We start from the raw sequence: 57,157 nt of genomic DNA on the forward strand, positions 1-57,157 counted from the left end.
ACGTACTCTCTTTTTTGTAGCCCCACCGGGACTCGAACCCGGAACACAAAGATTTTAAGTCTTCTGCCTCTGCCAATTGGGCTATAGGGCCTAGAGCGGGCGCCCGCCGGGCAAACCGGCGAGCGCAATCGCTTATACATTTATACCAGAAAAGTGCTTACAGCTTTGCCTTAGCCTTCTCAGGAGCAGTACCGGTAGCCTGCTGGAAAGCACGGCGGGGTGAACGCTGATGACGGATCGAAGAAGTATCACGACCGAAAATCTGGTTCAGAGCCCAAGTAGCCATCACACGAGCAGTACGCTCAGTGGTAGGAATAGCGGTACCGTGGTAGCCACGGTGCATCAGCCAAGCCAGAGGGCCACCAATGGTCTTACCCTTGAAGTTAGCAACACCCTTCCACAGACCCAGACCGGCAACAACACCGATAGTCTCGTGGTAGTAGTCAGTCAGGGCCTCGCCGCGACGCTTAGCCAGCAGGTTCTCAGCCAGCTTCAGAGCCTGGCGGGAAGCGTGCTGGGCGTTAGGAACGCAGAAGCCACCGACGCCGCCACCGGAGAGGTCGGGTACAGCAGCGTTGTCGCCTGCTGCCCAAGCGTCCTCAATAACACCCTCATCGCCAGCAACACGCAGGTCAGCCTGGACGCGCACACGGCCGCGCTCATCAATGGGGAAGTCAGTGTCCTTCAGCATGGGGGACGCTGCAACACCGGCGGTCCAAATCAGGGTGTCAGTCTCAAGCTCACCAGCAGGTGACTTATCACCCATGTTAATCAGCTTCAGGTGGCCGTCAGTTGCATCTGACAAAGAAGTGTTCAGCAGAACCTCAATGCCACGGGCCCGCAGCTCAGCAACAACCTTCTCAGCGCGGTCAGCAGGAACCTCAGGCATAATGCGGGGGGCTGCTTCAACCATGACAAAACGCAGGTCAGAAACACGCAGACGGTCATTGCGGTTAACAGCCTCACGAGCCATGTCTTCAAGTTCAGAGATGGTTTCAACACCAGCGAAACCGCCACCGACAATCACGAAGGTCAGGGCCCGACGGCGAGCGTCCTCATCGGTCTCGATGGAGGCAACTTCCAGGCGCTCCAGAACCCAGTTACGAACAGAAACAGCCTCTTCAACGGTCTTCATACCGATAGCAACCTCGGCCAGGCCGGGGATCGGGAAGGCACGGGTGACAGCACCGGCGCCGAGAACAATTTCGTCGTAAGTCAGCTCGAAAGTCTCGCCAGCGTTGATGGGCTCAATGGTGGCAGTCTTGTTCGCGTGGTTAACAGCAACTACGCGACCACCGATGATCTCAGAATCACGCAGGTGCTGGCGCAGGGGAACGGTTGCGTTACGACCCTCCATAGAACCAGCGGCAACCTCAGGCAGGAAGGGCTGGTAGGTCATGTAGGGGTTGGGGTCAACGACGGTAACAACGCCACCTGACTCCTTGATGACCTTCTGGATTTTCTTAGCAACGGTGAAGCCAACGTAGCCGCCACCGACGATGAGGACGCGAGGGCGGTCCTGTGCAATCTTATTGAATGCCATTCGTGTTTGTTCTTCCTATCAATAGGGATAGCCGGTCTCCCGGCAAAAAGTCTCCATGCTTATCTTGCCACTTTTAAAGGGCTTAAGTATAGTTTTGAGCATTTTTTGCTCTCAGCTGTTGCGCGGTGTTATACCCCAGTCTTCCAGGCCCCTATGACGACCGAATGAAAGGCAGATGAAGACGGTCTTCATCTGCCCCACCGCGCCAAACCAGCCGGACGGGATCCACCTCGCCACGGCCGTCCTCCCCCACCGGCAAAGGGCCCCTAGCGGCGGGAACGTCGGACCAGCCGGTTCAGCTGCCGGATCGTGCCCAGGCTGATAATCCCCAGCCAGAGGGCCAAAGCGGCAAGAATAATGAAGGGCAAAATCCCAGAATCCTCAACGGGCCTCACCGGCTGAGGGGCCGCTACCTCCTCGATAGTTTCACCGGCTTCATGCACGGGGGCCTGGCTCGGGCTCTCGGTAGCTTCAGCAGAATGCTTCCGGTGGACCTTTTCCCATTCGATCATTGATCCCAGCGGGTTAGAGTCGGTATCGTCAGGCATGTTCTGGGCAAGGGCCTTGGCCGGGTTGAGGATTCCATACCCGTAGAGGGCATCCCGCCCCGGGTCCCCGGCGTCGTCGGCTGACTCAATAATTCGCTGGATTACCTGTTCCCCGGTCAAATCCGGGTATTTTTCCATGATCAGGGCAGCGACTCCGGCAACGATCGGGGCGGCCGCGCTGGTTCCAGACCAGGTGGCGTAGCGGTCATCGGGGATAGCCCCAATCATTGACTCAGCAGGGGCAGACACGGCGATGGAAATGCCTTGGGAGGAAGACTCTTGAGAGTCCTTGCGGTTGCGGTCTACACCGCCGACGGTCAGAACCCCAGGCATGGTGGCTGGGGCTCCGACCTGGGTGAGGCCAGCCCCCCGGTTGCCTGCTGAGGCAATGATAACGACGCCTTTTTCTTCGGCGTAGGTGAAGGCATCGTCCCAGGACTGGGGCCAGGTGGTCTTATCTGAGCCCACAGAAAGGTTGATAATATCTGCCCCCTGATCAACAGCCCAGCGGACGGCGTCCGGAATCTGCTGATCAATGGAACGGGCACCAGCCTCAGCGGTACCCATCTCCAGGGAAATCGGCAAAATGGTGGCTTCGGGGGCGACCCCTATCATGCCTGCCGATTCACCGGGTTCTCCGGGGTTTGCCGGGGTGGTTCCGTCATCATGGCCGTGCCCTGCAATCACGGAGGCTACCAGGGTCCCGTGTTCTGGCTCCAGGCCCAGGCCCTTCCAGCCCTTAGTTTTGGTCGTGCCGGTTGAGGCATCGTAGCCGGATGAGACATTATTTTTGAGGTCCTGGTGGGTGCCATCTACGCCGGTATCAATGACGGCAACCGTCACCCCCTTGCCGGTGGCCTGGTCCCACAGGTCGCTAATGCCGTACTCGGTAAGCCAGTATTGGCGGGCCCGGATCGAGTCACCCTTGGGGGTGGTCACGGTGGCAACAGACGGAACGGCCGTAGCCCGGGCGCTAGCTGAGGGGCTAGCCGATGCTGAAGGCCGGGTACTGGTGCTAGGTGCCGTAGTGGCATGGGCGGACGCAAGAACCCCACCTGCCAGGGCCAGGCAGGTGGCGGTCAGGGCGGCACAGGTTCGCAGTCTGGGCATCAACCTGGTGTTTCTAGTGGTCAGCGCGGGCTGCTACCGAGAGGGCCAGGCCGTCGAGAATATCCTTTTCTGAGGCAACAGCCGTAGTAATGGCACCGCCGGTGATAGCACTGATACGTTCGCAGATACGGGCCCAGACCACAGACCCGGCAGGAATAACATCGACCCGCCCCTCATGCATGTAGGGCAGCTCAGCCCGCTGGGCGCTGGTCATGGCCACCATATCGGCGGCGGTCTTCGAGATAGCCTTGATAGGGATTTCTGCGCGGTCAATCCGGGCCGGGTCGTAGGAGTCAAGGCCCAGGGTGTGGGCGACGACGGTGGTGACGGTTCCAGCAACCCCGACAATCCGTTCGGCCTTGGACAGGTCAACGGTTGACAGGGCTGTCGCAATAGCCTTGTCGGTATCTGCAATGACGCGGGAAATCTGGGTGACGTTGGCCGGGTCGGAGCTGATGTGGCGTTCGGTCATGCGGACGCAGCCAATGTCCACAGATTTAGCTGCCACAACGCCGTCCTTGTTGCCCAGAACGAACTCGGTAGAGCCGCCGCCCAGGTCAACGACCAGGGTCAGAGCTTCGGTGTTCCCTACTGAAGATACAGCCCCGGCAAAAGACAGCTCGGCTTCTTCGCGGCCGGTAATCACCTCGGGCTCTACCCCCAGGATCTCGCGGATGCCGTCCATGAAAATTTTTCGGTTGCCGGCGTCGCGGGTGGCGCTGGTGGCGGCAAAGCGGACGTCGGTCACCCCGTAGGCCTGCAAGAGGTTGGCGTATTCGGAGGTGGCGGCAAAGGTGCGGTCCAGGGATTCCTTAGCCAGCCAGCCGGTGGCGTCCACGCCCTTGCCCAGGCGCACAATCTTCATCCGGCGTTCTAGCTCGTGCAGCACGGGGCCGGTTTCGGTCATCTCAACATCGGCGATGAGCAGGCGGATGGAGTTGGTTCCACAGTCGATAGCTCCTACGCGCATGGGGTCTCCTGGGGGTTGTGGGGTCAGGACGGGAGGGGTTGGGCTTAGTCGCGCCAGGTGGGGTCGCAGTGGCAGGTGTCGGGGGTCCACCACTCGGTGATCAGGTCGAGGGTTGCGTCCCCGTAGGGGTTGATACCGCGGCCAACAGCTAGGGTGTGGCCGAGCACAGCGTGCAGGCACTTGACGCGGGTGGGCATACCTCCGGCTGAAACGCCCTCAATTTCGGGCACCTCTTCTAGGCCGGCCTTGACGCGGATGCGTTCGCGTTCTGCCAGGTAGTTCTCGTGGGCTCCCCGGTAGGCGGCCGCTTTTGCTTCGTCGTCGGCAACTTCGTCGGTCATCTCGTACATGGCGCCTTCTGCTTCAAGGCGGGAAGCTGCGGCGGTGATGACGGGGTGGGCCAGGTAGAAGGTGGTGGGGAAGGGGGACCCGTTGGCCAGGCGCGGGGCGGTGGCAGCGACCAGGGGGTTGCCGCAGACACAGCGGGCGGGGATTTCAACCACGTCGCGCACGGTGCGGCCGAGCTGGGCTGAGAGCACCTTGAGGTCGAGCTCGGTGGGGGTGAGAGTTTCGGCGGTGACGCCAAAGCCGTGCGGCTGATGGGAGGTCATGGTGTCCTTCGGTTGGGGGCTGTCTAAGTTCTAGTCTACCTACCGGCCGGTAGGTTCTGCGGGGGTCGTGGGGGCAGGCTGGCTGCCGGAGCTGTCGGGGCTGGTTCCTGCGGACGGTGCTGCCTCGGGGGCAGTGCCTGGATCCGTGGGGGTTCCGGGGGCTTCGGCTGACTCGGTAGCAGCGGCACTTTCGCTGCCTTCTGTGGGTTCAGGGTTGCTCTGGCTGGGCGGGCTGACGGAAGTGTCTTCGGCAGCCAGTTGCACAGAACCCCAGAGCTTGGTGGTCCAAGAATCTTCGGGGGCGGTCAGGGCTGCTGCGCTGGTATCGTCTGCCAGCCCCTGGGTGGAATCAAGGCCGACCACCAGGTAGGGGGTCTCCCCCGGTTCAACGTAGAAGAGGCGGCTTTTAGCCTGTTGCTTGACGAAGTTGTCGTCCTGCCACCAGCTCACCTGGGCTTCAAGCGACTGCTTTTCAGCTTCGAGCGCGGCAATGTTCTCCTGGGCGCTCTTGATTTCGTTGCTCTGCTTAATGTAGCTGGTCAGCGGGTTGTAAATAGTGAGGGCAACAACCGCCAGCACAATGGCCAGGGTAATGAAGTGGCCGCTAAAGGCGTGGGCGGCTACGGGGGTTGTCAGGCCGCCTTCCTCAGCTTTGGGCTGGGCAGGGGGCCTACTGAGGTCGAAGGTTTTGGGGGCAGCAGGCGCCGACCGGGTAGGCTTCCTGCTAGCCGGCTTCTTAGTGGGGGCGGACGGCCGCGCCGGGGTGCCGAAGCCGAAGTAGGCTGCGATGGGGTTGGGTTTCTTACCCGGTGTGCGTGCCATATGTGCTGTTCCTGCCCTCTCGTCCGTGAGCTTCCTATTTTACCGCCTGAACTGAGCACCCGCTGTATAGTTCCTGCCTTCGTCCTTAAAGGGCAGTGCCCCGGCCAGGGGCAACCTGGCCGGGGCACGGGCGTCCTTACTCTCTTACCTTAGAGAGGGAGCAGACTACTTTGCGAAGCGGGGGAAAGCACCCTTGCCTGCGTAAACAGCCTGATCGCCGAGCTCTTCCTCGATGCGCAGCAGCTGGTTGTACTTAGCAACGCGCTCGGAGCGGGCGGGAGCACCGGTCTTGATCTGGCCGGCGTTGGTAGCAACAGCCAGGTCAGCGATGGTGACGTCCTCAGTCTCACCGGAACGGTGGGAAACCATGCAACGGTACTCATTGCGCTGAGCCATGCTCATAGCGTCGAAAGTCTCGGTCAGTGAACCAATCTGGTTTACCTTCACGAGCAGGGCGTTAGCAGCGCCACCCTCGATGCCCTGAGCCAGACGCTCGGGGTTGGTTACGAAGAGGTCGTCGCCAACAATCTGAACCTTGTCGCCGATTTCGGCGGTGAGGGTCTTGTAGCCGTCCCAGTCATTCTCGTCCAGGGGGTCCTCGATGGAAACGAGGGGGTACTTAGCAACCAGGGAAGCGTAGTAGGCAGACATTTCAGCTGCAGACTTCTTCTGGCCTTCGAACTCGTAAGCGCCGTCGTTGTAGAACTCGGAAGAAGCAACGTCCAGAGCCAGGGCAATCTCTTCACCGGGCTTGTAGCCGGCCTTCTCGATGGCCTCGATGATCAGGTCAAGAGCTGCAGCGTTGGAGTCGAGGTTGGGGGCGAAGCCACCCTCATCGCCCAGGCCGGTGGACAGGCCACGGTCGTGCAGAACGCTCTTGAGGGCGTGGTAGACCTCAACGCCAGCCTGCAGGGCAGCGGAGAAGGTGTCGAAGCCGATGGGGGCGATCATGAATTCCTGGATATCAACGTTGGAGTCAGCGTGGGAGCCACCGTTGAGGATGTTCATCATGGGAACGGGCAGAACGTGAGCGTTGGGGCCGCCCAGGTACTTGTAGAGGGGCAGGTCTGAAGACTCAGCTGCGGCCTTAGCTACGGCCATGGAAACGCCGAGGATAGCGTTTGCGCCGAGCTTGCCCTTGTTGTTGGTGCCGTCCAGGGCGATCATGGCAGCGTCAACTGCGCGCTGGTCGGTTGCGTCGATGCCGATCACTTCTTCAGCGATTTCGTCGATGACTGCTGAGACAGCGCCGAGAACGCCCTTGCCCAGGTAAACAGCCTTGTCGCCGTCGCGGCGCTCTACTGCTTCCCATTCACCGGTGGAAGCGCCGGAGGGAACTGCTGCGCGGCCGAAAGCGCCGTCTTCGAGCAGGACCTCTACCTCAACGGTGGGGTTGCCGCGTGAGTCAAGAATCTGACGAGCGTGAACTGCGGTAATCAAAGCCATGAATATGCTCCTTGGAGGATAAGAAAATGGTGATGGCTGTATAGCGCTGAGCGGGCTGCTCTGGGGACTGGCTCTTGCCGAAGCCCCCGGCGCGTTTATAGCTCTCAGTCTACCAAAAAACCCACATAAGCACACAGGAATTCAACAATTCCCACGCTAATTTTGCCCTAGGTGAGGTTTTGTTGGTTAATGACCAACCGGTCACAACATCAAACTCCTTCTATTCTCCCACCCAGCAATTTCTATGAACAGGTATTACACCCAGCGTCAGCTGTAACCTCAGCTACCCTGAGCGTCCGTCACAGCCCGGTTATAGGCCCGAAGAGCCCTTTCAGCATCTAACCCGGCAGCCCGGGCGGAGGCAACCACCTGGTAAAGGTAGGCACCTAGTTCCTCTTCGGAGGTGAAGGGGGGAACCGGGCCGGGAGCGTCCTGCCCCTCGCCCCTGGACCCACCCCCCACTTTGGCCAGCTTGCCCTGGAGGGCAGCGGCAGCCGCGAGCGCAGGCAGGCCAGGGGGTATACCGTCCAGGACGCCGGTGCGTTCTGGCTTTTCGGCCTGCTTGATGGCATCCCAGGTGTCGTAGATATCCTGGGCGCTCAACTGCCCTGCTGCTCCCCCGGCCCCGAAGACGTGGGGATTGCGGCGGATGAGCTTCTTCGCCAGCCCCTCCATTACGTCGGCCAGGTCAAAGCCGCCCTGCTCAGCAGGCACCTCAGAAGCTAGATGGGCATGGAAGATAACATTCAGCAGCACATCACCCAGCTCTTCTTTTAAGAGCGGTAAATCCACTCCCCCAGCCGCTTCAACAGCCTCGATGACCTCATAGGTCTCTTCCACCAGGTAGTGCATGATGGAGGCGTGACTCTGGGCTGCTGTCCAGGCACAACCTCCCGGGTTTCGTAGGGTCGCAAAGAGCTCTAAGAGGTATTCCAGCCCCTGCCCTGCAGGGAGCTTGTCCTGGCCTAGATTTTCCTGATGCATTAGAAGCTAGCCTGCCCGGGATCTACTGAACCTGCCCCGGATGCTGCCCCAGCCCCGTCCTGACCCTGCTGTTCTTGGAGGGCAAGCTGGGCGTAGACCGTCTGGACACTCTGGATCAGGGCCTGCTTTTCATCGTGGGAGCAAAAAGCCCCGTTGATGGCGTTGTAGGTAACCTCAAAGAAGTCGGGCAGGCCAAAGCCGTGGTGGTGTGCCAGCTCAGCGAATTCCCTGCTCATGCTGGTGGCACTCATCAGGCGGTTATCGGGGTTGATCGTCACCGCAAAGCCGGCTTGAAGGAGTAAGGCAGCAGGGTGGTCGGCATGCTCGCGGGCAGGCTCAAAGGGACGGTGGTGGCCGACGTTACCGGCCTTCTCGGCAGCGTCGGTCTGCAGGTTGGAGCAGGGGCAGGTTTCCAGGACGATCCGGCGGTTCTTCACCCACTCAGCGGTTGCCCCTAGTTGCAGGACGGTCTGGTTGGGGTCAGCCCCGGGCATGAGCTCGCCCTGGGGGTCAAGTTCAGCAAGGGTACGGACGGTGATGTCTTCGGTGATTCGGACGCCGTGGCCCAGTCGCAGGGCCCGGCCCGTGACCAGGGCCTCCTGGATAGACTCCAGGCCGTATGCTTCACCGGCGTGCAGGGTCACCGGCAGGAAGTTCGCAGCAGCAAGATTCAGGGCCTCGGCGTGCTGGCTGGCAGGGAAGCCCTCCTCGGGGCCTGCCAAATCGAAGCCAACGACCCCCAGGTTGCGGTAATTCAAGGCGGTTTTGACGACCTCCACCGAGTTCTGGTTCTGCCGCATGGCGCAGAGGATTTGGTTGACCAGGATCCGACCCCCGGCCCGGCCCACCTCCTCCATGCCGTCCATGAAACCATCGGCTACGGCCTCAACGGCTTGGCCGTAGGTAAGACCTTCGCGGGTATGGAGCTCAGGGGCCCAGCGCACCTCCCCGTAGATGATGCCGTCAGCGGCCAGGGTCAGCACATGGTCGCGGGCTACCCGGCGTAGGTTCTCTGCGGTCTGCAGGACGGCCACCGTGTGCTCAAAGGTTTCAAGGTAGCGTTCCAGGGAACGGGAATCAGCAGCTTCCTTAAACCAGGCGGCCAACTCCTGTGGGTCGGTGCTGGGCAGGGTGTGCCCCACCTGGGCTGCCAGTTCAATGAGGGTTTCTGGCATGAGGCCGCCGTCGAGGTGGTCGTGGAGGCAAACCTTGGGTAGCTGCTGGATCCAGGTGAGGTTGGGCTGGTTCTCGGTCATGGTACTCCTTGTGGGGGTGGGGCCGGGTAGGCCACCGCCCCGGCTGTGCCTGGTCGGGAGGCTGGGGCCGGGGCGGATGTCCTGTGGGTGAAGAATCTGGAACTAGAAGGTCCAGGAAGCCAGGGCTTCGTTGAGGTGGGCCGGGATCTTGTCGCCGGTGCGCGGGAACATGCGGAGTTCTTCGACGTACTGCTGGGCGGGCAGGCGCTCAGGGTAGCGCACGAAAGCCTCTTCATCGGTGTAGTCGAAGGCGGTTTCGACGGGAGTTCCGGGGGTGAAGCGGATGGTCATGGCCAGCGGGGAGCCGTGGCCCTCCTTGTAGGAGTCTGCCTTGAGCTGCAGGATGGCCAGGGTTTCTTCGGGGATCAGGTCAAAGGTGCGAACCTGCTCCCAGAAACCGTTGCGGCGCACATGGGTAAGGGCGTCGTAGTAGGAGCCCAGGGCTCGCACCCGGATGAGGACGGTCGAGACGTCGCGGGCGGTTCCTTCGGGGCCGAACAGGGCCTCATAGACGGGGGCGAAGCGGGCGACGACCTCTGCTTCGGTGAGCACCAGGTTACCGGCGGCCTTCTGGGTGGCGGAGGGCTTAGCCGGGGCGGTGGAGGCGAAGGAGGGGGCCACGTCGTAGGTCAGGCCGGTGGTGGGGGCATCCAGGTTGGCCTGGGTTGCGCTGTGGGCCGGTACATAGTTTTCGGACGCGGTGTCGGCGGGGCTGTCTGCTGCATGAGCCGGGACGTGGGTTGAGGCTACCGGCTGGGTGCTAACAGCAGTGTCAGGAGCTTCTGCTTCTTCTGCGATGAAGGTGGAGTCATCGACGTGGGTGGGCAGGTCGTCCTCGCCCCGCTGGGGGGCGGGGGTTGCGGTGGCAGGGTGCTGGGCAGCGGCTGAAGCGACGACGGCCCCTTCGGGGGTAGCCTCTGAGGCCTCGGCCCCAGCAGGGCTCGCCGGGGTGCCGGTGCTGGGTGCAGCAGATTCGGCCGATTCAAACGGTTCGGCCGGTTCGGCCGGTTCGGCCGGTGCAGAAGAAGCAGGTGCGGTAGCTGATTCATTTGCAGGGCTCTGCTGGTTCTCTGGTGTTTCGGCTGAGCCAGAAATTTCGTGTGAGGCTAGGGCCTGCGCTGAGCCGGTGGAATCGTGGGATTCGAAAGTTTCAGCTCCCCCTGCCCCCTGGGCTGGATCGAGGGCCTCAGATGAACCGGGAGTCTCAGGTGCTTCGGCAACCGCACCTGATTCAAGAGTCTCAGAATCGGCAGCCTCACCTGCTTCAGAAGTCTCAGTTTCAGGGGCGCTCTCTGCCTTGCCCTCCCCTGCCAGGTCATCAGATCCGGCAGGTGAGCTTGCTGAGGAGACCGGGGCAGTTGCTGCCGATGCCTGGGCAGTTTCTTCCGATACCCGGGTAGTTTCTTCCGATGACGGAAGGGAGCTGGTCTGCTCCTGGGCAGAATCCCGAACGCCAGTGGTTCCGGTTCCGGTTCCGGTTCCGGTTCCGGTTCCGGTGGCCAGGCTGTAGCTAGTGTTGCTGGTCTTGCCAGTGTCAGTGTTCAAGAAGGAGGCGGTCACCGACGAATTACCGCTGACATCGGGGCTCACGACGATCAGGGCCCGGGTGAAGGCCCCTCGGGGGCTTTCCTTTTCTTCGACGTATAGGTCAGCAACAGCCTCGAACCACTCGCCACCGGGGGTAATACGGCCTGTTTCAATCTGCTGGCCGCGCAGCTGCAGGGTGTAGTCCATATCGTTGCCCTCTTGGACCAGGTTGAGGGTGACCTGCCCTTCTCCCTTAGAGCGCATGAGGGCAACGACGGAGCGCAACCCCGCACCGAGTTCGGGGGCTGTTTCACCAGCCCCAGCGCCGGCAGCGGTTTCAGCAGCCAGGGCGGGGGCCAAAACGTCTCGGTCGTTGGGGGCCGCAGGGATCCCAGCCTCAGCTGTTGCAGGGACCTGGTCGGCAGGGACGGCGGGGGAAGGTTCGGTAGTTTCGGTTCCCAGAATCGGCTGGGGAGCTACCTCGGTGGTTTTGGGGGTAGCGGCAGCTGCCTGGGTGGCGGGTTCTGCTTGCTTTTTCTTGCGGCTGAAGATTCCCATGGTGTTCTCTTTCTGGAGGTGCGAAGGTTAGGCGTTGATTCGGTCGATGATGGTGTCGACGGGGGTGTAGGTACCACCGATACTCCAGGAGCCGTCCAGGGATTCGAGGGCACGGTCGAAGCGTTCGGGGGTATCAGTCATGAGGGTCATCAGGGGCTGGCCAGCGGTCACATGGTCACCGGGCTTAGCGTGCAGGTTGATACCGGCAGCCAGCTGCACGGCATCTTCCTTACGGGCCCGGCCCGCTCCCAGGCGCCAGGAGGCAACGCCGACGGCCAGGGCGTCCAGGCGGGTGAGGGTACCGGTAGCCTCAGCGTAAATGGTGTGGGTTTCCTTGGGCTGGGGCAGGGGGGCATCGGGGTTGCCGCCCTGGGCTGAAATCATCTGCCGCCATTTATCCATAGCACGGCCGTCCGCTAGGGCCTCGGCAGGGTCAGCATCCACACCGGAGTTCCGGAGCATGACGCGGGCTAGTTCAATGGTTAGTTCAACAATGTCGGCGGGGCCGCCACCGGCCAGAACCTCAACAGATTCAGCCACCTCATTGGCGTTGCCAACAGCCAGCCCCAGTGGGGTATCCATGTTGGTGAGCAGGGCGCTGGTCTTAACGCCTGCTCCTTCACCCAGTTCCACCATGACCTCAGCCAGCTCGCGGGCGCGGGCTGCGTCCTTCATAAAGGCACCGGAGCCAACCTTAACGTCCAGCACCAGAGAATCGGTGCCCTCGGCAATTTTCTTACTCATGATGGAGGAGGCAATGAGCGGAATCGCTTCGACGGTGGAGGTGGTGTCGCGCAGGGCGTAGAGCTTCTTATCGGCAGGAGCCAAGCCGGAGCCTGCCGCTGAGATTACGGCCCCCACAGAGCCGAGAATGTCGAGGGTCTTTTCGTTGGAGATATTGGCCTGCCAGCCGGGGATCGCCTCGAGCTTATCCAGGGTGCCGCCGGTATGGCCCAGACCCCGGCCGGAGAGCTGGGGGACGGCGACGTTGTAGACGGCAACCAGCGGGGCTAAAGGCAGGGTAATTTTGTCGCCGACACCGCCGGTGGAGTGCTTATCTGCGGTAGCAAGTTTTTTGCCGGGGCCGATGATGGAGGAAAAGTCCATGCGTTCACCGGAGCGAATCATGGCGTCGGTCCAGCGGGCGATTTCATCGCGGTTCATACCGTTGAGGAAGATAGCCATGGCCAGGGCGCTCATTTGTTCGTCAGCGACAACCCCGCGGGTGTAAGCGTCAATCACCCAGTCGATCTGGTCGTTGGTGAGGGTTCCGTGGTCGCGTTTGGTGCGGATAATGTCTACTGCGTCGAAAGCTTCGGTGCTCACGGTGGGACCTTTCCAGGGCGGGGACCTTCGGCCGCCCGCCTCCTTGTATCTTCTCGTCTGGTGAAAAGTGTTCTAGTTCCAGTATGACAGGTTGGGCTTGGTTAGCTGAGCCTGTCGGGGCCAAAGGCGTCGGGGAGCATCTGCTCAATGGTCAGCACCCCGCTGGTAGACCGCAGGAGCATTCCGGGGGCGCTGTGCTCGTAGAGGAGCTGGCGGCAGCGGCCACAGGGCATCAGGGCATTGCCGTCCTTATCGACGCAGGCAAAGGCAGCCAGTTTTCCGCCACCGGTGCGGAAAAGCTCAGAGATGAGGGAGCACTCGGCGCAGAGGGTCAGCCCGTAGGAGGCGTTTTCGATATTGGCGCCGGTAATCAGACGCCCGTCGGTGGTTAGGGCCGCCACGCCCACCGCGAAGTTGGAGTAGGGCGAGTAGGAGTTGGCTAGGGCTGCAGTGGCGGCATCGGTGAGCTGGTCCCAGTCAATATCTTGTTTAGTCATGGGTATCTTTCCTGTTGAATATTAAGACGGCAGTGGCCGCCCCTTGCTGTGCAAGCGGGGCGGCCACACGTCCGTCCGGACCTATTCCTTGACGTAGGGGGTGCCGACGGCAGCCGGGCCGCGGGAGCGTCCGACCAGGCCAGCTACCGCGAAGATGGTGACCAGGTAGGGCAGCATGGCCAGCAGTTCTGTCGGTACGGAGGTGCCGAGGATCGACAGGACGTACTGCAGGTTGAGGGAGAAGCCGAAGAGCAGGGCTGCGGAGAGGGCTCCGATGGGGGTCCAGCGGCCGAAGATGAGGGCGGCGAGGGCGATGTAGCCCTGGCCGGCGGTCATATCGGAGTTGAAGGAGGAGACGGAGACCAAGGTGAAGAAGGCACCGCCCATACCGGCTACGGCACCGGCCAGCAGGACGTTGGTGGCACGCAGGCGGTTAACGTTAACGCCCAGGGTGTCAGCGGCCTTGGGGTGTTCACCGACGGCTCGGGTGCGCAGGCCCCAGCGGGTCTTGTTCAGGGCGAACCAGATAGCTGCTACCACAAGGTACATGAGGTAGACCAAAACGTTCTGGTTGAAGAGGACGGGGCCCAGAATAGGGATTTCAGAGAGGCCGGGAATGGCAAAGGCCGGGAGGCGCGGGGCCGAGTTGAGCGTGGTGGCGTTAGGCTCAAGCACACGGGAGAAGAGGAAGCCGGTAAGACCTGAAACGAGGACGTTGACCACGACACCGACAATAACCTGGTCAACCAGGTACTTGATGGCAAAGGAGGCCAGAATCGCTGAGACCAGCATGCCACCGATGATTGCTGCGATGAGGCCAATCCAGGCGTTCTTGGTGATGGAGCCTACCAGGACGGCGGAGAAGGCGCCCAGCAGGAGCTGGCCTTCGATGGCGATGTTGACGATACCGGAGCGTTCACAGAGCAGGCCACCCATGGAGCCGAAGATCATGGGGATGGAGAGCAGCAGGGCACCGTTGAGCAGGGAGACCAGGGAGAGTTCTGGTTTGGTGGTGGAGGCGATTGCCCAGACGAGGAGTCCGGTGGCGAAGGCAAACCAGTAGAGGGGGGCTATCCAGCGGGGCAGGAGCTTGCCAGCGTTGGTGGTGACCAGGGCGTAGCCTGCAAGGCCGAGCATGATGATAGCGGCAACCCAGCCGTAGATCACGGGGTTGATGTTGAGGGGGGCGGCTTGGAACCAGCTGACCCCATCAGCGTATTTGAGGGTGATGGTGGCTTTGGGGGCCTTGAGGACAATGAGGAGGGAGGCCAGAATACCGAGGACGCTGTAGATGACTGGGTTTTTCCAGTTCTTGACGGCGAGGGTTTCGGTGCTGGTTGCGGTGGCAGGTGCCGGGGTTGACTCTACGCTCATGGTTATGCCTCCACGGCCTTCTTCTGGGTGGACTTTTTCTTGGGTTTGCCGCTGGGGTCAGGTAGGCGGAAGAGTGCGCGGACGAGCGGGGGTGCGGCGATAAAGAGGACGATCAGGGCCTGGAGGACCAGGACGATGTCAATTGCGGTACCGGTATTGACCTGCATAGACACGCCACCTGCACGAAAGGCGCCGAAGAGGAGAGCAGCGAAGAAGGTGCCAAGCGGGGTGGAGCGGCCCAGGAGGGCTACGGTGATGGCGTCGAAGCCGAGGGAGGCTGCGATACCGGGGGTGAGGACCTTTTCGGTGCCGGAAACCTGGGTTGCACCGGCTAGACCGGCCAGGGCGCCGGAGATGGCCATGACGATGATGTAGCCGGAGGCAACTGAGATACCGGCGGTGCGGGCGGCGTTGGGGTTGGCGCCCACTGCGCGGAGGCGGAAGCCGATGGTGGAGCGGTTGAGCAACCAGGAGACGAAGGCTACGGCTGCAAGGGCTACCAGGAAGCCGATGTGGAGGCGGAAGGGCTGGCCGAGCAGGAGGGGGAAGATTGCGTTCTTCTCCAGGGATTCTGAGATGGGGTTGGAGCTGCCCTCAGCCTGCAGGACGGGGGTCTTCAGGAGGTAGACCAGCAGGTTGGCTGCGATGTAGTTCATCATGATGGACAGGATGACTTCGTGGGCTCCGGTCTTTGCCTTGAGGACGCCGATAATGCCACCCCAGATGGCGCCGCCGAGGATACCGCTGATGAGGATCAGGGGGATCATGGCGATGAGGGGCAGGCCTGCGTTGATTGCTACCCAGGCTGAGACGATGGCACCGAGAATCACCTGGCCCTGGGCACCAATGTTGAAGAGGCCGGCGCGGAAGGAGAGGGCGACGGCTAGACCCGCGAAGATGAGGGGGGTCGCGACGGTGAGGGTCTCAGTGATGGGACGGATTTGCTGGGCGAAGTTTCGGCCGTTGGGGTTGTAGACGGAGCCTTGCAGCAGGGCCAGGTAGGCGTCAAAGGCTGCTGACCAGGCTGCGCTGATGGTGTCCAGGGGCCGGGCAAAGAAGTACTTGGAGGCGGCCTGGGTTGCCGGGTCGGTGAAGGCAATCAGGATGCCGCCGACAATAAAGGCTGCAAGGGCTGCCCCGATGGAGAGGCCAATACCGCCGCCTGCAATGCGGGCGAAGGTTGAGGGCTTCTCGGTGGGGACGGTCTGCTGGGCGGCGGTTGCCGGGGCTTGGGGGGTTTCTGCGGCCTGGGCAGGTGTCTTCTGCTGGGCGGCGGGCTTCTGGTCGCTCACGGCTTATTTTCCTTCTGCCTGGGTAGTGGGTTCGGTGGCCAGGTGCTTGGCGTGGGAGGCGCTGGGAATCTCGTCCTGGGCGGCTGCGGCGAGGGCTTCGTCGTAGGTTGCACCTGCCATCATTTGGCCAAGGACGGAGCGGGGGGTATCGGGTGGGACGATTCCCATGAGTTCTCCGTGGAAGAAGACGGCGATGCGGTCTGCCAGGCCGTAGACTTCGTCCAGTTCGGTGGAGACGATGATAACGGGCACGCCCTTGTCTCGCTCAGCGACGATGCGCTTGTGGATGAATTCAATGGAGCCAACGTCCACGCCGCGAGTGGGCTGGGAGGCGACGAAGAGCTCAAGGGGGCGGGAGAGTTCGCGGGCTACGACGATCTTCTGCTGGTTACCGCCAGAAAGGGTGGAGGCGGTGTGCTCCTTGGATCCCATACGGATGTCGAATTCGCTACCTGCCCGGTCTGCGTTGGCTGAGATGGCACTGCGCTTGAGGGTACCGGCTGAGGAGAATTCAGGAGTGTCAAAGAGGTCGAGAATCAGGTTCTCTGAGATAGAGAAGGAGCCGATGAGGCCGTCCTTGCTGCGGTCTTCGGGTACGAAGCCGACGCCAGCACGCAGCACCTGCTTGGTGGTCATGCCCAGCAGTTCCTTGCCGTTGAGGTTGAGGGAGCCGGTGGACTTGGGGTGCAGGCCGATGATGGACTCTGCCAGTTCGGTCTGGCCGTTGCCCTGCACACCGGCAACAGCGAGGATTTCGCCACCGCGGACGGTGAAGGTCACGTCCTTGAGCAGGGGCACGCCGTTGCTAGCCACCAGGGTGAGGTCCTTGACCTCAAAGGTCTTGTCGTTGGTTGTGGCTTCGTCCTTATCGACGGTCAGCTGGACGGCCTTGCCGACCATGAGGGAGGCCAGCTCGGTGGTGGACATGGAGGGGTCAGCGTGGCCTACTACCTTACCGCGGCGGATGACGGTGATGTCATCTGAGATCTCACGGACTTCACGGAGCTTGTGGGAGATGAAGAGCAGGGACTTTCCGTCCTTGCGGAGCTGGTCCATGATACCGAGTAGCTGGTCGGTTTCAGCCGGGGTCAGGACGGCGGTGGGCTCGTCAAGAATCAGGATTTCAGCATCGCGCACCAGGGCCTTGATAATTTCGACGCGCTGCTGCACACCAACGGGCAGGTCTTCGACGATGGCGTCGGGGTCAACGGCAAAGCCGTAGCGGTCTGAGATCTCACGGATCTTCTGGCGGGTGGTTTCAAGGTCCAGGGTGCCGCCCTTGATGGATTCAGATCCCAGGGCAACGTTTTCAGCGACGGTGAAGACGGGCACGAGCATGAAGTGCTGGTGGACCATGCCGATTCCGGCGGCCATGGCGTCTGAGGGGCCGTTAAAGTTGACGGGCTTGTCATCAATGTAGAGCTGGCCTTCTGTGGGCTGGTAGAGGCCGAAGATGACGTTCATGAGAGTGGATTTACCCGCGCCGTTTTCGCCCAGGAGGCAGTGGACTGTTCCGGGGTTGACCGTCAGGTCGATACTGTCGTTAGCTGTGAAGTCACCAAAGCGTTTGGTGACCTGACGCAGTTCGAGTTTCATGGGGTGGCTTTCTCGTGAGAACCGGACGGCACGCCGCGGCCTTGCGCGCGATGTGCGAGTTGGGTTGTGCCTACCTAGTTTAGCGGGTTCTGCCCTTTAACGGTTAGGCCGGGTAAGGGTTTCCTGTGCTGCGGGGGTGGGCCGCTGGGGTGGGGCTGCTTGACCAGACAAACGGCTCACACCCCTTATCTGCTGACAGGGAGTGTGAGCCGTTCGGTGTGTTAGCTGACGCTAACGGTACCTTTACTTGGTGGGTGAACCTGCGGTTTCAACCTTGATGGTACCGGCGATGATGTCTTCCTTGATCTTGTCGAGTTCAGCCTTGGTTTCTGCTGATACAGCTGAGTCGAAGTTGTGGAAGGGGGCCAGGCCAACGCCGTCGTTCTCCAGGGTGCCGATGTAGGGCTCGGAGGTGAAGGCGCCGTCAATGTCAGCCTTGATGGTTTCGGTGATGGCTGCGTCCATCTTCTTCATGACGGAGGTCAGGATGATGTCCTGGAATTCGGGGTTGGTTTCAAAACCGTCAGCGTCAACCCAGACGACGGAGGCGGGGTTCTCGGGGCTGGTGGCGTTGTATTCCTTGACTGCTTCGAGGGTACCTACACCAACGGGGCCTGCGACGGGCAGGATGATGTCAGCGCCCTGGTCCAGGAAGTTCTGGGTGTTGGTCTTGCCCTTGGAGGCGTCTTCGAAGTCACCGGTGAAGGTGCCTGACTGAGCTTCGGTGTTCCAGCCGAGGACCTCGACGTTAGCGCCCTTCTGCTCGTTGTAGTAGGCAACACCCTGGGCGAAGCCGTCCATGAAGATGGTGACGGTGGGGAATTCCATGCCGCCGTAGGTTGCAACCTTACCGGTCTTGGTCTGGGCGGCAGCTACATAGCCAGCCTGGAAGGCAGCCTGGGCGGTGTCGAAGACGATGGGGCGGACGTTGTCGAGTTCGATGGAGCTGTCGTCAACGATGGTGAAGTGCAGGTCGGGGTTGGCTTCTGCAACTTCTGCGGTTGCCTTAGCCAGGCCGAAGCCGACGGTCACGGTGATGTTGCAGCCATTCTGGACCATGGCATCGAGGTTAGGAACGTAGTCGGGCTCAGCCTTGGATTCTGCTTCCTTGTACTCGATGCCGTATTCTGCAACAGCATCCTTCAGGCCCTTGTAGGAGTTCTGGTTGAAGGACTTGTCCTGGAAACCGCCGAAGTCGGAAACGATGCAACCCAGGTAGTCGGCTGCGTCGCCGGAGGCTGAGGTGGAGGCTTCGGGGGCTGCGCCACAGCCGGCCAGCAGCAGGGCGGAAACGCCGAGGATTGAACCGGTGGAAGCAATGTGCTTACGGGAGAGAGCCATGGAGGTCCTTTTCATGCGGCCCGGGTTGCCGGTTGTGCATAGCACCTGTGTGTGAGTGTGGCGCGCCGGGGTTAATTTTGCGTAACACAACACATCTTAGTGTGATTCACGTTCCCTTTCACCCCGCTCTTGCCCGATTTTCCGTGACGGCTAATACACCTTCTTGCTAATTAATCACAGCTCTTGGTTATTTTCCCACAGATATGCCCCTGGCCGGTCTGGCGGGCAGACAGGGCAGGGGTTACTGGAGGAACCGAGATCTGGCCCGGCTTAGGCGCGGGAAGCCAGTTCGGTGCGGATGGCCCGCAGGGCGGTAGCTGCCATGACCTGCACCCCGTACTCGATGCAGCGTTCATCCGGGGCATAATCGCCCTGGTGCAGATCGAAGGTGGTCCCGCCGGGGGTGCGGGTTCCTAGCCGGATCAGGGCGCCAGGAACTTCCTGCAGCATCCAGGCGAAGTCTTCCCCGCCCATGGACTGCTCCACCAGCACCACCGAGTCCTCCCCCAGCTCAGCCCGGGAGGCGGCTTCAATCATGGCCACTTCATCTTCCGTATTAACGGACGGCGGAACCCCCCGGTAGTGCTCCAGTTCCACGTCTACCCCGTAGGGGGCCGCGATCTGTTCAACGATGTCATCTAGCATGGTCCCGGCCTGCTTCCAGACGTCCGCATCCAGGCAGCGCATGGTTCCGGCCAGAAAGGCGGTGGAGGGGATGGCGTTGGGGGCAACCCCGGCCTCTATCTGTCCCCAGGCTACCAGCACGCCCGAGCGGACGTCCGTCATGCGGGAGAGCACAGCCGGGACGTTGATAGCGATCTGGGAGAGGGCGTAGATGACGTCTTCGGTCAGGTGGGGGCGGGAGGTGTGGCCGCCACGGCCCTTGAGGGTGATTTTGATGGTGTCAGAAGCACTGGTGATAGCCCCGATGCGGGTGCCAATTTTGCCGACGTCCACCTTGGGTTCGCAGTGGAGGGCAAAGGCCCGGGGCACGCCCTCAAGGATTCCCTGGGCGATGACGTCCACGGCCCCGCCGGGCAGCTGCTCTTCGGCTGGCTGGAAGATGACGCGGACGGTACCGCCCAAGGGAATCTCCTGGTGCAGGCGGTGCAGGGCAATGGCAACCCCCAGCATGACGGTCTGGTGGATGTCGTGCCCGCAGGCGTGCATGACCCCATCAACGCAGGAGGCGTAGGGTAGGTCGGTGACTTCCTGGATGGGCAGGGCATCAATATCAGCGCGGAGGGCAACAGCCATGGGCCCCTCCCCTACATCGACGTAGCAGCCTGTGCCCTTCAGATGCTTGGGGGCAAGCCCGGCCTCGGTGAGGGTACGGAAAATCCGCTCTGTCGTCTTGTTCTCCAGGTAGGAGAGTTCGGGGTTCTGGTGGACGTTACGCCGGAACTTGACGAGGTCAGGCAGCAGGGAACGGAGGCGCGGGGCGAAAATGGGGGACCCCAGGTTGAGGGTCTGCGCGGCGTAGGGTGTGGACGTCATGTATATAGAGTAGCCCCTCATGCAAAAAAGTCGCGTTCCCCGGTGGAGGGGGAACGCGACTTTTCACAGATGCTTAGAGGGAGCGGGCCAGGATTGCCTGCTTGACCTCAGCGATTGCCTTGGTGATTTCAATACCGCGGGGGCAAGCCTCGGTGCAGTTGAAGGTGGTGCGGCAGCGCCAGACACCTTCCTTGTCGTTGAGGATCTCCAGGCGCATGTCACCTGCATCGTCTCGGGAGTCGAAGATGAAGCGGTGGGCGTTCACAATCGCTGCCGGGCCGAAGTACTGGCCGTCGGTCCAGAAGACGGGGCAGGATGAGGTACAGGCGGCGCAGAGGATGCACTTGGTGGTGTCATCGAAACGGGCGCGGTCTTCCTGGGACTGGAGGCGTTCACGCTCGGGTTCGTTGGTGTCGTTGACCAAGAAGGGCATGATTTCGCGGTAGGCCTGGAAGAAGGGCTCCATATCAACGATGAGGTCCTTTTCGCAGGGCAGACCCTTGATGGGCTCAACGGTGATGGGCTTGGACAGGTCCAGGTCCTTGAGCAGGGTCTTGCAGGCCAGGCGGTTGCGGCCGTTGATGCGCATCGCGTCGGAGCCACAAATACCGTGGGCACAGGAGCGGCGGAAGGATAGGGAGCCGTCGATTTCCCACTTGATCTTGTGCAGGGCGTCGAGCACACGGTCGGTGCCGTACATGGTCAGCTTAAATTCATCCCAGTGGGCCTCGGATGAAATTTCAGGGTTGTAGCGGCGGACCTGGACAGTCACGTCGAAGGTGGGGATAGCGCCCGCTTCGCCTGACTCAGACTTCAGCTCAACCTTGGATTCGGGTTCACGTGCTTCAAAATCAGCCATTTTAGTACTTACGCTCCATCGGTTCGTAGCGGGTGAAGGTGACGGGCTTGGTGTCGAAGCGCAGGCCCTTAATGCCTTCCATCTCAGCGTTCTCGTCTAGGTAGACCATTGAGTGCTTCATGAAGTTAGCGTCGTCGCGGTCGGGGTAGTCCTCACGGAAGTGGCCACCGCGGGATTCCTTGCGGTGCAGGGCCGCAACGGACATGACCTTGGCCAGTTCTAGCAGGAAGCCCAGCTCAACGGCTTCAAGTAGGTCCAGGTTGAAGCGCTTGCCCTTGTCCTGGATCTGGATGTTCTTGTAGCGCTCTTCGAGTTCAACGATCTTGTTGACGGCGTTGTGGATGGTCGCTTCGGTGCGGAATACCTGCATGTCGGCGTCCATGACATCCTGCAGTTCCTTGCGGAGCTGGCCGACCTTTTCGGTGCCTTCACCGGTCAGAATCTGGTTGAGCAGGTTCAGGGTGGAGTCGGCTGCGTCGTCGGGGATAGGCAGGAAGTCAGCTGAGGCTGCGTATTCTGCTGCGTAGATACCGGCCCGCTTGCCGAAGACGTTAATGTCGAGCAGGGAGTTGGTGCCCAGACGGTTGGAGCCATGGACGGACACGCAGGCAACCTCACCAGCGGCGTAGAGGCCGGGGATGATGTCCTCTGAATTGGCGTGGACTTCAGCCTTGATGTTGGTGGGGATACCACCCATGGCGTAGTGGGCGGTGGGGAAAACCGGGACAGGCTCGGTGTAGGGCTCAACACCCAGGTAGGTGCGGGCGAACTCGGTGATGTCCGGGAGCTTCTCGTCGATGTGGGCCGGTTCCAGGTGGGTGAGGTCCAGCAGGACGTAGTCCTTGTTGGGGCCACAGCCGCGGCCTTCGCGGACTTCGTTGGCCATAGAGCGGGCGACGATATCGCGGGGGGCCAGGTCCTTAATGGTGGGGGCGTAACGCTCCATGAAGCGTTCACCGTCGGAGTTACGCAGAATACCGCCTTCACCGCGGGCTGCCTCAGAGACCAGGATGCCCAGGCCGGCAAGGCCGGTGGGGTGGAACTGGACGAACTCCATGTCCTCTAGCGGAATTCCGTTGCGCAGGGCAATGGCCATACCGTCACCGGTGAGGGTGTGGGCGTTAGAGGTGGTCTTGAAGATCTTGCCACAGCCGCCGGAGGCGAAGATGACGCTCTTAGCCTGGAAGACGTGGACTTCACCGGTGGCCAGGTCGTAGGAGACGACACCTGCAGGGCGGCGAACACCGTTTTCGTCCTCAACCATAACCAGGTCAAGGACATAGTATTCGTTGAAGAACTCAACGTTGTGCTTGACGCAGTTCTGGTAGAGGGTCTGCAGAATCATGTGGCCGGTGCGGTCTGCTGCGTAGCAGGCGCGGCGCACAGGGGCCTTACCGTGGTCGCGGGTGTGGCCGCCGAAGCGACGCTGGTCGATGCGGCCCTCGGGGGTGCGGTTGAAGGGCAGACCCATCTTTTCAAGATCAAGGACCGCGTCAATAGCTTCCTTAGCCATGACCTCAGCGGAGTCCTGGTCTACCAGGTAGTCGCCACCCTTGATGGTGTCAAAGGTATGCCACTCCCAGTTGTCCTCTTCAACGTTGGCCAGGGCTGCACACATACCGCCCTGGGCTGCACCGGTGTGGGACCGGGTGGGGTAGAGCTTGGTGAGCACTGCGGTGCGTACACGCTGGCCAGCTTCGATAGCGGCTCGCATACCTGCGCCGCCTGCGCCGATAATGACGACGTCGTACTTATGTACCTGCATGAGTCGATTGCTTCTTTCTAAAACTGTGATGCGCTGTTAGGGAGCGGGGCAGAAGGAGGGCAGAAGATCTGCTGCTGCGCCGGCGGGGCAGGGATCAAAGGTAAAGATGACCAGGGTGCCCAGCAAGATAACGAAGGCGGTAGCCAGGAAGAGGGCTACCTTCAGGACGAAGCGGACGCCGTCCTTCTCAGCGTAATCGTCGATGATGACGCGGATACCGTTAGCGCCGTGGAGCATAGCCAGCCACAGCAAGAGCAAGTCCCAGACCTGCCAGAAGGGGTTGGCCAGCTTTCCGCCCACAAAGCCAAAGTCAATGCGGTGCACGCCTTCGCCCATCATGAGGTTGACAAAGAGGTGGCCGAAAATCAGGACGACCAGCAGAACACCGGAGATACGCATGTAGAGCCATGCGAACATCTCGAAGTTGTTGCGCTTGGTGGAGGCACGGTTGTACTTGATGCCAGAGACGGTGTTGTCTCGGCTGCGGGGAACAGAAATCTTGGTTTTCAGCGGAGTTGCCATGGTTTAGTGACCCCCAAAGACGAGCATGATGTGACGGATGAAGAAGGGAACAAAAACGACCGCCCAGAGGACGAGGACGCCCCAGAGCATGACCTTCTGGTTCTTGGCACCGTTCTTCCAGAAATCCACCAGAATAATGCGGATACCGTTGAAAGCGTGGTACACGATGGCCGCAACCAGGGCAGCTTCACCAAGTCCCATAATGGGGTTCTTGTAAAGCTCCATCACAGCGTTGTATGCCTCGGGGGAGATGCGCACAACGGCGGTATCAAGAACGTGGACCAGCAAGAAGAAGAAAATGGCGATACCGGTAATGCGGTGGGCAACCCATGACCACATACCTTCGCCGCCACGGTACGTTGTGCCCTTGGATGTATTCGGCACTGAATAACCTCCTGTTTGTTGCGGATATAACTACCTCGATATCAACCGAAGGCATAAGAGCCCGCACAAGACATAGTGTGTGTTCTACTCAACAGCAAGATTAGCAGGTTTTACAAGCGCTTATTGACACTCTGCCACCATCTTCACACCCCTGATTTTGCCGGAATAGAGCATACTTTAATGGCCTAAATCTATCCAGGCGCGTCATTGCACGGTTTAACCCCCAAAGCCCCGGTTCACCTTTTGAGATGGGGCCCAAAAATTAGCTTAAACATTTCATCTTTATGACTAGAAAACTTATGTACACTGTAGGGACGATGAGAACACCACTTGAACGGTTCTACCCCCTCATTCCCGCGGGCGGCGTTGGATCCCGGCTTTGGCCCCTCTCCCGCGCTGTTGAACCCAAATTCCTTCTTGACCTTACAGGCACCGGCAGCTCCCTCTTGCGCTCCACCTACGACCGGTTAGTCGACCTGGCCAGCTCCGGCGTCATGGTTGTGACCGGCCAGGCCCATGCCAATGCTGTCACCCAGCAGCTTTCCGAGCTGCGCGGTTCTGACCTGGTCCTTGAACCCTCCCCCCGCGACTCTGCAGCAGCTATCGGCCTTGCCTGCGCCATTTTGCACGAACGCGACCCCGAGGCGATCATCGGCTCCTTTGCCGCCGACCACATCATCGACCCCGTCGAGGATTTCCAGGCGGTCGTGCGCGAGGCCGTCCACGCCGCTGCCTCCGGCAAGATCGTCACCATCGGCATCGAACCCACCTCCCCCTCTACCGCCTTTGGCTACATCAAGGCAACCAGCAGTCTGGGCCTGGCAGAGGCCCCACGTGCCCTAGCCGTTGAGCAGTTCGTTGAAAAGCCCGATGAGGCCACAGCCACCGAATACGTCGCCAGCGGCGACTACACCTGGAACGCCGGCATGTTTGTTGCCCCAGCCTCCCTCATGCTCAAACACCTTGAAGCCAAGGAGCCTGAACTCTACCTGGGCATTATGGAAATCGCCCGCGCTTGGGATACCCCGGCCCGGGAAATCGTCATGAACCGCCTCTGGGACACTCTGCCCAAAACAGCCATTGACTATGCGGTAGCTGAACCCGCCGCAGCGGCCGGCGATATCGCCATGGTGCCCGGCAGCTTCAGCTGGGATGACGTGGGAGACTTCGACGCCGTTGCCCGCCTCAATATCGAAAAGACCGGCGACCAGCTCTTCGTTTTGGGAGATAAGGCCAGCGTCATTAGTGAGGACTCCACCGGCATTGTCGTCAACAACACCGGCCGCAAAATCTCGGTAATCGGCATAGAGGACGTCGTCATTGTCGATACCGCTGATGCCCTCCTGGTGACGGTTCGCAACGATGCCCAGAGCGTCAAGAACACCGTCACCACCCTCAAGGAGCAGGGCATGGATAGCCTGCTCTAGCCCCTAAGTTACCAGCCGGCCCCCATCTGGGGGCCGGTTTTTCTTATATCCACTACCCGTATATGCAAATGATTCTCATTTAGTTTAGGATGGTGAGGCATGAACACAATCTCACCTTCCCTCAAGCTTTCCCTTGCCTCCCTGGCCGTCCTTGCCCTGGCCGGTTGTGGCGCCGCCTCTGACCCCACCTCATCAACTGCTGCCGCCAGCTCTTCCGCTACCACCGGCACAAGCACCTCAGCCCCGGCTACCGCCTCAGCTACCGCCGCAGGCCAGGCAGAAATCAAAGAAGCTTCCACCCCTTCTGCCCGCATCGCCCTGACCTACGATGGTGGCATCATGATCGTGGACGGCAAGACCTTTGAAATCATCGAAACGATTGAAAAAGAAGGCTTTTTGCGCCTACAGCCTGCTGGGGATAACCGCCACCTCGTCGTTGCGGACGGCTCTTCCTACACCATGCTGGATATGGGGGCTTGGACCCAGGAACACGGGGACCACGACCACTACTACACCACCTCCCCCACTCTTTCGTCCCTGACCTTTAAAGCCGACGGGACCGGCCACGTCATTGTCGACCACGACCGGGCAGCCATGTTTGCCGATAACACCGGCACCATTGAGATCTACTCCCCTGCCGACCTGACCGGCGCTGACCAGTACACCGCCACCAGCATCAGCACTGAAACCATTACCCTGCCCACCGCCCACCACGGCCTGGCTATCCCTCTAGAAAATAACCAGTACCTGGTATCGGTAGGCACCGAGGATGCTCGCACCGGCGCTGCCGTCATCAACGCCGACGGCTCTGTAGTCACCGAGAACTCTGACTGCCCCGGTATCCACGGTGAAGCCATCGCCGAGGACGACACCTTCACCCTGGGCTGCCAGGACGGCGTCCTGATTTACAAGGACGGTGCCTTCACCAAGATCACTAACCCTGAGGACCCCTACTCCCGTTCAGGCAACCATGCAGGTGATTCCGACTCCCACATGGTGCTGGTGGACTACAAGACCGATAAGGACGCTGAACTGGAACGCCCCGAACAGTTCGCCCTGGTCAATACCCTGACCCAGGAGCGCACCAAGGTAGCCCTGCCCGCCGGCGTCTCCTACACCTTCCGGTCCCTGGCCCGCGGCCCTGAGGGCTCCCACCTGCTGCTGACCACCGACGGAAAGCTCCGCTTCTGGGCTGAGGACGGCACCGAGCTGGGCTCCGTTGACATCATGGATTCCTGGACCGAGTCCGAGGTCTGGCAGGATCCCCGCCCCGCGATCTGGGTGGACGGTGAAACCGCCTACGTCACTGACCCGGCCACTAAGAAGCTGCACGTTGTCTCCCTGGCAAAGATTGCCGACGGCACAGCTGAAGTTTTTGCCAGCATTGACCTGCCCGAGGTACCCAATGAAATCAACGGTATCTCCCGCACCGCCGAGCTGGTGACCACCACCGAGGTCCACTCAGACCACTAAGGTCAACCCACTCAAAAGGCCCTGCTTCTTTACACACGGAAACTGCTCCCCCAGTTGGTGGTCTAAAAAACAAACACCAACACACGGGGAGCAGTTTTTATGCGAGCACAAAACTCACTTACCCGACATCAACGAGAACAACTCACCCAACTATACGAACAAGATACAGGAAGCATAGCAGCAGCCAAAGAACTCAAGATCTCCCACTCCACAGCACAAGCACTCGAACAACGCTACATATCAGATTAAGTCGATCGGTGGTGTTCAGTCCATGTCACGCAAGGGTAATTGCTATGACAATGCTGTGATGGAGAACTTTTTGGGCATTTGAAGGCTGAGATGTATTACGGGGGGCGTTTTGCGAGTGTTGAGGAGTTCTTCACGGCTGTTGATGAGTATGTTTTTTGGGTGTAACAATAATCGTTTTCAGGAGCGGCTGAAGGGCCTGGACTCCGGTGAGGTATCGGAGTAAGCCTTTGGGGTCCTGGTTGTCTAGAATTTAACTCAGCCCAATTTTCGGAGGCTAGTTCAGAAGACAAAATCTCTAGACCTTGAACTTAAGTACAACAATAGGTAATCCACTTCTGAACTTTTGTATATACCCTTACGTGAGCCTAATACTCCACAATAGATAGCAGAACAACAGTTTGACTCACACCACCAAGGACTCCGAACCATGAAGAATATCCGTAAGACACTGGCAGTTACCTCCATCGCCGTTGCTCTCACCCTCAGTTTTTCACCTGCGCGGGCTGCTTCTTTGCCGCAGGATATTGATGTTAAAGCTTCCCCCGCCTCAGCATCTAGCATGTCTCCTACTTTCTTTCGTTGGCTTTGCAAGTCAGGGATATGTGACTAACACTCATACGTTCCGAAGTAGCACTGCCCGAGGGGTGATAGCATAAACCCATGACGACAAGCCCCCATAGTGCTTCCAGCAAGAAGTGGTTTCCCCTTGGCCCCTACCTGAGGGGGCTGCTTATCTGCCTGGTATTTATTTTTATTGCGGCCGATTTATCTTCGGGGGTCTACGAAAATACACATACCCAGAATCGTGTATGGGCTGTTGCAATTGCCTATCTGCCCATTTTTATGATGGGATTCGGGCTCATGCTCGGAATTTATGGCTGGTATTTTTCTCTTGCCAACATCACGGTGCTTTATAACGATTCCAGTTTCGTCTGGGCTGGATTCTCATCGGCGTCAATTCTGGTGCCTGTGTATTGCGCTTACCTGGCTACAAAACGTCAGGTCGTGGCATTCGGTATTGTCCTGTGTGTTTTTGTTGTGTATCCGGGTTGGGGTTCAAATACATTGGGTCCTCAGTTCATAACAACGTCATTAGCAGTTTTTTCATACATCACAGGGCTAGTACTCAGAAGGTTCCGGCTTCAGCGGGAAAAAGACCAGCAAAAGATTATCTCTATTCAGGAAGCCCAGCTCCAGGCACGGAATGAGGAACGCACCCGCCTTGCCTACGAGTTACACGATATCGTTGCCCATGAAGTCACCATCATCGCTATGCAGGCTCGGCGTGCACAGTTTACAGAGGATCCAAAGAGCACAGCCGCTATTCTGACTGGGATTGGGGACTCTGCGAGCCAGGCGCTCGAGGATCTTCGCAAGCTGGTGACTGTCCTTAAAGCCGAGAAAAATGACTCACTGAACGGCCAGCTACCCAGCGCTCCCCAGTCGGAAGAGAATTTGCTGCTGGGCGACATCTCTCTTTCAGGGGAAACCACATCGTCTCTAGCCCTGACTCACGATTTACATAAAATATCTGATGCCCTAGAAAATGCAGGCTTTACGGTTACGCTGACCGTTGATGGGGATGTAAGCCTTATTCCTTTGGCATCTCGCCAGGCGCTAAGACGTACAGCTCGCGAGATAGGGACCAACATTCTCAAGCATGGCTCCCCTGAGGGACCTGTAAAAATAGACCTCACAGTGGATCAGCGTAACGTCACGCTATCCTCAGAGAACGTCATCTCTCATAACAAACCCGTTTCTTCATCTTTGACCGGGTTAGAATCAATGAAGGCTAGGTTTCATGATTTGGGTGGAACATCGTCTTATCAAAATGACCACGGTGGGAAGATTCAGGTGAGCCTTCCCCTGCCTAAAACAGTGACCAAAGCTTTTTAAGCTGCCGCTCTAGCTTGTACAGACAGTGAAGGAACCATTCATGGTTAAAGTCCTCCTCGTAGATGATGAATCCCTTATTCGTAATATTTTGAAGGATTATCTTTCCTCCGATGAAAGCCTGGAAGTGGTGGGGGAAGCTTCAAATGGCAAGCTGGCAATTTCACAGGCAAGGGCCCTACAGCCAGATGTAATTTTGATGGATATGCAGATGCCTCTGATGGACGGTGTCGAGGCAACCCAGTATATTCATCATTCTTTCCCCGACATAAGAATATTGGGGCTGAGCACCTTTGCGACTGATCGCTATGTTGTTGAACTCTTGCGGGCAGGTGCCTCGGGGTACTTGGTAAAGGACTCCCACCCCGAAGAGGTCACCAGCGCAATCCACACCGTCCATGACGGAGGATCAGTACTGTCCCCCGAGGTTACCCGCTATGTGGTGCAAGGGCTTAAGCAGTCAGTTCCTGCCGAAATTTCTCCCGACGAAGAACTCATGTCAGTTCTTACCGCGAAAGAAATAGAAGTCATTGAGCTTCTCGCGCGCGGTCTAAATAATAAAGAGATGGCCGCAGAACTTTTCGTTACTGAATCCACAATTAAAGCGCGTTTTGTGAAAATTATGGAAAAAATGCAGGTGCGCGATAGGGTTCAGATTCTAGTTAAAGCTATTGAATACAATCTAATCAACCTAAAAACCTGGTAAACCCCATAGCTTTGCTATTTTTAGCCGAGATCGATTCCTAGCACAGCCCCGATAGGGTAGACGAGCCCAGCAAAGGCTGGGGCAAGATCTTCCAAGCTAAGGCTGTCGATGCGGTGTATATCTAGCAAAGCGTCAACGCCCCAACCCATCACGCTGTACTGCGCTAAGAATCTCGCTAAATCATCGGGTGCCAGATGCGGTCGGCTGAGATTACTGAGAGCAAACTGTTTAACCTGCTCAACTTCGGTCCTACTATAAGTTTCAGGGATACTAATAACTGCCCTTGCTACGTTTTCTAGAACTTCTAATATCTCTCCGCTTTCGCTATTTTCTCCACTACAAGTAAAGTTCTATCGACTTAGAAAAAGAGGGTTACTACCGCATAGCCTACGCCGCCGCCAACCAAGGCCAGCGCCAGGCTACGAGTCCAACGGCCAACCGCTGAGGTACCCTTTGAGGTAGTGGGGTAGGTAGTCTCGTTCTTGTAAGCAGTCATGTTATTTTTCCTTTCAATGATGGTGGGCTAGTAGCCCTTGACGCTGAATCAGGCAGAAAGCCCGATGTTAAGCCCCATTGTCTGAGGCAAATGATTGTTGCAGCGAAACCTTAGAGCCGGTTCGTAAAGCGTTGTTGCTGTATACACGGGTTGCCACCCAGAACAGCAGCGGAATAGTTACCCCAGCGATACTGGCAGCGGTCACCATTTCCCAGGTCTGTACGCCGTCCAGACCAAAGCGAATAGGCATCAGGTAGGAAGAGAAAAGCGGGACGAAGGACAATCCCTTAAGCCAAGTCTCTTCAAGATAGTTGGGTGTAAGATACAGGGCGACGACCAGCAGAACCATCTGCAAAACCGACAGCGGCATCACTGCGGCACTCAGGTCCTCCTGCCGGGAGACCGTTGACGCCAGAATCGTGTTCATGGTTGCAAAAATCATGTAGCCCAGCAAGAACCATACAAGGAACCATAGAAGAACTGCACCTACTTCAAGCTCCAGCAGTGACCACCCGTCCACGAGGGTGAAACCCAGCAGGCCAGTGCCGCCGATGAGAAGTAGCTGGACCAGCGTTATCGCTCCGATACCGATCATCTTTCCGGCCAACAAAGGCACAACACCGATTTTGGTGAGGAGGATTTCGACGACCCTTGATGACTTCTCTTCAACAACACCAGAGGTCAGGCTCTGGGATGAGTACACAAGAGAGCTGAGCAAAGCACTCACCATCGCTGTAGCAAAGAGCAGGCGGGTATCCAGCTGGAAGCTAGCATCCCCCATTTTCTCCCGCAAGAACCAACCGCCAACACTTGCTCCAATACCCACAGTCAGGGCAAGCAGCCCAGTGGCTAGCAGGATGGTCTTATTCTTGGTGCGGGTAAGAACCTCACGTCGAATGACGATTAACATTTCACGGTAAGCAGTGCTCACTGATTTTTCACCTACTTCATGCTGGGTAGTCTGCTGGGTCATGCCTTTAGCTTTCATCGTGTCTGACCTGCCGATTCAAGCTCTGACTCACGGGCAGGGGTGATACCCCGCGGCCCGACGAAATATAATCCTGCGATAGGAGTGCGCCCAAGGACTGTTGCACAGGCTCAATACTGCGCAGCCCTCCAAATCGTGTGGCAGTTTCTAGTACGCCCTGGGGAACGGTTGCACCCCGTCCATCAACTGTGATGAAAACTGATGATTGGTTGCTCATCTTGAATTCGATATGGAAGGAAGCGACCAACGATAGTTCGGCAACGAATTCTCCGGCCGGGCGATCAAATTTTAGTTCCCACCGGGTCTGATCAGTATCTTGCAACTCAGAGACAGCACCATCTGCCATCACTCTGCCTCGATCAAGTACGCAAACACGGTCGCATAGACGCTCAACAAGCTCCAACTGATGCGATGAAAACAGGATGCCCACGCCCTGGGCTGCCTGTTGTTGGATAAGACCAGCCATTGTATCTACAGCTAGGGGGTCAAGCCCCGAGAAGGGTTCATCAAGTACCAGTAGTTCTGGGTTACCAACTAGGGAAACAGCTAGCTGAACTCGCTGCTGGTTACCTAGCGACAAATCTTGGACGAGGGTTTTCTCTCGACCCGATAGGCCCAGTGTAGCGATAAGTTCGTCAGCTTTTTCCTTCGCCTGTCCCAGGGTTTTCCCTTCAAGTAGAGCAAAGTGAACAATCTGATCTTTGACACTCATCTGGGGGTACAGGCCCCGCTCTTCCGGCATGTAACCGATTGACCTGCGGTTCTCGGTTGAGATGGGTTTCCCGTCCCAGGTGATATGCCCGCCGGTGGGGTTAAGCATTCCTAGAATGAGTCGCATGGTGGTGGTTTTACCTGCGCCGTTGCCGCCGATGAAACCAACAATTTCACCGCGACGGACGCCGAAATCTACATCCTGCAGCACCTTGTGGTCACCGAAGCTGCGGCTAATCCCGTGGAGTTTGAGACCGTTCATTGCGCACCTCGCTTTTCTTGCTCTTGCGTCTTCACTAAAAACTCTAGTGAAGCGTTAGAGCTTGCCACATATACTTTCGTACAGTTCTGGATTAGACGATAGTTCATGCATTTGTATGTTCGCTGCCATACCTGCAACAATTGTTGAACAATCTGAGGTGGTCTCGCCCGGGTTGGCATTCTTTTACAGTCGCTACCGTAAAGGAGGCGCATGCACTTGGTTTCCTGCCCCCCCCATGAACAAATGCTTCGACGCACTCGCAGTACTGGTCGATTGCACTAACCTTGAAGTTGCACTGCACGTGTGCGCCCACCTGGTTGAACACCCTGCCACCAGATAGGTAGAACTGGTACCCGATGCACGAACCGTCCTGGTCCACCGTGCCAGCATCAAACAGGCGCATGCCTTCATGTCCGCCCTCAGCCGGCCTCAGCGACGATGTGCGTACCCACAGGCAGACCGTCACAATCGATGCAATCTATGATGATCAAGATGTTATCGATATCGCATCTCTGCTAAGCATTAGCCAGGATGCTGTGGTCATACCCATACCACCGGGCATTGGTCAGCAACTGTTGTAGACTTCGCCCCGGGCTTCTTCTACTTGCACCGCCACGACAAAGCTCTGGAGACGCCCCGCTAGCACTGGGGTCGGAAGCTAGTTCAACGACACGAAAAAGCAGGGTCTTTCACTAGAGGTCCACTGTTCCCAGCAGCTGCCAACTGCCAGCGCTGAATCGGTAGACCGCCAGCCGGTCAATGGTAAAGGTTGCCAAATCCAGAGGCAGTGAAGCAAAGTCTTGCAAGGATTCAGCCAGGGTAGCTGCCGGGGCATGGTTAGCCAGGGTCAGGTGGGGTTCATAGGGGAAGGGTGAGACCGACTCCCCTACCGCTTTCTGGCAGGCTGAGTGAATCAGGGCCAGCTGCTCTCCCCCGGACACCACAGGCAGATAGGTCACCGGGGTCACCGGCTCAAAAGTTGCCGCTGCCCCCAGGCCCACCGGAACCGGCCCGACCCCAGCTAGGGCGTCCTCAAGCAAGGCCAAGGAGTCATCGCCGGCGTCCTCGCTGATGAGAACCGTAATATGGCAGCTTTCAGCCTCTGGCCCCAGCAGCCCGTGGGCTGCACGCCAGGCCACAAGGCAGTCAGCTAAAGCCGCAGGCACCGCAGCAACGATACTGAGGTACCTGCGGTCGGGGTCTATCGTGGGTGATGAAGCCACCGGGCCGGGTGTCTAACTCTTAGAGGGCAGGCAGGAAGCCGACCGCGTCGTAGACGTTCTTGACGGTCACGGAGGCAATCTCCCGGGCCTTGCCTGCGCCAATGGCCAGCAGGCGGTCGAGCTCAGCCGGGTCATCCATGAGTTCCAGGGCGCGTTCCCGAATCGGTGACAGCTCCTCAACCACAATCTCAGCTAGGTCTACCTTGAGGTGGCCGTACATCTTGCCCTCGTAGTCGGCGACGATATCGTCGATAGCCTTACCGGTCACCGCCGAGTAGATGGAGAGCAGGTTGGAGACACCGGGCTTGTTCTCGCGGTCGTAAGAGATCTCAGTGCCCGCGTCTGTCACCGCCGACTTAATCTTCTTGGCGGTCTTCTTGGGGTCATCCAGCAACCAGATAATGCCCTTATCGGTGGTGGCTGACTTGCTCATCTTAGAATCGGGAGTCTGCAGGTCGTAGATCTTGGCAGTCTCTTTGAGGATGACCGGCTCAGGCACCACGAAGGTATCTCCGAAACGGGAGTTGAAGCGCTGGGCCAGGTTGCGGGTCAGCTCCAGGTGCTGGCGCTGGTCTTCACCCACCGGCACCACATCGGCCTGGTAGAGCAGGATATCAGCGGCCATGAGGACGGGGTAGGTGAAGAGGCCTACCGAGGCGTTATCGGTGCCCTGCTTGGCGGCCTTGTCCTTGAACTGGGTCATGCGGGCAGCTTCACCGTAGCCGGTAATGCAGTTGAGCACCCAGGCCAGCTGGGCGTGCTCGGGCACATGGGACTGGACGAAGAGCGGGGTCTTCTCAGGGTCAATACCGGCGGCAATGTACTGGGCTGCAGTCTTGCGGGTGCGTTCCAGCAAAACCGCAGGATCCTGGGGCACGGTAATTGAGTGCATATCGGGAATGAAGTAGAGGCACTCGTGGTCTTTTTGCAGGTCAACCCAGTTATTGACCGCGCCAATGTAGTTGCCCAGGTGCATGGAGTCGGCGGACGGCTGGGCGCCGGAGAAGGCCCGCGGCGCACCGGTTGCCGCGTTGGGAATCTTAGCCTTGAGGTTTTCTTCGGGGGTGGTCTGCTGTGAGGTGCTCACGGGGCGTCCTTTGTTCTTTAGGCCCCTTCGCGGGCCAGTTCCATACCGTTTTTAGCGGTGAAGTTAATAGTGTCGATAGCGCGATCAATCATGTCGCGGGAGTTCTCATCGTTAATATCGAGCTGCTCGGCAATCACCTTGGACTGCACCAGGCAAATCTGGAAGGAGTGGGCCAGCTTCTCGGTGTGAACCTCAGATTCGTACTCGGCCCGGGCAACTGCGTGCCCCTCATAGGCCTTGCGCTGGGCAGCCAGGGTCCGGTTCACGCTAACCAGCAGATAAGCGGCAATACCCAACCAGGCTGCGATAATACCGGCCAGGATCCAGCCCAAGACCGACTCCTCATGGGCTGACTGGATCACTGCCCACACCAGCAGGGCAACCAGGATAGCCATGCCGATCCCGGCCCCGACAAAGACAGTGGTGACGTTTTGCTTCTGCGCTGCGTTTTCTGAACCCTTAGTTTGCATAGGTTCCATTATGTCAAAGATTTTCTAGCACCTCAGATACCTCCTGGCTTCCAGGGCGTAAAGTGGGTGACTATGAAGCTCTCATCGCGCGAAACCAAATACCAGCTGGTTGCAAGCCTCATCAACGAAAAGTACCTAGCCCGGGCTGAGGCAAACACCCTGCTGCCCACAGAACGGCAGCTCCAGGAGGAATTTGAGGTCTCTCGCGATACGGTACGCCGGGCCCTGCGCGAGCTGATTGATCGCAAACTGATTTATAACGTGCAAGGCTCAGGAACTTTTGTTGCCCCGCAACACCATTCGGTGAAGCTACCGTCCTTACGGTCCTTTACCGAAGACATGACGGTGCGCGGCCACCGTCCCCACACCCTGACCCTGGTCTGCCACCTGGTTGAGGCCCCCCTGCACGTCCAGCGGGTCCTGGCCCTAGAAGCCGGGGCTCAGGTCATTGAAATCCAGCGCTTGCGCCAGGCGGACGGCTCCCCCATCGCCCTCGAAACCGCCTATTTCCTCCCCGAGGCTTTCTCCCAGATGGAGCCGGAGCAGTCCCTTTCCCTGGACGCCCAAATGCGGGCCTCCGGCTACCAGGTAGAGTCCGCTACTGTCTCCGTCCTCGCAACTAACCTCACCCTGACAGAAGCGAGGCACCTGGAGGTGCCGCTGGGGGCAGCTGCCCTGCGCGTTGAGAAAATCGGGCGGACGGGCCGCGGCCTTCCCGTAGAAAACACGGTGACCCTCTACCGGGGCGACCGCTACGACTACGAACTCGAACTCACCAGATAGAACAAGCGCCGCACCCCATCACGGGTGCGGCGCTCTAGGTTCAGGGCTTAGGCAGCGGTACGTTCGGCTGTTTCAACCACGTTGACCAGCAGCATGGCGCGGGTCATGGGGCCAACGCCGCCAGGGTTGGGTGAATACCAGGACGACTTAGCGGCAGCTTCGGGCGAGATATCGCCGGTCAGCTTCTTCTTGCCGGTCTCGGCATCCTCAATGCGGGAGACGCCGACGTCCAGCAGGATAGCCCCGTCCTTAACCTGGTCTGCGGTGACGGCGTGGGCAACGCCCACGGCAGCGACGATAATGTCAGCTTCGCGCAGGGCGGCAGTGACGTCCTCGGTGCCGGTGTGCACTAAGGTAGCGGTGGAGTTGACGTCCTTGCGGGTCAGGAGCAGGCCCAGGGGGCGGCCCACGGTAATACCGCGGCCCAGCACAGCAACCTTCTTGCCCTTCCAGGAGATACCGTGACGCTCCACCAGCTCAATGACCCCGTTGGGGGTGCAGGGCAGGGGGGAGTTCAGGGGTTCGCCCACGTTGAGGACGAGGCGGCCCAGGTTCATGGGGTGCAGGCCATCGGCGTCCTTCTCGGGGGCAATCTTCTCAAGAACACGGTTGGTATCAATGTGCTTGGGCAGGGGCAGCTGCACAATGTAGCCGGTGCAGGCCGGGTCGTTGTTGAGCTTCTCCAGCTCAGCTTCGAGCTCCTCCTGGCTGATAGTCTCGGGCAGCTCCACCTTGATAGAGGCAATGCCAACCTCTTCACAGTCGCGGTGCTTGCCGCCCACATAAGAGCGGGAGGCCGGGTCATCGCCCACCAGGACGGTGGCCAGGCCGGGGGTTACCCCCTTCTCTTTGAGGGCAGCGACGCGCTCGGCGAGTTCTTTTTTGATTTGGGCGGCGGTTGCCACTCCGTCAAGAATCTGGGGCATGCTTACCACTCCTCGATACCGGAGTAGAGGGGGAACTTCTCGCACAGGGCGGTGACGCGTGCCCGCTGGGCGGCGACATCAACGCCGGGTTTGAGGGTTTCGGCAATGATGTCAGCGACCTCGGTGAAGGCCTCAGCGTCAAAGCCGCGGGTTGCCAGGGCGGGGGTACCGATGCGCAGACCGGAGGTGACCATGGGCGGACGGGGGTCGTTGGGCACTGCGTTACGGTTGACGGTGATACCGGCTTCGTGCAGCAGGTCTTCAGCCTCGCGGCCGTTGATCTCTGAGTCACGCAGGTCAACCAGGACCAGGTGAACATCGGTGCCACCGGAAATCACCTTGACGCCGGCTTCTGCCATATCAGCCTGGTTGAGGCGGTCAGCCAGAATCTGGGCACCTTCCAGGGTGCGCTTCTGGCGGTCCTTGAACAGGTCGGAGCCAGCGATCTTGAAGGCGGTAGCCTTACCTGCAATAGCGTGCATGAGGGGGCCGCCCTGCTGGCCGGGGAAGACAGCCGAGTCAATCTTCTTCTTCAGGTCTTCAACGCACATGATGAAGCCGGAGCGGGGCCCGGCCAGGGTCTTGTGGACGGTGGATGACACAACGTGGGCGTGGGGGACGGGGTTGGGGTGCAGACCGGCTGCTACCAGGCCAGCGAAGTGGGCCATATCAACCCAGAGGTAGGCCCCGATCTCGTCGGCAATCTCGCGGAAGGCAGCGAAATCTAGCTGGCGGGTGTAGGCAGACCAGCCGGCGATAATAACCTTGGGCTTCTCAGCCAGGGCCAGCTCACGGACCTCGTCCATGTTCACGCGGCCGGTTTCTTCGTCCACCCCGTAGGCGACGACTTCGTAGAGCTTACCGGAGACGTTGAGCTTCATGCCGTGGGTCAGGTGGCCGCCGTGGGCCAGGGACAGGCCCATGATTTTGTCGCCGGGGGTCAGCAGGGCGTGCATGACAGCGTTATTGGCCTGGGCACCGGAGTGGGGCTGGACGTTGGCGTGGTCGGCACCAAAAAGGGCCTTAGCGCGGTCGATTGCCAGCTGCTCCACCACGTCAACAAATTCGCAGCCGCCGTAGTAGCGGCGGCCGGGGTAGCCTTCGGCGTACTTGTTAGTCAGAACAGAACCCTGGGCCTCAAGGACTGCACGGGGGGCGAAGTTCTCGGATGCAATCATTTCGAGGGTGTTCTGCTGGCGATCCTGCTCCTGCTGGATGGCGGCGGCGATTTCGGGATCGACTTCGGCCAAGGGCAGGTTGGTGACGTTGGGTGAAAGGTTGGTCATGCCACTTCCTTGAGTTGGTAATCAGTTTCTTCTGGATTAGCTGTATGAGGGAATACAGAAGATGACGTGATGGGGTAAAGGGAGCCTAGCCTGCCCCCTCACTCTTACCAGTGTATGTGACCTGTGACGCCAGGTGTAGTTCCTGTTACCTATATGAGATGTTTTTCTTCCAGCCTCCCGGCAAAGACCCGCGGACGGAGGCCACCTAGCCGGTGCCCTCCGTCCGCCCCCTACTAGCGGTAGGGGCTGGGGGACGGTTCTTGCCCGGTGAGCAGGTAGGCTCCCAGCTCCGCTTTTTTATAGGCCACCGGATCGTGCAAGGTATGGGTTCTCACGTCCCGCCAGTGGCGGTCCAGCCCCACCGACCTCTTGGTGGCCCGGGCCCCGGTGACGTCAAAAACCCCCTGGGTCACGGCCAGGGCAGTGGTATGGGCCGTAATCTTTGCTGTCACAATCTGTTCAGCAATGTGAGCCCGTTCCGCAGCCGTCAGGGCCTGCCCCTGGGCAAGGCCCCAGTCCAGGGCATCGGTAGCCTGCTGAACCACCGCCGAGAGGGCCTGCACCTGTGCGGCAAACTCACCGTACTGGGCCAGGATGTAGGGATCGTCGGTAGCCTTCTCTACAGTGGCATGGAACCAGGGGCGGGAGGAGGAGCGGGTATAGCCCAGCGCCTCCTGGAGGGCCCCCTCCGCAGCGGCCAAATAAACCGTTGAAAAAAGAAGCTGGAAGGCTGGGGTGGAAAGATTTTTATGGGGCTCCCGGTCGGCATCAGTTGCCGGAAGAATAGCGATTACGTCTTCCTCCGGGACAAATACCTGCCTGTATTCCAGGCTGTTGGTTGCCGTCAGCCGCGAACCCACCACGTCCCAGTCGTCATGGCGCACAAACCCATCACTGCGGGTATCGACCAGGGCAACGACCCTGCGACCGTCCTCGGTGAAGGCCCGGGAGAAGATTTTATCGGCCACATAGCTACCGGTGGCAAAGGGCTTCACCCCGGTAAAGCTCCACCCGCCGTCCACGGCCTGGGCCTGAATTTGCTGCCCCTGGGGTGTTCCGGTCGAGGCAAAAAGCCAGTGGTTGGCCAGAGTATCCCGGGCCAGTTTTTCAGCCCTCTGCTCCTCAAGGTCAAGGTAGGGGAAGACCTGGAAAACATAGTGGTAGCCCAAGAGCTGACCAATTGAGTTATCTGCCCGAGCAATAATTTGCACCAGCTCAAAGCACTGGTTCCAGTTCAGTCCTTCCCCACCCCAGCGGGCCGGGATATTGAGGGGAAGCAGGCCGGACTTCTTCAAGAGGTCTTTTTCGGCCTCCGGCGGGCGGCCAGCCCGGTCTCGGGCAACGACGTCCTGGCGAAGCTGGTCAGCGACCTCCTCAGCGACCTTGATCCAGCGGTCGTGATGATTCGGACGGGCGGGGGCTCCCAGCGGGGTAATGAATGACAGGGTCATGAGTGTTTCTTCCTTCCTCTACTGGTTCTTCCAGCTGGCGATATCTGCCTCGATATCCCGGTCCCAGGGGGTATCTAGGACACCACCGATATAGGAGGCAAACCATTCCCGAACCCGGTCAGAGTGGAAGGCTTCCTGCAAGACCTTGGCCTTCTCTGTGCCGGCAAAGTCCGGGCGGGATGCCACCACGCAGATGTAGGGCAAGGCTTCCTCTGTTGTTTCAAAGGCAATGGCGTCATCGGGGGTCAGGCCGATTTCAGCGGCCAGGCGGACGAAGAGGAAACCGGCGTCCACATCCTCATAGGTCTGGGACAGGGACTGCTGATCGACCTCGATGAACTGGAAGTTCTTGGGGTTCTCCAGGATGTCCTGCTGGGAGAGATGAATAACGGGCTTACCCTCGGTCAGCTTCAAGGCCCCGGCTTTCTCCAGTAGTTTGAGCCCGCGGCCATTATTTGAGGTGTCTACCGGCAGGGCAATCTTGGCCCCCTCCGGCAGTTCATCAACCGACCCGTAATGGGCGCTCCAGAGGCCAGCAGGGGAAGTGTATTCGTAGAAGAGGGGAATATTATCTAGCCCCTTATCCTGGTTGAACTGGTCCAGGTAGGCAACGTGCTGGAAGTAGTTGACGTCGTACTTGCCCTGGGCTACTTCGAGGTTGGGCTGGACGATATCGGTGACAAAGGTAGCTTTCAGTTCCCAGCCCTGCTCTTTGAGGATCTCTTGGGCAATGAGCACAGGCTCCTGGTAGGGGGCAGATTCTGTTGCGACGATGGTGATGGTCTTATCAGCTGAGCTGCTTCCTGTTGAGCTGGCCCCGCAGGCGGTTAGGCCAAATGCGGCAGCCAGGCCAAGGCCGGACCCGAGGAGGGCCTGGCGGCGGGTGAGTTCAATTTTCGGTGCGTAAGTCATGAGGTGTTCTCCAAAAAGTCAGTTGTGGGTAGATGGTGTCTAGGGGCGGAAGGAGGTCCCGTAATGGTTTTCTGCCAGTCTGCTGCCGCCGGTGAGTTTCTGCCGCAAGGATCCCGATGCGTAATCGGTTTGGGCAAGACCCCGCTGGCGCAGAACCGGCAGGACGTGGTTGATAAAGTCGGTGTAGGATCCGGGGATGAGGGAGTTTATGATGTTGATTCCGTCGACTCCCGCCTCGGCCCAATCTTCAAGCCGGTCTGCGATTTGCTCGGGGGTGCCCACCAGGTGTTGGGCTTCTGCCCGGTAGCGGGCAAGATCTTCTAAGGTGGGCTTTCCACCGGGTACAGAATCGGCGATAGCTTCGAGCAGGCCCACCGACCCCTCGGTGCGGATTTCTCCCAGCGGAGTATCGAGGGGCACCCCGCCAAAATCCACGCCGAGGCTGCCGCCGATATGGGCGATGATTGCCTCCAGGTCAAGGTATTCCTTTTCCCGCTCGTAGAGCCGTTGGGCCTCTTCTTCGGTGGATCCGACGGTAAAAGACAGCCCAGCAAAGAGTTTGATGTCCTCCCGGGTGCGTCCGACCTCGGCTGCTGCTGCCCCTAGACGGGCTGAGACCTTAGCCGCGTGGGCGGGGTTGGGGGCGAAGATAAAGGTGGCTTCAGCGTGTTTGGCAGCGAACCGGGTGCCCCTCGGTGAGCTTCCGGCCTGGAAGAGGAAGGGGGTGCGCTGGGGGCTGGGGGCTACCAGGTGGGGCCCGTCGACCGAATAGCGGCTACCCCGGTGGTTGATAGGACGGACCCCGGCCGGGTCAGCGAAAATCCCGGCTTCCTTATCTAGCTTCAGGGCATCGTCATCCCAGGAGCTCTCCCAGAGCTGGTAGACAACGTCCAGGTATTCTTCTGCCTCGTCATAGCGGCTATCGTGCCCTGGAATGGACTGGGCCCCAAAGTTGCGGTGGGCGTTCTCCAGAGCGCTGGTGACGATGTTCCAGGCAACCCGTCCCCCGCTGAGGTGATCCAGGGTAGATAGCTGGCGGGCGAAGTTAAAGGGGTGGGCCTGAATCGTTGAGGAGGTAATAGCCAGCCCCAGGTTCTCGGTTGTAGCGGCGAGCGCGGAGGCCAGTACCAGAGGGTCGTTGGAGGGAATCTGGAGCCCCTTGTGGATGAGGGCGTCGCTGTTTCCCCCGTAGTTGCCGTAGAGGCCAACGACGTCGGCTAGGAAGAGGGCGTCGAATTTTGCCTCTTCGAGCTGGCGGGCTAGGTCTTGCCAGAGGGCAAGCTCGTTGAATCTGTGTTGTTGGGCGTCGGGATGGCGCCAGAGGCCTCCCCGGATGTGGCTGCCGGTGTTCATCACGAAGGCGCTGAGCAGCAGGCGGCGACGGTTTGTTGAGGGTGAAGTGGGCATAGGTGTCCCCTTGAAAGGTCAAAAACGGGTTGTTTAGCGCTTGTCGAGGGCGCGAGAGAGGCGGGAACCGCCGTATTGGACGAGGGTGACCAGGGCGATCATGAGGATGATGGCTACGATCATGAGCGGGGTTTCGTAGCGGTAGTAGCCGTAGCGGATAGCGAAGTCGCCGATTCCGCCGCCACCTACTAGGCCTGCCATGGCTGAGTAGGAGATGAAGCTGACCGTCATGATGGTGATGGAGGTGACCAGGGCGGGGCGGGCGTCCACGAGCAAAACGTCGGTGATGATTTGCCGGGGTTTGGCTCCCATGGCAAGGGAGGCTTCAACGGTTCCGGTGCCGAGCTGGGTGAGGTTTTGTTCTACGAAGCGGGCGAAATAGGGAATGGCGTTGATCGTCAGGGGCACACAGACCGCTGCTGTTCCGAGGCTGGTGCCCACCAGGAGCCGGGTGAAGGGGATGATCGCGATGAGCAGGATCAGGAAGGGGAAGGAGCGGATGATATTGACCGCCGAGTCAAGAACCCGGTGCAGGGTGGGGCGGTGGGCAAGTCCCTGGGGTCCAATGGTGTAAAGCAGGATGCCCAGCGGGGTGCCGAAGAGGACGGCCAGGGGAATTGCAACCACTAGCATGATGAGGGTTTGCCCCAGGGCTAACCAAATTTCAGGGGCGACATCAAGGATACGGCTAAGCATGAATCAGGACCTTCTCTTCGGAGCCAACGTGGGTGGGGCTGTGCAAGACGATGTCATCGTTGCGGAGAAGACGGCCGATGTCGCTGTGGGGTGTGAAGGTGGGGTCAGCGAGTTTTTCGGTGGTGAAGCGCTCCACAAGACGGCCACCTTCGAGCACTGCGACATCATCGGCAAGGGCCCGGATAACGTTCATTTCGTGGGTGACAATGACGGTTGTAATTCCAAGATCGGCGTTAATGTTCTTGAGGTATTGCAGGATGGACGTGGTGGTGCGGGGATCAACGGCGCTGGTGGGTTCGTCGCACAGCAAGACGCTGGGGCGGGTTGCTAAAGCGCGGGCGATGGCGACCCTTTGTTTCTGGCCGCCAGATAGCTGCCCGGGATAGGCCCTTGCCTTGTCAGCTAGATCAACAATGTCGAGGGCCTCTAAGGCCCTTTGCTGGCGGTGGGAGGCCGGAATACCGGCAAATTTCAGGGACAGTTCAACGTTTTTGAGGACGGTGAGGTTAGCGACCAGGTTGAAATGCTGGAAGATCATGCCAATGTCGTGCCGGGCTTCTCGCAGGGCCTTGGCGTCCAGCTCCATGAGGTCTTGACCGGCAACTAAGACCTGCCCCTGGTTGGGACGCTCTAAGAGGTTGATTGTGCGCAGCAGGGTGGACTTACCAGCTCCTGAGAAGCCCACTATTCCCTGAATCGTTCCAGGGGCTATATCCAGGGTCACGTCATCTACCGCTCGGGTAGATTTGCCCTCTCTGGTGTATTCAACAACGATGTTTCGAAGTGAAATCACGGTATCTCTCCTTGCAATGTTTTGAGCAATTGCGAGGGGAACCCGTCCTCCCCTGCCCATAGATATATGGCGCTGAAGGAGACGGTGAACCCATCGATTCTGGCATTAGCACCGGGCCTGTGTGTGGCTGGTTGCTGCGACGTCTTTGAGCCAGATCTCTCAGTCGCTCTGGATGGTTTTGGTAGTACCAACCCTATGAGCGTTTCAGGTGGCTACCAAGTTAGTGACGATATACGACTTACTATGACCCGTCTTACACGGTATGACGCAGATAAAACGTCATATTAAGCGGTCACAGACCAGAGCCTTCTTGCTAAACTATTGGGCGATATACCCCCGGCTCTCTAAGACCCTAGAGCAGTCCCGCCCAAACGATGAGGGAAAAGAAACCCCATGGTGACCACCACTAAATCCCGCCGCCAGGAACGTCTCGAAAAGCAGAAGAAGACCAGCCGCAAGTGGATTGCGACCGGCGCTGCAGCGATCGTCCTCCTCACTGGAGGCACTATTGCCGTCCTCAATATCGCCGGTGGCTCAAAGACCCCCTCAACAACCAGCGGCCAGGTCGTCCCCGCGGCCTGCTCCACCACCCAGTCGGTTACCGTAACCACCACAGCCCCCATGGCCGAGGCCCTCAAAACCATGCCGGTGGATGAAGAAACATGCGTCACCCTCGATATTGATACCAGCAAGACCTCGGGCGATATCCTCGCAGAAGTTGCGGCAGGAGCATCCACCACCAACCTGTGGATCCCCGACTCCACCGCCCGCGCCGAGCTGGCGATGAGCCAGGCTGATATGGGTCTGACCCCCCTCGCCAGCTCCCTTGCTAAGACCCCGGCCGTCCTCGTCTCTGAGTCCAATGCCTCTACCGATACCTGGCTCGCTGCCCTCAGCGACGATACGGGCATCTCCATGGGCGACCCCAAGGCTGACCCGGCCGCTTTTGCCGCCCTTCTCAGCGCCGTCTCCGAGGCAGGGGCAGGGACCGTCAGCGTCGACGACCTGGTCGCCAGCGCCGCAACCCGGGCCCAGACTATCGGGGTTACCGAAGCTGCCCAGAGCGCCTCCGAGCTCCTGGCTGCCGTTGACGCCGGGGACAAGAACGTCGCTATCGTCACCGAAGCAGACTACGCGGCCTACTCAGCAGAGCACACCGATTCAGGACTCACCGCTACCCTCCCGGCAACCAGCTCCTTCACCCTGGACTACCCCCTCTACCAGACCTCCACCAGCAGCAACACCACCATCGATAACGCAGCCAAGCAGATTACCAGCTACCTGGCGAGCGAAGACGGAAAGGCCGCCCTCGCTGCTGCCGGCCTCCGGGCCGCCGACGGGTCAGACGACGGGGTTACCGGAGCCCTGGGGAACTACACCGACCTTACCCCCAGCAATCAGGACGTCCTCACCCAAATCTGGACGGCCTACTCCCTCCAGTCAGCCCCCCTCAACGCCCTGGTCGTCCTCGATGCCTCCGGCTCCATGCTGACCACCGTTCCCGGTACCGAACACACCCGCATCGACATCACCGTCAACTCGATCCTCCAGGGATCCCAGCTCTTCCCCGCCCGGGACTCCATGGGCCTCTGGAAGTTCTCCCGCGACATCACCCAAGCCGACGGTAGCCTCTCTGATTACCAAGAGCTCGTCCCCGTCCGCGGCCTTGAAGAAGAAGTTGAAGGCAAAACCCAGCGCCAGCTGATTCAAGAGGCAGGCACAGCGATTGCAGGCACCATCCACCCCGATGCCCAAACCGCCCTCTACGACACCACGCTGGCAGCATTCCGCTCAGCTAAGGAAAACTACGTCCCCGGGTCGGTAAACTCCGTCATTATTCTGACCGACGGCCAGAACACCGACGGCAACTCCATTAGCCAAGAAGACCTCATTTCAACCATCCAGGCTGAGCAGGATCCTGCTAACCCCGTGGTCTTCATCTTCATTGGCATCTCAACAGACGCCGACATGAATGCTTTGAACACCATTGCCCAAAGCGTCGGCGGTGAAGCCCACCTGGCAGAAGCCCCCACCGATATTCAAGACATCTTCTCCCAGGCTCTCACCGGCGCTGCAGAAGCGGCGGCAGCAGGTGCAGAAGAAGCCCCGACTGACGGCCAGTAGCCCCTCAAACTAAAAGGCCCTTCCTGCCTCATGCAGAAAGGGCCTTTAGTGTTTGGGCTCTTTAGTGGAAGAAGTGACGGCTTCCGGTGAAGTACATGGTCACGCCTGCCTCCTGGGCAGCGGCAATGACCTCCTCATCACGGATAGAGCCACCGGGCTGCACAACAGCGCGGACGCCAGCATCTAGCAGGACCTGCAGGCCATCGGCGAAGGGGAAGAAGGCGTCTGAGGCGGCCACAGAACCGCGGGCGCGTTCTGCCCCCTCAGCCAGGGTGTTGGCCCGTTCGACGGAGAGGCGGCAGGAATCAACCCGGTTGACCTGGCCCATGCCGATACCGACAGCAGCGCCGTCAGTGGCCAGCAGGATGGCGTTGGACTTGGCAGAGCGCAGGGCCTTCCAGGCGAATTCCAGGTCAGCGAGGGTGGCAGCATCTGCAGCTTCACCGGCAACCAGCTGCCAGTTCTCAGCTGAGTCTCCCTCAGCCTGCAGGCGGTCTGCCTGCTGAATCAGGGCGCCGCCAGAAATCTGACGGTACTCAAAGGCTTCCCGGGCAAAGCCTTCAGGTAGCTGCAGGATCCGCAGGTTCTTCTTAGACTGTAGGATCTCCAGGGCCTCAGGGGCGTAGGAGGGGGCAATGATGACTTCGGTAAAGATCCCCTTGACGGTTTCTGCCATAGCTGCGGTGACCTCGCGGTTAGCGGCAATCACCCCACCGTAGGCTGAGAGGGGGTCGCAGGCGTGGGCCTTGGCGTGGGCGTCGGCAATGGGGTCAGCTGCCTCAGCTGAACCTACAGCGATACCGCAGGGGTTGTTGTGCTTAATAATGGCAACAGCAGGTTCGTCGAAGTCGTAGGCTGCGCGGAGGGCAGCGTCACCGTCGACGTAGTTGTTGTAGCTCATGGCCTTACCGCCAAGCAGCTTCGCCTGGGCAATGCCGGGGGCTGCCGCTGCGTCGGTGTAGAGGGCACCGGCCTGGTGGGGGTTCTCACCGTAGCGCAGGGATTCTGCCAGCTCGTAGGAGTGGCCTGCGAAGGGGGCCCAGGTCTGCTCGTCATTGACCTGGAACTGGGCGGCAGTCCAGGTGGCAACGGCGGTGTCGTAGGCGGCGGTGTGGGCAAAAGCCTGGGCTGCTAGGGAGCGGCGCTGGGCCAGGTCAAAGCCACCGGCTTGGGCAGCTGCTACGACGTCCCCGTAGCGGGCAGGATCGACGACGATAGCAACGGCGTCATGGTTCTTAGCTGCGGCCCGCACCATGGAGGGGCCACCGATGTCGATTTTCTCGATGATAGCGTCCTGGTCTGCGCCAGAAGCTACGGTCTCAACAAAGGGGTAGAGGTTGACGACAACGAGGTCGAAAGCCTCAATTTCCATCTGCTCAAGAGTGTCAATGTGCTCCTGCTTGCGGCGGTCAGCCAGAATACCGGCGTGGACGCGCGGGTGCAGGGTCTTGACGCGGCCCTCCAGGCACTCGGGGAAGCCGGTGATGTCTGATACTTCGGTGACGGGGACGCCAGCGGCGGCAATGGTTGAGGCGGTAGAGCCGGTTGAAACGATAGCGACACCGGCTTCATGCAGGCCCTTGGCCAGGTCTTCCAGGCCGGTCTTATCGAATACAGAAATGAGGGCGCGCTTGAGGGGGACGCGGTCGAGCTCCATGAGACTCACAGGTTTTTCTCCGTTGTGCTTGTGCCAGCCCGCTGGGTGGGTGGCAGGTGGGTTAAACGTGGGTGAGTCGTTTCGTTTCAGGCCCCGACCCTAGGCCCAGCCCCGGGTGGGGCTAAACTTGCAGGTTAGGCGCTGGGGCCCTTGAGGTCTTGGGCGAGACGGGCGATGGTTTGGACCAGCAGCACCCGTTCTTTGACCTTGATGCGTTCGTGCAGGGTGTCTTCGGTGTCGTCGTCCAGAACATCGACGGCCGCCTGGGCCAGAATGGGGCCGGTATCTACCCCTGAGTCCACCAGGTGGACGGTGAGGCCGGTGACCTTGACCCCGTGGGCTAGGGCGTCGCGGACGCCGTGGGCTCCGGGGAAGGAGGGTAGGAGGGCCGGGTGGGTGTTGACGATGCGGTCTTTGAAGCGGTCAACCAGCTGGGCATCGACGATCCTCATGAAGCCGGCAAAAATAATGTAGTCAGCCCCGTAGCTAGCTATTTTTTCTTCGAGGGCCCGGTTCCAGGCTTCCCGGGTCTGATAGGTCTTAGGTTCGACCAGGAAGGTTTCGATACCTGCTTTTTCTGCCCGTTCAAGGCCCAGGCAGGGTTTATCGGCACCAACGGCTAGCACGGTCACGTCAAGGTCACCGGCAGCTACAGAATCAAGAATGGACTGTAAATTCGTGCCAGAGCCTGACACCATCACCACAATGCGCATGAACACCAGTCTATCGCACCCATCACGCGCCCCTGTATTTTGAATCATATGTGAGACGCTTTGGCCGCTGCCCTCTCGTGGACAGGGGCGGAGCCGGGTAAAAACCGGCCCTGCCTGTAGCCTCTGACGGCGGGGGCGACGTCCTTAACCCTATCCCACCGCCGGTAGCTATCATCAGGCGGTAGAGTTTATACCATGTCTGAAACCGCCCAGCCCCGCTATTCCGAAAGCACCCTCGAATCCATGAAGGTGTGGTCCCGGTGTACCTTTTTACTCCTGGTAGCAACCGTGGGAAGCGGCTATTTTCCAGGCTATGCGGCCCTGGTGACCGTGCTTCTGGCCCTGACCACCTGTGGTCTTGCGATAACAACCCTCGTCAAGATGGCCAAGGTCCGCTTTCCGGCCTTCTCCATCTGTCTGATGGTCATGGTGATTCTCTGGAGCCTCTTTCTGGCCTTCTCGGCCGGGGCCCAGCTGATCTTTGCGGAAGAAACTGCCGCCTACGCTGATTGCTTGCAGAACGCCCTGACCCTTGACCGCCAGCAGCAGTGCACCGCTGAGATGAGCGATGGCCTCATGCAAAGGATTCTGGGCCAGTAGGGGTACCGGCCTGGTGCCCCTAGCCTTTAGGCGGGTTCGCGGGCTCCTGCCCCCGAGGCTCTAGGGTGCGCCCCGGGTAGGGCACCGGGCCTAGGTACAGGCCTGCGGTCTTAGTCCTGCTTGTGGGCTTCTTCAGCCAGGGCCTGAAGTTTCCGTTCCCGGCGGGCTTTTCGGGCCTGGGGACGTTTGAGCACCGGCCGGAAGGGCTTGGCCTCTTCCGCCGGTTCGGCTTCGTCGGCGGGGCTCCTTCCCTCGCCGTCCTGGCTCTCAGCCGCAGGCTCTGCAGCTTCGCTCTCTTCCTCCGCTATATCGGGTGTTTGCTCCGCTTCGGCCAAGCCGTCGGCAGCCTCATCGGTGGCTACCTCATCGGCGGTTCCGGCCTCGGTATCACCAGCGGTTTCGCTTTCACCGCCACCAGTAACGTCCAGGGCTGAAGTCTCAGGTGAAGTGTCAGCAACTTCAGGGTTTTCTTCTGGCCCCTCCCCTTCAGCAGGGGCGGGAGCGTCCTTACCCTCAACCTTCTGCTTCTTAGCTTTCTTGGCAGCCTTTGCCGCCTGGCGCTGGGCCCTTGCCTCGGCTCGGGCGGCTGTGCGGGCTGCCTTCTTCTCGGCCCGGGTCAGGGGCTCATCAGCAAAGCGCTCCAACTCGTAGCTGGTGTCGCGGATGAAGAGGTGGGCTGCTGCCAGCCCCAGCATGGCCCCGGCAGCCAGTAGGACGGCGGCGTGGGCAGCAAAAATGAGCGGGTCAGGGCCAATGGCGGTGAAGCGGCCGATACCCAGTGAACCCCGGGCACACCAACCCAGGGCAAGAACCACCAGGAAGGTCGGGACTAGGGTAAGCAGGCCCAGGCCAAGGGTTGAGAGGGGCCAGGAGATCCAGCGGAACCGGATTTTAAGGCTCATCCACTCATCGAAGTGGTTCTCCCCTTCCCTGAAGAACCACCAGCCCCCCACGGCACCTGCAAGCAGGGGCAGGGCCAGGCCCAGGTAGCCCCAGGGTTCGGACGCGTGCGGCAGGGCTCCCAGCAGGGGCAGGGAGGGAAGCACCCCCACCTCCGTGCCGGTCAGATCAACCCGGGTGCCCTCCCCCAGGGAGAAGCCAGCACCGGTACTCCATGCCATGGAGTAGACCACCAGGTTAAGAATGAGGCCCAGCTGGAGCAGGGTGAGGGCGGCTCCACCCACGGCCCCGGCGTGCAGGGTCTGGTAGAGGGCAACCACGTCGTCCCAGTGCCAGAAGATACTGGCGGTAAGCAGGAGGGCCCCTCCCAAGACGAAGGCCAGGAGGCCCACCAGGGCAGAGCGCACCAGCGCCCAGAGGTAGGAGCCAGCCCAGCGGGAGTACTGACTAAAGTTTTTGACCCAGTCGGCAGCATTGACCCCGATCATGGCCGCCAGCGATCGGGACTCCGCATAGCCCCCTGCCATCAGGCCCAGGATCACGAGGCAGAGGGGGGCAAGCGCCGCCAGGACGGGGTGGGTTGAGAAGGATTGATTGTTGGAGAGCAGGCTGATTCCAGCACCGGCGGTTGCGTAGGCGCCCATCCCGCCGGCCAGGGGCTGCCAGAACTGGCCCTCGTAGCTGGCGCGGGCCAGGCGGCGGCCGGAACGGTAGCAGAGGGCCAGGGGGATGAGGGTCAGACCCAGGGGCACCAGGCTCATGGTGCCGGAGATAGCCGCAAAGCCCCCCTGTTCGGGCACTTCTAAGTGCAGGGGCACCCCGTGAATGAGTAGCCAGATATGGCCGGCTACCGAAACCGCGCCAGCGAGGTTGGCAGTGTTGAAGCCCTTGGTGTACCAGATAGCCGTCAGAATAAGGACGACGGCCAGGTAGGAGGTGAGGGCTACGAGGGCTAGTTCGACGGTGCCCTGGAGCCAGAGGGGCATGGGCAGGGTACGGTGGGGACGCGCGGTGGTTTTCATCGTCCTTTTATCATGTCATGTTTCTCTGTTGTGTGCCTGATGACGCCGGTAGACGGGGTAAGAGTGCGGTGAAGATAACCGGCCCTGCTCGCCCCGGCGGTAGAGTGGGAGCCATGAGCAGTGAAACTTCATATGTGATGATTACCGGCGCTTCGGCAGGTATCGGGGCCGAGTTTGCCCGCCAGTATGCAGCAGCCGGGTACAACCTGGTACTCACCGCCCGGCGGGCCGAGGCCCTAGAGGACCTAGCAGGTAAGCTGCGCGGCAGGTTCGCGATAGACGTTGAGGTAATCCCTGCCGATTTGCTGGTGGAGCAGGACGTCACCCGCCTGGTTGGGCGCCTCCAGCAGGTTGAGCGCCCCGTGGAGATACTGGTCAATAACGCGGGTTTCGGGCTCGGCAAGAGCTTTGATGCAGCGCCGGTTGAGCGCCACCTAGACCAGGTCGATGTGCTGGCCAGGGTCCCGCTCCAGCTCATGCACACCGCAATTCTTGCCATGCTGCCACGCGGGCGGGGGCGCATTATTAACGTCGCCTCGGTGGCAGCCTTTACCCCCGGCGGCACCTACTCTGCGGTTAAACGTTTCCTGGTGGTGGCCTCAGAATCGGCCCACCTGCAGTATTCGAGCCGGGGTATCCATGTGACGGCCCTCTGCCCGGGGCTGACCCGCTCGGAGTTCCACGACGCTATGGGCCAGGGTGAGCCCAGCCTACCGAACTTTTTGTGGCTGAGCCCCCAGCGGGTTGTTGCCGAAGGTATCGCTGCGGTGACGGCAGGGAAGCCGATCTGTGTGCCGTCCTTACCCTACAAGCTGGCGGTTACAGCCTCCCGAGCGCTACCCCGCCGACTGGTGGCGGCTGCGATAGCGCGGACGCGAAATTACTAAAGGTTTTCCAGGCTCACGCTCGCTGCCGACCCTCTCGCCGGTTCGCTTCGCTCACAAGCGATTCACGCCAGCCGCCGAGCCAGCAGCTTCGCTGTGAGCCTGCAAAACCCTGGAGTAGAGCTATAACATCTAGTCTTCCCAGGGGTCCACCGCCGGGACGCCCCAGGACTTATAGATCTCGGCCTTACCCGAAATAATCTCCAGCTGGTGGACGGTAGCTGTTGCGGCCATTAGCCCTTCCAGGGCGGCCGTGGCCAGGGGGGCGGGACGGGCTCCCCCCACCAGGTGCAGGTGCTTCTCAGCGTGCCGGCCGGCCCACTCCAGCGACACCTCAGCGTCAACCTCCAGAACATGGGTGCCAAAGCGCTCCATGAGCTCAGCGAGCCAGCGCTCGGTCTCCGGGTAGGGGTAGAGGCCCTTCAATTCACCCAAGCTCAAGACCGAAATATACATGGTGCGGTAGGAGCGCCGACGCAGACAGTTCACCACCGGCTGGTAAGGGGTTGCCTTACGGATCTCGGCAAGGACATCAGAATCGAGAAGGTAACCTACGTGACTCATGCAGCTTTCAGAACGCCGTATTCAGTAGCAGGAATACCGCTGGGGTTAGGGGAAAGAAGGAAGTTGAGAAATTCGCTACGTTCGTTTGAAATACGAGTGTAGTCCTGGATGCTCATGGCCGTAAAACCGCCGCGGGCAGGAACAGAGGCTGCAGAAATGTTCTTCTGAACAGAAACATGGGGACGGTGGGCATTGGAGCGAGCGTGTGACATGCCGTTTTCGCGCGTGAGGTGCGCATTCCTTTCGAAACTTGCTCTTGCCTGCACCAAACAGCGCGGATATGCGCGATGCAGACCGCTTCGTCATCCGAGCCACCCGTGAACATGGGGTTGGCGTTCAACCAAAGTCGGAGCTTAACAGTTGAATCTCTTGAAGCTGGTTACCAGCATACGGCCTGCGGGCCACTTAATCAATACATCTTCACGGTATTTTTTTCTCTGCTCTGCGATACGCTAGAAGACTAGGCTAAGAGCGTGAAGTGAGGTTTCGAGGTGTCTGCTTTCCCTGAGATTCCGGTAACGGCTCCTGCAATTATTCGGCAGGTGGGTTCCGGTGCTTATACCCGTGGGCAGCGGTATATGCGCGAGGGCAAGGTGGTGCGGTACACCTACGATGACCCCCAGCGTACTCTGGTTGGTCAGGTCGCCGGTTCGGGGGCTTCCCCCTACCAGACCCGGATTGTTTTCCCAGCTGAGGTGGCTGCAGGTTCCTTTGCTTTTTCCTCAACCTGCAGCTGCCCGGTTCTGCATAACTGTAAGCACGCAGTGGCTCTAATGCTGACGGCTATTGACCGGTCAGCCAAGGCAAAGCGGGCCATTACGGCCTCCTCCCGCACCTGGGCGTCCGGGCAGGCACCTTCCGCAGAAGCAGCACCGCAGCCACCTGCCAAGCCCTCGCTCATGGAGAGCTTAAGTCAGGAAGAGCAGCAGGAGTTCTTGGACTGGGCTAACTCTATGGGCCTTCAGGCTGCAACTGACCTGCTCAAACAGCGCTATGGTGACCGTATGCAGCAGGACGACGCTCAGGCGGCCCCGCCTGCCCCCGACAGTTCCCTGCCCGCCTGGCGCCGGTCCTTAGCCCACTCTTTGGCGGCCCGGCCGGGGTATGACAACCGGAATCACGGGGCCTCAGGAGCCCTCGATGTGCGACTGGTGGTTCCCGGTAAGTTCGGTTGGACCAAGAACGCCGGGGCTCCCCGGGTATCGCTTGAAGCCCGGCCCGTCATGATGGGGGCCAGGGGCAAATGGATTAAGGGGGGACTGAGCTGGGAGAAGTTCTCAGGTTCCTCTACCGGGTTCTCTAGCACCGGCCTGCTGGCTGAACACGCAGCCTGGTTCAAGGAGCTGTACGCGGTGATCCGCGGTTCCCAGTCCATCTATTCGTCGCACCGGGATTGGGCCTCCCTCTCCACTGTTGAGTCCTCCCTGCTGTGGCAGCTCCTTCGGGCCACAGACGATATTGGCCTTCCCATCCTGTTAGAGGGTAAGGAGGCGGGGCTGGTCATTGCAGACCCGGCCCGGATTGAACTTGCCCTCACCCCCGTCCCTGAGCGGGGCTCGTCCTCCGACGCCCTGGCCCTCACCCCCCTCCTGCGCTGGGGCTCTTACACGATTCCCGCCAACTACACCCACAAGCTGGGCTCAACCCGTCAGGGGTACATAGCCCTTGCCGGCCCAGCCCAGGAAACCTATGTGCGGGCGGCTGCTGACGCCCGCTGGGAAACAGCCCTACCCTCTGCCCTGGCCCACTGTGAAGAAAGCGAAGTCCCCCAGGACGCCCCGGCCCCCCTCCCCCAGGACCAGGAGGGCAGCGGGCTAGATAGCGGGGCTGAAACGTCCTGTGAAAAACCGGCCTGGCTAGGGCCCGAAGCCCACCTAGTCCTCATTCCAGCCCACGGGCCCGTCGACCCGGTGGCTGAATCCCTCATCACCAGCGACCCGGTCACCATCCCGGCTGCCGACGTCCCGGCCTTCTTCTCAGACTTCTACCCGGCCCTCACCCGCGCTGTAACCGTATCAACCACCAGCCCCACCCTGGCACTACCGGCCGTCCGGGTGCCCACCCTGGTGCTCTCTGTGCACTTTGACGAACCCGGCCCACCTTTTGAAGCCCGCACAAGCTGGCACTGGGAATACCCCACCGACCCCACCGGCGATTCCGACGACTACATCACCCTCGACGCCCTGGGCTACCCCGGGGAAGACCGGGCCGACGTGCGCGATACCGCCCACGAGTACCGCGTCCTCAAAGAGGTCAAAAAAATCCGCCCCGGAGTGCCCTTCACCCGCCACACCACAGAGAACTGGGCCACCCGCACCCTCCTTGAAACCTACGCCCCCGCCTACCGGGCCATCGAGGGTGTGCGCGTTGACCTCAAGGGATCGGTCCCTGAGTTCCGGGAGCTCGACGAAGCCCCCGAGATTGTCGTAACCGTTGATGACACCCGCCGCCGGGACTGGTTCGGCCTAGGTGTTGCTATCAAGGCCGGGGACTGGCATGTGGCCTTCTCCGAAGTTGTTGCGGCCCTGGCCAAGGGCCAAACCCACCTGCTGCTCGGTAACGGCCGGTACTTTGCCCTCGACCGGCCCGAGTTTATGAAATTACAAGAGCTGCTGCGCGAAGCCGCCCAGCTCACCGACAAGACCGGCCCGCTCGAAATCAACCGCCACCAGGTGGGCCTCTGGGAAGAACTCGAAGAGCTAGCCGCCGAAACCCAGACCGTGGCCGCCTGGGATGAGCAAGTCTCTGCCCTGCTCAACCTCGATGACCGCTCCCCCGCCGACGTGCCCGCCACCCTGCAGGCAACCCTGCGCCCCTACCAGGTAGAGGGCTACCAGTGGCTGGCCTTCCTCTGGGAACACGGCCTGGGCGGGGTGCTGGCCGATGACATGGGCCTGGGTAAAACCCTGCAAACCATCGCCCTCTTCCTGCACGCCCAACAGAAAAAGCAGGACGCCGCCAGCCCGCTGGGTGCCGCCCACCAGCCCGGCACACCAGAAGGCGGGGCGGACGCGTCCTCCCCCTTCCTGGTGGTCGCCCCCACCTCGGTGGTGCCCAACTGGGTACGGGAAATCAAGCGTTTTGCCCCCTCCCTCACCGTGGTGGGGGTGGAAGAATCGGTGCGAAAGTCGAAGCAGCGACTGGCCGATACCGTCGCCGGAGCCGACGTGGTGGTGACCAGCTACGCCCTCTTCCGGCTCGATGAAGAACACTACTTTGAGCTGGGCACCCGGCAGCCCTTTGAGGGACTGGTGCTCGATGAGGCCCAGTTCGTCAAAAACGCCAAAACCAAGGCCCACCAGGCCGCCCGCGACCTGCCAGCCCGGGTCAAGATTGCGGTCACCGGCACCCCCATGGAAAACAACCTCATGGAATTATGGTCCATGTTCTCTATCGCTGCCCCGGGGCTCTTCCCCTCGGCCCGCGCCTTTAAGGACGTCTACGCCACCCCCATTGAATCAGGGGAAGAAACCAAGGCCCTGGGCAGGCTGCGCCGCCGGATCCGTCCGCTGATGAAGCGCCGCACCAAGGACCTGGTGGCCGCCGACCTGCCCGAGAAGACCGATATGCGCATCGACGTGCCTCTGGCCCCGGCCCACCGCAAGGCCTACGACACCCACCTGCAGCGCGAGCGCCAGAAAATCCTGGGCCTACTGGAGGATATCGACAAGAACCGTTTCACCATCTTCCAGTCCCTGACCACCCTGCGCCGTCTGGCCCTGGACGCCACCCTCATTGACTCTGAGCGCTACGCCGGGGTGGAGTCATCCAAACTGGACTACCTGGAAGAAAACCTGCCCGAGATTATCCATGACGGGCACCGGGCACTGATTTTCAGCCAGTTCACCGGCTACCTGCAGAAGGTGGCTGAGCGGCTCTCCCGCATGGGTATCCCCTTCCTCTACCTGGACGGGGCCACCCGCAACCGCGGGGAGCTCCTTGAAAAGTTTGAGGCGGGCACCGTCCCTGTCTTCCTGATTTCCCTGAAGGCCGGTGGCTTCGGTCTGAACCTGACCAGCGCCGACTACTGCTTCATCATGGACCCCTGGTGGAACCCGGCTGCCGAACAGCAGGCCGTTGACCGGGTGCACCGTATCGGGCAGACCAAGAGCGTCATGGTCTACCGCCTGGTATCGGCGGGCACTATCGAAGAGAAGGTCATGGAACTCAAGGAGTCCAAGGCTGCCCTCTTTGATGCTGTGGTCGATGAAGGGTCCTTCTTTGCCTCCCAGCTCACCGCCGCCCAAATCCGTGACCTGCTAGCGTCCCCCGCCCCTGAGGAGGGCACCGCCCTGGCAGACAAGAAAGGAGAGTAAACCGTGGGTAAGATTCTCATGGACTTCACCCCCCTCACCTACTCCCCCGACTTCAGGCGTATCTGGCTGGGCGGGCTCTTTTCCACCATAGGTTTTGCGATCACCTCGGTGGCGATCGCCCTAGAGATTTATGCCCTGACAGGCTCCTCCGGGGCAGTGGGTATGGTGGGTCTGGTCTCGGTGGTACCGCTGATCATCGGTGGCCTCTACGGCGGTGTGATTGCCGACCGCTACGACCGACGCAAGGTCGCCTTAGCTGCAACCCTGGGTATGTGGGGCGTTACCGTACTCATTGCCCTGCACGCCTGGCTCAATATCCACAGCGTAGCGGTGCTCTATGCCCTCATTGCCGCCGAGTCCCTGCTCCAGCCCATCAACCAGTCCGCCCGCGGGGCCATTATCCCCCGCCTCATCAAACCGCGCCTGCTCCCTGCCGCCAACACCCTCATGATGTCGGTCGGAACCCTGGGCATGAGCGCAGGCCCCCTCCTGGGTGGCCTCTTGGTGGCCTCGGTGGGCTACCAGCTCACCTACTCCATCAACGTCTTTGCCATGACCGTCGGTATCTGGGCCCTCTACCGGCTACCGGCCATGCTCCCGGAGCAGGGTGGGGCGGCGCGTCCGTCCGTTCTCACCTCAATCCGTGAGGGGCTAGGCTTTGTGCGCCGCAATACGGTGGTGGGTATGACCTTCGTGGTGGACCTTCTCGGTATGTTCTTCGCCCAGGCCCGCCCCCTCATTCCAGCCCTCGCCGCCCTCACCTTCGGCGGCGGTGAGGCCGGTGCTGGGCTGCTGCTAGCCGCTGGGCCGGTCGGTGCCCTGCTGGGGGTTTCTTTCTCTGGCTTCTTGAAGGACGTCCGCCGCCAGGGCCGCTTCCTCACCCTCAGCTATACGGGCTGGGGGCTGGGCTTTATCGCCTTCGGCCTGGTGGCCTGGGCTTATGAGGGGCGTATCCCCAGCGCCTCGCTGACCGAGAACCTGCTGCCCCTGGGTCTGGCCTTTGCGGCCCTGGCCTTTATGGGCTGGGCGGACGCCCTGGGGTCGGTCTACCGCTCCACCATTATTCAGGTGGCGACCCCCGATGCCCTGCGCGGACGCCTGCAGGGGCTCTTCATTATCACGGTAGCGGGCGGCCCCAACCTGGGTATGGCCTTTGTGGGCGGGGCTGCCGAGCTGGTGGGCTCTCCCCTAGCCGCTGTAGCCGGTGGAACCCTGGTCATGGTCACTATTGCCCTAGCTACGCTGGCAGCCCCTGCCCTCTGGCGGTATGTGCCCGAGCCCATTCCAGAGACGCGGCAGCAGCCCGTCGT

Annotated in this window: 48 protein-coding genes, 1 tRNA gene, 2 pseudogenes and 2 riboswitches (1 of these 53 cut by a window edge); of the genes and pseudogenes, 12 read left to right on the forward strand and 39 right to left on the reverse strand. The window is 60.2% G+C overall.

Annotated elements, in window-relative coordinates:
* Positions 1–17: 17 nt before the first annotated feature.
* The 21 genes from ACMXX3_RS09200 to sdhC all read right to left on the reverse strand — a co-directional run bounded on the left by ACMXX3_RS09200 (position 18) and on the right by sdhC (position 23,828).
* Positions 18–91 (reverse strand) — tRNA-Leu (locus tag ACMXX3_RS09200).
* A 66-nt stretch (positions 92–157) separates the two neighbouring features.
* Positions 158–1,543, reverse strand: a complete 1,386-nt coding sequence (locus tag ACMXX3_RS09205) for an NAD(P)/FAD-dependent oxidoreductase (RefSeq protein ID WP_421084419.1) — start codon at positions 1,541–1,543, stop codon at positions 158–160.
* 266 nt (positions 1,544–1,809) lie between these two features.
* The gene (locus ACMXX3_RS09210; protein WP_421084420.1) at positions 1,810–3,201 is read right to left on the reverse strand and encodes a S8 family peptidase; all 1,392 of its coding nucleotides are present in this window, start codon (positions 3,199–3,201) and stop codon (positions 1,810–1,812) included.
* A gap of 13 nt (positions 3,202–3,214) precedes the next feature.
* Complete coding sequence (locus tag ACMXX3_RS09215) at positions 3,215–4,171, reverse strand: exopolyphosphatase (protein WP_421084421.1); 957 nt, start codon at positions 4,169–4,171, stop codon at positions 3,215–3,217.
* Between the two features lie 44 nt (positions 4,172–4,215).
* On the reverse strand, positions 4,216–4,782 hold the full coding sequence (locus ACMXX3_RS09220) for a DUF501 domain-containing protein (protein ID WP_421084422.1): 567 nt from the start codon (positions 4,780–4,782) through the stop codon (positions 4,216–4,218).
* A 39-nt stretch (positions 4,783–4,821) separates the two neighbouring features.
* Positions 4,822–5,604: an FtsB family cell division protein gene (locus ACMXX3_RS09225; RefSeq protein ID WP_421084423.1), complete on the reverse strand. Its 783-nt coding sequence runs from the start codon at positions 5,602–5,604 to the stop codon at positions 4,822–4,824.
* Between the two features lie 165 nt (positions 5,605–5,769).
* Positions 5,770–7,050: a phosphopyruvate hydratase gene (gene eno, locus ACMXX3_RS09230; protein ID WP_421084424.1), complete on the reverse strand. Its 1,281-nt coding sequence runs from the start codon at positions 7,048–7,050 to the stop codon at positions 5,770–5,772.
* A 279-nt stretch (positions 7,051–7,329) separates the two neighbouring features.
* Positions 7,330–8,034 (reverse strand): MazG nucleotide pyrophosphohydrolase domain-containing protein, encoded by a 705-nt coding sequence (locus ACMXX3_RS09235; RefSeq protein WP_421084425.1) that lies wholly within the window; start codon positions 8,032–8,034, stop codon positions 7,330–7,332.
* The gene (locus tag ACMXX3_RS09240) at positions 8,034–9,290 is read right to left on the reverse strand and encodes an adenosine deaminase (RefSeq protein ID WP_421084426.1); all 1,257 of its coding nucleotides are present in this window, start codon (positions 9,288–9,290) and stop codon (positions 8,034–8,036) included. The genes ACMXX3_RS09235 and ACMXX3_RS09240 overlap by 1 nt, the downstream gene beginning before the upstream one ends.
* A 102-nt stretch (positions 9,291–9,392) precedes the next feature.
* A complete protein-coding gene (locus tag ACMXX3_RS09245) occupies positions 9,393–11,375 on the reverse strand; it encodes a hypothetical protein (RefSeq protein ID WP_421084427.1) in 1,983 nt (660 codons plus the stop codon).
* Positions 11,376–11,402: 27 nt separating this feature from the next.
* A complete protein-coding gene (locus tag ACMXX3_RS09250) occupies positions 11,403–12,701 on the reverse strand; it encodes a thymidine phosphorylase (RefSeq protein ID WP_421084428.1) in 1,299 nt (432 codons plus the stop codon).
* A 101-nt stretch (positions 12,702–12,802) separates the two neighbouring features.
* Entirely contained in the window at positions 12,803–13,198 is a 396-nt protein-coding gene (locus ACMXX3_RS09255) for a cytidine deaminase (protein ID WP_421084429.1), read from the reverse strand.
* Positions 13,199–13,279: 81 nt separating this feature from the next.
* Positions 13,280–14,572 (reverse strand): ABC transporter permease, encoded by a 1,293-nt coding sequence (locus ACMXX3_RS09260; RefSeq protein ID WP_421084430.1) that lies wholly within the window; start codon positions 14,570–14,572, stop codon positions 13,280–13,282.
* Between the two features lie 2 nt (positions 14,573–14,574).
* Positions 14,575–15,864, reverse strand: coding sequence for an ABC transporter permease (locus ACMXX3_RS09265; protein ID WP_421084431.1), 1,290 nt, complete (start codon positions 15,862–15,864; stop codon positions 14,575–14,577).
* Between the two features lie 3 nt (positions 15,865–15,867).
* On the reverse strand, positions 15,868–17,460 hold the full coding sequence (locus tag ACMXX3_RS09270; protein WP_421084432.1) for an ABC transporter ATP-binding protein: 1,593 nt from the start codon (positions 17,458–17,460) through the stop codon (positions 15,868–15,870).
* A 243-nt stretch (positions 17,461–17,703) separates the two neighbouring features.
* Positions 17,704–18,801 carry a BMP family lipoprotein gene (locus ACMXX3_RS09275; RefSeq protein ID WP_421084433.1) on the reverse strand — a complete coding sequence of 366 codons (1,098 nt, stop codon included), beginning with the start codon at positions 18,799–18,801 and terminating at the stop codon, positions 17,704–17,706.
* Between the two features lie 270 nt (positions 18,802–19,071).
* The gene (locus ACMXX3_RS09280; RefSeq protein WP_421084434.1) at positions 19,072–20,298 is read right to left on the reverse strand and encodes an amidohydrolase; all 1,227 of its coding nucleotides are present in this window, start codon (positions 20,296–20,298) and stop codon (positions 19,072–19,074) included.
* A 73-nt stretch (positions 20,299–20,371) separates the two neighbouring features.
* The gene (locus ACMXX3_RS09285; RefSeq protein ID WP_237189369.1) at positions 20,372–21,157 is read right to left on the reverse strand and encodes a succinate dehydrogenase iron-sulfur subunit; all 786 of its coding nucleotides are present in this window, start codon (positions 21,155–21,157) and stop codon (positions 20,372–20,374) included.
* Between the two features lies 1 nt (position 21,158).
* Entirely contained in the window at positions 21,159–22,922 is a 1,764-nt protein-coding gene (gene sdhA, locus ACMXX3_RS09290) for a succinate dehydrogenase flavoprotein subunit (RefSeq protein ID WP_237189368.1), read from the reverse strand.
* Positions 22,923–22,958: 36 nt separating this feature from the next.
* On the reverse strand, positions 22,959–23,444 hold the full coding sequence (locus ACMXX3_RS09295; protein ID WP_421084435.1) for a succinate dehydrogenase hydrophobic membrane anchor subunit: 486 nt from the start codon (positions 23,442–23,444) through the stop codon (positions 22,959–22,961).
* A gap of 3 nt (positions 23,445–23,447) precedes the next feature.
* A complete protein-coding gene (gene sdhC, locus ACMXX3_RS09300; protein WP_421084436.1) occupies positions 23,448–23,828 on the reverse strand; it encodes a succinate dehydrogenase, cytochrome b556 subunit in 381 nt (126 codons plus the stop codon).
* Positions 23,829–24,145: 317 nt separating this feature from the next.
* Here sdhC and ACMXX3_RS09305 point away from each other — a divergent pair, with 317 nt between their 5' ends.
* The 5 genes and pseudogenes from ACMXX3_RS09305 to ACMXX3_RS09325 all read left to right on the forward strand — a co-directional run bounded on the left by ACMXX3_RS09305 (position 24,146) and on the right by ACMXX3_RS09325 (position 29,576).
* Positions 24,146–25,255 (forward strand): mannose-1-phosphate guanylyltransferase, encoded by a 1,110-nt coding sequence (locus tag ACMXX3_RS09305; protein ID WP_421084437.1) that lies wholly within the window; start codon positions 24,146–24,148, stop codon positions 25,253–25,255.
* A 99-nt stretch (positions 25,256–25,354) separates the two neighbouring features.
* Entirely contained in the window at positions 25,355–26,728 is a 1,374-nt protein-coding gene (locus tag ACMXX3_RS09310) for a hypothetical protein (RefSeq protein WP_421084438.1), read from the forward strand.
* 238 nt (positions 26,729–26,966) lie between these two features.
* Positions 26,967–27,136, forward strand: a pseudogene (locus ACMXX3_RS09315) (IS3 family transposase); the annotation flags it as partial.
* A 501-nt stretch (positions 27,137–27,637) separates the two neighbouring features.
* Positions 27,638–28,873, forward strand: a complete 1,236-nt coding sequence (locus ACMXX3_RS09320) for a sensor histidine kinase (protein WP_421084439.1) — start codon at positions 27,638–27,640, stop codon at positions 28,871–28,873.
* Between the two features lie 40 nt (positions 28,874–28,913).
* A complete protein-coding gene (locus ACMXX3_RS09325) occupies positions 28,914–29,576 on the forward strand; it encodes a response regulator (protein ID WP_421084440.1) in 663 nt (220 codons plus the stop codon).
* A gap of 358 nt (positions 29,577–29,934) precedes the next feature.
* Here ACMXX3_RS09325 and ACMXX3_RS09330 read toward each other — a convergent pair whose 3' ends face one another.
* The 3 genes from ACMXX3_RS09330 to ACMXX3_RS09340 all read right to left on the reverse strand — a co-directional run bounded on the left by ACMXX3_RS09330 (position 29,935) and on the right by ACMXX3_RS09340 (position 32,033).
* Positions 29,935–30,072: a hypothetical protein gene (locus ACMXX3_RS09330; protein ID WP_419104382.1), complete on the reverse strand. Its 138-nt coding sequence runs from the start codon at positions 30,070–30,072 to the stop codon at positions 29,935–29,937.
* 67 nt (positions 30,073–30,139) lie between these two features.
* Positions 30,140–31,045: an ABC transporter permease gene (locus ACMXX3_RS09335; protein ID WP_237205676.1), complete on the reverse strand. Its 906-nt coding sequence runs from the start codon at positions 31,043–31,045 to the stop codon at positions 30,140–30,142.
* A 4-nt stretch (positions 31,046–31,049) separates the two neighbouring features.
* Positions 31,050–32,033: an ABC transporter ATP-binding protein gene (locus tag ACMXX3_RS09340; protein WP_421084441.1), complete on the reverse strand. Its 984-nt coding sequence runs from the start codon at positions 32,031–32,033 to the stop codon at positions 31,050–31,052.
* 556 nt (positions 32,034–32,589) lie between these two features.
* Between ACMXX3_RS09340 and ACMXX3_RS09345 the strand changes: the two are divergent.
* Positions 32,590–32,676 (forward strand): annotated as a pseudogene (locus tag ACMXX3_RS09345) (hypothetical protein); the annotation flags it as partial.
* Positions 32,677–32,725: 49 nt separating this feature from the next.
* Here the strand turns inward: ACMXX3_RS09345 and ACMXX3_RS09350 are convergent.
* From ACMXX3_RS09350 to ACMXX3_RS09360, 3 genes are read right to left on the reverse strand one after another with little or no spacing between them, the layout of a single operon-like run.
* Positions 32,726–33,256, reverse strand: a complete 531-nt coding sequence (locus tag ACMXX3_RS09350) for a 2'-5' RNA ligase family protein (protein ID WP_421084442.1) — start codon at positions 33,254–33,256, stop codon at positions 32,726–32,728.
* A gap of 19 nt (positions 33,257–33,275) precedes the next feature.
* Positions 33,276–34,343: a tryptophan--tRNA ligase gene (gene trpS / locus ACMXX3_RS09355; protein WP_421084443.1), complete on the reverse strand. Its 1,068-nt coding sequence runs from the start codon at positions 34,341–34,343 to the stop codon at positions 33,276–33,278.
* A gap of 17 nt (positions 34,344–34,360) precedes the next feature.
* Positions 34,361–34,813, reverse strand: coding sequence for a poly-gamma-glutamate biosynthesis protein PgsC/CapC (locus ACMXX3_RS09360; RefSeq protein WP_237200487.1), 453 nt, complete (start codon positions 34,811–34,813; stop codon positions 34,361–34,363).
* 72 nt (positions 34,814–34,885) lie between these two features.
* On the opposite strand from ACMXX3_RS09360, the gene ACMXX3_RS09365 reads away from it, so the two are divergent.
* Complete coding sequence (locus ACMXX3_RS09365) at positions 34,886–35,596, forward strand: GntR family transcriptional regulator (protein WP_421084444.1); 711 nt, start codon at positions 34,886–34,888, stop codon at positions 35,594–35,596.
* A 47-nt stretch (positions 35,597–35,643) separates the two neighbouring features.
* On the opposite strand, the gene ACMXX3_RS09370 is transcribed toward ACMXX3_RS09365, so the two are convergent.
* From ACMXX3_RS09370 to ACMXX3_RS09400, 7 genes are all read right to left on the reverse strand, one after another.
* Entirely contained in the window at positions 35,644–36,522 is an 879-nt protein-coding gene (locus ACMXX3_RS09370) for a bifunctional methylenetetrahydrofolate dehydrogenase/methenyltetrahydrofolate cyclohydrolase (protein WP_421084445.1), read from the reverse strand.
* 2 nt (positions 36,523–36,524) lie between these two features.
* Positions 36,525–37,808 (reverse strand): serine hydroxymethyltransferase, encoded by a 1,284-nt coding sequence (gene glyA, locus ACMXX3_RS09375; protein WP_421084446.1) that lies wholly within the window; start codon positions 37,806–37,808, stop codon positions 36,525–36,527.
* Between the two features lie 233 nt (positions 37,809–38,041).
* A complete protein-coding gene (locus tag ACMXX3_RS09380) occupies positions 38,042–39,259 on the reverse strand; it encodes an acyl-CoA dehydrogenase family protein (RefSeq protein WP_421084447.1) in 1,218 nt (405 codons plus the stop codon).
* An 18-nt stretch (positions 39,260–39,277) separates the two neighbouring features.
* On the reverse strand, positions 39,278–40,171 hold the full coding sequence (locus tag ACMXX3_RS09385; protein ID WP_421084448.1) for a MetQ/NlpA family ABC transporter substrate-binding protein: 894 nt from the start codon (positions 40,169–40,171) through the stop codon (positions 39,278–39,280).
* A 39-nt stretch (positions 40,172–40,210) separates the two neighbouring features.
* The gene (locus ACMXX3_RS09390) at positions 40,211–41,578 is read right to left on the reverse strand and encodes an LLM class flavin-dependent oxidoreductase (protein WP_421084449.1); all 1,368 of its coding nucleotides are present in this window, start codon (positions 41,576–41,578) and stop codon (positions 40,211–40,213) included.
* Positions 41,579–41,611: 33 nt separating this feature from the next.
* Entirely contained in the window at positions 41,612–42,274 is a 663-nt protein-coding gene (locus ACMXX3_RS09395; protein ID WP_421084450.1) for a methionine ABC transporter permease, read from the reverse strand.
* Positions 42,267–43,067 carry a methionine ABC transporter ATP-binding protein gene (locus tag ACMXX3_RS09400; RefSeq protein WP_421084451.1) on the reverse strand — a complete coding sequence of 267 codons (801 nt, stop codon included), beginning with the start codon at positions 43,065–43,067 and terminating at the stop codon, positions 42,267–42,269. The genes ACMXX3_RS09395 and ACMXX3_RS09400 overlap by 8 nt, the downstream gene beginning before the upstream one ends.
* A gap of 87 nt (positions 43,068–43,154) precedes the next feature.
* A riboswitch (SAM riboswitch) is annotated at positions 43,155–43,246 on the reverse strand.
* Between the two features lie 214 nt (positions 43,247–43,460).
* On the opposite strand from ACMXX3_RS09400, the gene ACMXX3_RS09405 reads away from it, so the two are divergent.
* On the forward strand, positions 43,461–45,191 hold the full coding sequence (locus ACMXX3_RS09405) for a VWA domain-containing protein (protein WP_421084452.1): 1,731 nt from the start codon (positions 43,461–43,463) through the stop codon (positions 45,189–45,191).
* A 61-nt stretch (positions 45,192–45,252) separates the two neighbouring features.
* Here the strand turns inward: ACMXX3_RS09405 and purH are convergent, their stop codons facing one another.
* Entirely contained in the window at positions 45,253–46,848 is a 1,596-nt protein-coding gene (gene purH / locus ACMXX3_RS09410) for a bifunctional phosphoribosylaminoimidazolecarboxamide formyltransferase/IMP cyclohydrolase (RefSeq protein WP_421084512.1), read from the reverse strand.
* A gap of 134 nt (positions 46,849–46,982) precedes the next feature.
* Positions 46,983–47,561 carry a phosphoribosylglycinamide formyltransferase gene (purN, locus tag ACMXX3_RS09415; protein WP_421084453.1) on the reverse strand — a complete coding sequence of 193 codons (579 nt, stop codon included), beginning with the start codon at positions 47,559–47,561 and terminating at the stop codon, positions 46,983–46,985.
* A 195-nt stretch (positions 47,562–47,756) separates the two neighbouring features.
* Here purN and ACMXX3_RS09420 point away from each other — a divergent pair, with 195 nt between their 5' ends.
* Complete coding sequence (locus tag ACMXX3_RS09420) at positions 47,757–48,161, forward strand: hypothetical protein (protein WP_421084454.1); 405 nt, start codon at positions 47,757–47,759, stop codon at positions 48,159–48,161.
* Between the two features lie 110 nt (positions 48,162–48,271).
* Here ACMXX3_RS09420 and ACMXX3_RS09425 read toward each other — a convergent pair whose 3' ends face one another.
* Positions 48,272–50,083 carry a DUF6350 family protein gene (locus ACMXX3_RS09425; protein ID WP_421084455.1) on the reverse strand — a complete coding sequence of 604 codons (1,812 nt, stop codon included), beginning with the start codon at positions 50,081–50,083 and terminating at the stop codon, positions 48,272–48,274.
* Positions 50,084–50,196: 113 nt separating this feature from the next.
* On the opposite strand from ACMXX3_RS09425, the gene ACMXX3_RS09430 reads away from it, so the two are divergent.
* On the forward strand, positions 50,197–50,970 hold the full coding sequence (locus ACMXX3_RS09430; protein WP_421084456.1) for an SDR family NAD(P)-dependent oxidoreductase: 774 nt from the start codon (positions 50,197–50,199) through the stop codon (positions 50,968–50,970).
* A gap of 129 nt (positions 50,971–51,099) precedes the next feature.
* On the opposite strand, the gene ACMXX3_RS09435 is transcribed toward ACMXX3_RS09430, so the two are convergent.
* Complete coding sequence (locus tag ACMXX3_RS09435; protein ID WP_421084457.1) at positions 51,100–51,531, reverse strand: plasmid stabilization protein; 432 nt, start codon at positions 51,529–51,531, stop codon at positions 51,100–51,102.
* Positions 51,528–51,743: a nuclease PIN gene (locus ACMXX3_RS09440; RefSeq protein WP_237188419.1), complete on the reverse strand. Its 216-nt coding sequence runs from the start codon at positions 51,741–51,743 to the stop codon at positions 51,528–51,530. Before ACMXX3_RS09440 ends, ACMXX3_RS09435 begins: the two co-directional genes overlap by 4 nt.
* 35 nt (positions 51,744–51,778) lie before the next feature.
* A riboswitch (SAM riboswitch) is annotated at positions 51,779–51,906 on the reverse strand.
* Between the two features lie 116 nt (positions 51,907–52,022).
* Between ACMXX3_RS09440 and ACMXX3_RS09445 the strand changes: the two genes are divergently transcribed.
* Together ACMXX3_RS09445 and ACMXX3_RS09450 are read left to right on the forward strand one after the other, a co-directional pair.
* Positions 52,023–55,847 carry an SNF2-related protein gene (locus ACMXX3_RS09445; RefSeq protein WP_421084458.1) on the forward strand — a complete coding sequence of 1,275 codons (3,825 nt, stop codon included), beginning with the start codon at positions 52,023–52,025 and terminating at the stop codon, positions 55,845–55,847.
* Positions 55,848–55,850: 3 nt separating this feature from the next.
* Positions 55,851–57,157, forward strand: partial view of an MFS transporter gene (locus tag ACMXX3_RS09450; protein WP_421084459.1) — the 5' portion only. It continues 10 nt past the right edge of the window; only the first 1,307 of its 1,317 coding nucleotides appear in the window; the start codon lies at positions 55,851–55,853; its stop codon lies beyond the right edge, outside the window.

It is taken from the genome of Rothia nasimurium (assembly GCF_049068285.1).
Taxonomy (GTDB): domain Bacteria; phylum Actinomycetota; class Actinomycetes; order Actinomycetales; family Micrococcaceae; genus Rothia; species Rothia nasimurium_I.

Excerpts from the sequence above, each read along its gene's own strand:
- ACMXX3_RS09205 (WP_421084419.1), bottom strand. The coding sequence starts at position 1,543 with ATGGCATTCAATAAGATTGCACAGGACCGCCCTCGCGTCCTCATCGTC.
- ACMXX3_RS09320 (WP_421084439.1), top strand. The coding sequence starts at position 27,638 with ATGACGACAAGCCCCCATAGTGCTTCCAGCAAGAAGTGGTTTCCCCTT.
- eno (WP_421084424.1), bottom strand. The coding sequence starts at position 7,050 with ATGGCTTTGATTACCGCAGTTCACGCTCGTCAGATTCTTGACTCACGC.
- ACMXX3_RS09335 (WP_237205676.1), bottom strand. The coding sequence starts at position 31,045 with ATGACCCAGCAGACTACCCAGCATGAAGTAGGTGAAAAATCAGTGAGC.
- ACMXX3_RS09405 (WP_421084452.1), top strand. The coding sequence starts at position 43,461 with ATGGTGACCACCACTAAATCCCGCCGCCAGGAACGTCTCGAAAAGCAG.
- ACMXX3_RS09425 (WP_421084455.1), bottom strand. The coding sequence starts at position 50,083 with ATGAAAACCACCGCGCGTCCCCACCGTACCCTGCCCATGCCCCTCTGG.
- ACMXX3_RS09365 (WP_421084444.1), top strand. The coding sequence starts at position 34,886 with ATGAAGCTCTCATCGCGCGAAACCAAATACCAGCTGGTTGCAAGCCTC.
- ACMXX3_RS09225 (WP_421084423.1), bottom strand. The coding sequence starts at position 5,604 with ATGGCACGCACACCGGGTAAGAAACCCAACCCCATCGCAGCCTACTTC.
- ACMXX3_RS09310 (WP_421084438.1), top strand. The coding sequence starts at position 25,355 with ATGAACACAATCTCACCTTCCCTCAAGCTTTCCCTTGCCTCCCTGGCC.
- ACMXX3_RS09215 (WP_421084421.1), bottom strand. The coding sequence starts at position 4,171 with ATGCGCGTAGGAGCTATCGACTGTGGAACCAACTCCATCCGCCTGCTC.
- ACMXX3_RS09390 (WP_421084449.1), bottom strand. The coding sequence starts at position 41,578 with ATGCCCACTTCACCCTCAACAAACCGTCGCCGCCTGCTGCTCAGCGCC.
- ACMXX3_RS09305 (WP_421084437.1), top strand. The coding sequence starts at position 24,146 with ATGAGAACACCACTTGAACGGTTCTACCCCCTCATTCCCGCGGGCGGC.
- ACMXX3_RS09220 (WP_421084422.1), bottom strand. The coding sequence starts at position 4,782 with ATGACCTCCCATCAGCCGCACGGCTTTGGCGTCACCGCCGAAACTCTC.
- purH (WP_421084512.1), bottom strand. The coding sequence starts at position 46,848 with ATGGAGCTCGACCGCGTCCCCCTCAAGCGCGCCCTCATTTCTGTATTC.
- glyA (WP_421084446.1), bottom strand. The coding sequence starts at position 37,808 with ATGACCAACCTTTCACCCAACGTCACCAACCTGCCCTTGGCCGAAGTC.
- ACMXX3_RS09430 (WP_421084456.1), top strand. The coding sequence starts at position 50,197 with ATGAGCAGTGAAACTTCATATGTGATGATTACCGGCGCTTCGGCAGGT.
- ACMXX3_RS09325 (WP_421084440.1), top strand. The coding sequence starts at position 28,914 with ATGGTTAAAGTCCTCCTCGTAGATGATGAATCCCTTATTCGTAATATT.
- ACMXX3_RS09385 (WP_421084448.1), bottom strand. The coding sequence starts at position 40,171 with ATGACTTACGCACCGAAAATTGAACTCACCCGCCGCCAGGCCCTCCTC.
- ACMXX3_RS09295 (WP_421084435.1), bottom strand. The coding sequence starts at position 23,444 with ATGGCAACTCCGCTGAAAACCAAGATTTCTGTTCCCCGCAGCCGAGAC.
- ACMXX3_RS09245 (WP_421084427.1), bottom strand. The coding sequence starts at position 11,375 with ATGGGAATCTTCAGCCGCAAGAAAAAGCAAGCAGAACCCGCCACCCAG.
- ACMXX3_RS09395 (WP_421084450.1), bottom strand. The coding sequence starts at position 42,274 with ATGCTTAGCCGTATCCTTGATGTCGCCCCTGAAATTTGGTTAGCCCTG.
- ACMXX3_RS09435 (WP_421084457.1), bottom strand. The coding sequence starts at position 51,531 with ATGAGTCACGTAGGTTACCTTCTCGATTCTGATGTCCTTGCCGAGATC.
- ACMXX3_RS09440 (WP_237188419.1), bottom strand. The coding sequence starts at position 51,743 with ATGTCACACGCTCGCTCCAATGCCCACCGTCCCCATGTTTCTGTTCAG.
- ACMXX3_RS09280 (WP_421084434.1), bottom strand. The coding sequence starts at position 20,298 with ATGACGTCCACACCCTACGCCGCGCAGACCCTCAACCTGGGGTCCCCC.
- ACMXX3_RS09285 (WP_237189369.1), bottom strand. The coding sequence starts at position 21,157 with ATGGCTGATTTTGAAGCACGTGAACCCGAATCCAAGGTTGAGCTGAAG.
- ACMXX3_RS09210 (WP_421084420.1), bottom strand. The coding sequence starts at position 3,201 with ATGCCCAGACTGCGAACCTGTGCCGCCCTGACCGCCACCTGCCTGGCC.
- ACMXX3_RS09380 (WP_421084447.1), bottom strand. The coding sequence starts at position 39,259 with ATGACCCTGTCATTCATTACCCCGCTGGGAGCCCCCGCCCGTCCGAAT.
- ACMXX3_RS09330 (WP_419104382.1), bottom strand. The coding sequence starts at position 30,072 with ATGACTGCTTACAAGAACGAGACTACCTACCCCACTACCTCAAAGGGT.
- ACMXX3_RS09260 (WP_421084430.1), bottom strand. The coding sequence starts at position 14,572 with ATGAGCGTAGAGTCAACCCCGGCACCTGCCACCGCAACCAGCACCGAA.
- ACMXX3_RS09370 (WP_421084445.1), bottom strand. The coding sequence starts at position 36,522 with ATGCCCCAGATTCTTGACGGAGTGGCAACCGCCGCCCAAATCAAAAAA.
- purN (WP_421084453.1), bottom strand. The coding sequence starts at position 47,561 with ATGCGCATTGTGGTGATGGTGTCAGGCTCTGGCACGAATTTACAGTCC.
- ACMXX3_RS09340 (WP_421084441.1), bottom strand. The coding sequence starts at position 32,033 with ATGAACGGTCTCAAACTCCACGGGATTAGCCGCAGCTTCGGTGACCAC.
- ACMXX3_RS09255 (WP_421084429.1), bottom strand. The coding sequence starts at position 13,198 with ATGACTAAACAAGATATTGACTGGGACCAGCTCACCGATGCCGCCACT.
- ACMXX3_RS09275 (WP_421084433.1), bottom strand. The coding sequence starts at position 18,801 with ATGGCTCTCTCCCGTAAGCACATTGCTTCCACCGGTTCAATCCTCGGC.
- sdhA (WP_237189368.1), bottom strand. The coding sequence starts at position 22,922 with ATGCAGGTACATAAGTACGACGTCGTCATTATCGGCGCAGGCGGCGCA.
- ACMXX3_RS09240 (WP_421084426.1), bottom strand. The coding sequence starts at position 9,290 with ATGACCGAGAACCAGCCCAACCTCACCTGGATCCAGCAGCTACCCAAG.
- ACMXX3_RS09270 (WP_421084432.1), bottom strand. The coding sequence starts at position 17,460 with ATGAAACTCGAACTGCGTCAGGTCACCAAACGCTTTGGTGACTTCACA.
- ACMXX3_RS09360 (WP_237200487.1), bottom strand. The coding sequence starts at position 34,813 with ATGCAAACTAAGGGTTCAGAAAACGCAGCGCAGAAGCAAAACGTCACC.
- ACMXX3_RS09420 (WP_421084454.1), top strand. The coding sequence starts at position 47,757 with ATGTCTGAAACCGCCCAGCCCCGCTATTCCGAAAGCACCCTCGAATCC.
- ACMXX3_RS09235 (WP_421084425.1), bottom strand. The coding sequence starts at position 8,034 with ATGCATCAGGAAAATCTAGGCCAGGACAAGCTCCCTGCAGGGCAGGGG.